Raw genomic sequence first — 57,671 nt, forward strand, 5'->3', positions numbered from 1 at the left:
TTCATAAATTCTTGTTTTAATTTCGGCTCAATCGTAATTTCTATTTTAGCAGTCTTTTTTTTCCCTCTCGGTCTTCCAACTAGGTTTGAGCTCAATTTTTATACATCCTTTACATACGAAAATATGTTCTAATATATCACATTTAGATCAGGGTGTAAATTAAAACAACCCATTTTAGATTGTAATAAATATGGAAGGAGTTAATTTTTTTTGTACTTTTGGTATACTTTAAAAGTACAAACAAGATTAAAAACGGAGGACTGAAAGTGACAACTAACTTTAAGGAAACACTAGAAATATTGCAACAATTTCTTCAAAGAATAGATCAGCCACTTGCTAATAGATTAAACTTGGCAAATAGTAAAAACTATGATGGAGTTTTTATAAAAAAACTTGCTGAATCTAATACGTTAACAAATAATAATGGAAAACAAAAACATATTGCCTTCAGCAGCAAACAGGAAATAAATTTCTTCCCTTACTTAAGTAACTTTGTAGAATTAATCGATAATAAAGATTCCAGCTACAATTCGAACGAGTTTAAAAGAAGATATGGCGTAAAAATCAATATTCATTTATTGAAGGAAAATCTCGAATATAAAACCCAAGAAGAAAAGTCAGATATTCATTGCTTTACAACTCATTTTTTGAGCAGAGGCGGGAATCAATCTGAAATGGGATCCATGTATACAGATGCAAAGGAGTTTACAGATTTCAGAAGACTTTTTGATATTGGAGATGCTCTAATTTTTCTTAAACATCGGAGCAGATTTACATATGATTTACTTATTATTAACAGCAATGACTATGCTGAAATCGAACAGACATTTAAACGAGGTTTTGTTGTTTATGATGATTTCTCCCCTGCACGGCAACACTCAACTTTAACATCTCCGGAAGAGTGGGGTGATGATTCTTCAAATCCTTTAATACCAGGTATAAATTTAATTATGTACGGTGCTCCAGGTACTGGTAAAAGCCATGCACTAGATAAAAGGTATGCTGGGAACAACAGTATGAGGGTAACTTTTCACCCTGAATATACCTATCATGACTTTGTCGGAAGCTACCGTCCGCAGCCAATTTATAGAATAGGACCTACTCAAGATGAGGCTTATAATTTTATAACCGCATCAGGGGAACCTTTTGAAAAAGGAGAACCTTATATTAATTATAATTTTATTCCTGGCCCATTTACACTCTCACTAGAAAAAGCCATTCGTTCAGCTAGAGAAGATCAGATTCCGCAAAAACATACATTAATTATTGAGGAAATAAATCGTGCTAATGCACCTGCTGTGTTCGGTGATTTATTTCAGCTATTAGATCGGCAAGTCAATGGAGAAAGCTCATATGGTGTTTCTAACTTAGAAATTTTAAAGTATTTAAAAGGAAAAGGCGTTTTAGAAGCAGATATAACAGAAATTAAGATTCCAAGTAATTTAAATATAGTTGCAACGATGAATAGCGCTGACCAAGGAGTATTTGTAATGGACTCTGCTTTTAAAAGAAGGTGGCTTTTTGAATATTTACCAATAGATGCAGAAAAGGCAGTTCATAAAGATGAAAAGGTACTCTACAATAATAAATTCGTAAGATGGAGTGATTTTATAGATTCACTTAACGACCTTCTAGCGGACCACGCGATTAATGAAGATCGCCATATCGGACCATACTTCTTAAAACCAGGCGAACCATCTAATAACAATACTATAACCTCAAAATTACTTTTGTATCTATGGGATGATGCAGCACGCCTTAAGCGTTCAAAAGTGTTTATAGATGGAATTAAAACATTTTCTCAACTTGTTAGCTTTTTTAATAATGGGAATGCCGTTTTTCAGAAGAATTTTAACTTTATAGAGGAAAAAACTAACGAGGACTTTACGAACAATATCTCTGCTATGAATACTGCCTTAAAAGATAAAATCGCTGAAAATAATAATGAGTATAACATAGGTGATGTTGATAAAAATGAGCAATTATAATTTATATGAGCATTGTTTTATCGAATTAAAGAAATATTCTTTTGACACATACAAAGAAAACATACCTAATGATTTGTTTGTTAGAGGGTTATGTATTAAAGAAGAAAATAATCTTGTATTTAAATGTACTGGATTAATTGTGTCTCATAATAAAATTTTTGTTATCTTTCCCAAAGGCAGTGTTATTCCTACAGAGGAAACGGTGTTAAAAGAACATATTCGTCTTCTAATAGATGTATTAAGTAAATATAGTCTTTCAAGTACTCTGGATCCAATTGAAACTTCCCTGCTAGGTGGAATTGGGGAGAATAAATCTTTTATGGCTGCTGCCTTTTGGTTAATCAAAGATTATTTTGAACACGGAATTGTACATTTCCAGAATCAAGAATATGGGCTAAATCAGAGCACAAATATCAATTGGGCTCGAACTATCAATACCATCTCACCTGTAATTTCTAATCATCAGCCGATATATTTAGATTTAGTAACGAAAAAGCACTTTAAGTATGATCACTTAATTACAAAAATTCATCAATATGCAGTGGAACACTGTTTAAAATTATATGGATGGTTATTCGATTATGATGGAGAACAAGATAAAGAAACTGAACTTCCTTGCGATGAAGATACAGCTCTACATTACCTAGAGCTAGAAGCTCATCGAACGTTTCATGAACGAAAATCCAACCTTTTTCAAAATTTGAGGGAATTTATATTAGGAAGTCACACTTTTTCAAAAGAAAGTATTTTTACTTTTGTCACACCATATTTTCATACTGTGTGGGAAAAAATCTGTCATTTGCTTTTTTCAGATTTAAACGATAAAAGTATACCTAAGCTTCCGCCCCCTTATTGGAGTGTTGGTCATAAAGTGGCAAAAACAGAGCAGATCCCTGATATAATGTTTAGGAAAGAGAAGAAGCTGTTTATACTTGATGCAAAGTATTACAGAGTTGATTATGCGCCATTCAAACTTCCTGGGTGGGGCGATCTCGTTAAACAGTTTTTCTATAGACATACCTTGTTAGAAAATGAAAATGAGGGAATAGAAAATATATTTATTTTCCCAGGACAAAGTCACCAGGGTCTTGAATACTTAGGTTTTGCTGCTGTGGAAGGGATAGCCAATTTAGGCCAAATTAGAGGCTTTATCGTAGATGTCGTTGAAGGGATGAAATACTATGTAAACAATCAAAAAGGTGAATTTAGAGACAAATTATTGATGTTTTACTAACATTTTTGAACAGGTAAACTTAATACAAATAAACACAACTGGAGTGTTCAATACCCTCCAGTTGTATGAGATATTTACCCACTAATACTCAATAGTTGCAGGTATTTCCCTAAGATCCTTACGGGCACTACTTATTACCGATGAGTTCTTAATAACTCCCTACTCCTTTTACCTCTTCTTCTACAACTTTTGCGAAGTATATGATTCAGCTGAATAACCTCTTATAAATAGAGATACTCAAAACTGAATTAGGTCTGCTAAACAGCATGTAGAGCTTTCCTTTAGCTCTAGTCAAAGCTTCATATCAAACCTATATCTCATCCCTTGTATTATTATAATTTTAAATCTATACTCTTTTTATCTAATCCAGTTAAATCAATGCTATAAAAAATTTGCTCAATATGCTTAGGAATTTGATTGTTTTTAAAATTTTCTGGTGTAATTCTTGGAAATTTTTCATCAACTTTGTACATTGAGAATTCTAATAATCTATATGACTCTTTACGTGAGGTACTGCCCTTCTCTACCCCCAGAACAATTAAACGTTCTTCAATATACTCTTGTTTTATTCCTCTTTTAATAAGCAATTCTGATAAATGGTTGATTGATAACCCATTTTCACTTTTTTCCAAACGACAAAATAAAAGATACTGAGGTTTATCACTAAATAATTGATATTGTCCGCTTATTTGGACAATAGATTTATAACGATTTACAGTTGATTTAACTTCATAATATCCAGTTTTACTAATTAAATCAATTGATCCTCCAAATGGACCATACCATTCAGAGTCCGTTGATTGGTCATACAAGTAAGTGAACGATATCATTTCAGCAATAATGCTATAAACCAGTTTATTGTGATTTGCGTTACCGAGAAGTTCCTTCATATGCATCCACCATTTAAGCGGCTCTGTTGTAAGCATTTTTCGGGTCTCATTATTAGGTCCTAGTTCAATAAAATCCCTGCATATTTTGGCGAATTCATTTCGTAAATGGTTTATATCTGAAGTAATGGCTAAAAGACGAATTCCTTTGTCGCCAATACTATAATCTTTAGTAAAAAAGTTCATTTTTGAAAACTTTTCATTTACTTCTATTGACTTATCTACTTCTATTGCAACACCATTAGCTCCATTTATCTTTATTACCCAACTATTTAATGCAGATTTATTATTCACTTCAATTATTTGACCATCTTGTAGATTTGAGAAATTTGATTGAATTGTTTCTAATAGGGTCACTTAAACACTCCTAATTCAAATATGGTTTAATAGAGCTTGCAATTGCTTGAGAAAGTAAAGGAGGTACTGCATTCCCAATCTGTTTAAATGCTTCACCCATTGTACAATTAAATAAAAAATCGTCTGGGAAAGATTGAAGTCTTGCAGCCTCTCTTACTGAGATACCACGTGGCTCCCAAGGATGAATATGACTGTAAGTATCAACACTTAAATGCGCGACAAGAGTATGAGATGGGCGATCCAGCTGTAACTTTTGCCATTTTGATAAAAACTTTTCAGAAGAATATGGGGGAACAATGCTCTTTCTTAGTTCTTCATAACCATCTGTATTCTGAGTAATATTAAGGCGCTTGCATTCCTGTTCAAAAAGCTGGTTAGCTATTTTTATAGCTTGAATATAGTTATCACCAGGGTTCATTTTTGCAAAAATAGGAAAGTCCCTTACTGTTTTACGAAATCCATGCCCCGTTACCAAATGAGCCGGTAAAACATTCTTACGCATGGTTTCTTGAAATACATTTTGGGGTTTCAATGTGTAAGGGAAAGCCATATTCAGTTTATTTAGCTTATAAGGTGATTTTGAAGCAGGAAATAATGAAGGTAAATCAGAAATCGCCTCTTTAACAGTAACCCAATATGGCAGGTGTTTTTCAGGTTCCAACGCAGTACGGAAATACTGTGAATCTGAAAAAGCTCTTTGTTTACGTATATAAGAACTCCTTGGTTGGTGTGTTGGAATTGGTAAACTTAATTGGTTTGTTATTTCTTTTTTTACTGCCACCACAAATATTCGTTCACGTGTTTGAGGAACACCAAAATCTGCTGAATTTAATAATGTCCAATACGCAGTATATCCAGCATTATCTAATTCTTCACATACAAGTTCAGGGATATTTTTATTATCATAATTGGTTGACTCTGGAACATTCTCCATTACAACAGCATTAGCATTCAACTCTAAAGCATGGCGAAGAAAATCTTGATAAAGATATCCCCTTTTATCCTTTGTCTGTATACGTTCATCGCCTAAGGATCGAAGCTTTGCTCGACCAGCCATTGAATATGCTTGACAGGGTGGTCCCCCAATTACTATAGGATTCTCTTTAATAATATTATTAAATACATTTGAATTGACTTTGGATATGTCTAAATTTAAGTGTTCCCTATCCACACCATGTTTCCAGTGAAGGTTGTATGAGGCAGTAAGATGGGCAGATTTATCAATCTCTATCCCAGTTGAGATAGAAAATCCAGCTTGAAAGAAACCTAACGCCATACCACCACATCCTGAAAAAAGGTCAACTACTTCACTACATCTTGACTTTTGTTTTAACAAAGTATTCAAACAGCCCTTTCACATAAGTATTAATTCCACCTTCGACTAGGCTTGGTTCAATAATCTTTGTTCTAGCAGTACTTAACTTTAAAACTCGACGGAATAAAATAGTTCTCTGTGTTCCTACCACATCAAGATAATCATAGTGAAACACTGACATTAACTCACGAGTAAAATCAACTCGATATCCATTTATACCAGTACGTTCAACAAGTTGTGCAACAGTGTCAGTTGTATTATTCTTAAGTACATCAAATGTTAATTTTCTTGTATTTTGCCAAGATAAATGAATATACCACCAAAGTGATTTCAACCAAATACGTCTTGGGTTTTCATAATACCTTCCTGCTTTTAAACCATGACGCTTATAAACTACCTCTGGGATAATTACTATTGATAAGTATCGCCAAATATCATCTTGAGATGCAAGTCGTTCATTGAAGCCAAAATTTTCATTTAAAACTTCGTAAATTGCTAAACCTGTATAAAGATCAATATCATACAAATCAGGTGTAGAATTATTTTCACACAAAGGGGTTTGTGCTGTTCTAATCGCTTCAACCAAGGCAACTCTTAAGTCTTTAGATGCTTGAGTTAGTTTTTTTGGTAATAAGTCATCTTCTCGTAAGTTCTCAAACTTTTTTGTAGCATCAAGCTTCGTTAATTTTAATTTCTCCCAAACAGAAGGTTCAAGCCAATCTATATTAATCATTTTTTTCTTCTCCCAAATTTTCAAAATGCGCACGAATTGATTCAGAAAGTAGTTCTGGAGATTCAAAGTTCCAATTAAAAGTTTTTATAAAATAATGAATTGCTGATCCAATTGATCCTTCTTCAAGGTTATCCCCATTTTTGATGTAATCCCATTCTGGAAAAGTTTTTACATGAGTAATTATGAGTGTAAGTGCACTTGCTAACACTTCAGATTGTAAATACGTTCCAACTTGGGAATCCTGTTTTTCTAAATATTTAAAACCAGAATGTGCAGAATTGAAATATATACAGACATGCTCAATATCGAATAAATCAATAGTCGGATCATCAATATTGTACTCCACATACCATAAAGGTTTTAAAGGATCATGAACTTTTTGAATTGGTAATGTTGACATTGCACCATCAATATTAATTAATTGTTCAAAAATATTTCCAAGCATTATCCCAGGAATATTTGCTTTCCCCAATATTGGAGTGGTATCAGCTTTTTTTACATAAAGACAAATGTTTATATTAAAGCTTCCATAAAATTGCTTTGCACTTAACTCTTCTTCGAAATCTATCACAACACTTTGCCCAAAACCTTTGCCAAATTCCCCTATAGGCCAGATGTGTTGCTGTGATGATTTTTTAGATGCTATTTGCAAAGCAACCCCTATCACTGCTCCATTACCTACTAATCCGTTTTGACCAAATAAAAAGTCTGGATTATTAAAGATAACTTCACCCGCAACTATAACACCAGAATATCGAAATTCCCAAGTCGAATTAACATCCTCCAACACTGTACCTATACCGTCATCAACTATAGTAAGCTCTTCCCGTTCTCCTTCTCTATTAATATAAAAATATCTTAAAGAGAACAAAGGGCATACTTTGTTTTCAAATGTATGATCAAATATTGTGTATGAACTTAACGTATTGCTCATGCTTGTCTCTCCTCAAATTTGTGTGTTAATGAGAATTGGACAAATGGATCATTATTATTAATAATAATTTCTCCTTCCACTATTAAAGGCTTACCTAAATTCTTAATAATAAGCATACTATTTACATTGTATAATTGTGATGGAACAATAGTAATAAACTCTTTAAAAAATTCGTTATCAGTGACAATGACATCATCGTTAATTTTACTAATTCTGACACCTTTTATTTCTATTGGGAAAGCAGTTCCTATTCCACTTTTTTCATCTTCCCAGCCCATTGAATTAATTACGCCATTCTCTGATTGGATAATTAATTCAATACTAGCTTCATTAACTTTTGGAGTTAATTTCAACAAAAATTTCGCAATTAAATTCCCTTTTTCATCATAATGATTATTATTTATAGTAAAAGAATCTCTCCTTTTACTTGAAGAATCGCTGTTAGGTGAATTTTTAGTGGTAGGCATTGTCCCATTTAACCTCTTACCATAACCTCTTGGAGGAAGCAGTATTTTGCCGAATTTTTTTGCTAGCATAGTAGTGCCATAGTGTTCCTGTTTTTTTTCTTTCTGTTTATAAACACTAGATAGCGCTTTTCTAACGGAATTTTTAATACTAGATACTAATCTGGTACTTTTGCCTTCTACTTGCAGATTAGACCATGAAGCATGATCAGCTTCCTCACTTTTCCGCAAGTACTCTTCTAATATAGATATAGTATTAGTTGTAAGTTCTGAAAAAGAGTTAGGTACAAAAATAGCTAATAAAAACTCATCATTATTGACTTCAATATTAGTACACCAGTCACTACTTAATTCGTAGTTTATAAGCATACCTGGTTTACGAACATACGTAACAATTGGAGAATTCATTGTATCACTAATATTTTCACGGTTAATATATTCAAAAGGACTTAAAGCATTTATAGGTCTAACCATACCCAATTCTTTTTTTGTATATTTTTTAAATGCCACTATTCCACCATTTGGCATATCACCTTTAGGAGGCTTTACAATTCCTTTAAGATTGACATCGTGAATATGAACATTATTTTTTTCTAGCAGTTGCTTATCTTTTATAGAAAGCGGATTTGCAGCTTTATTATATAGGTATTGAATTTCTCGGAAAACTGGCTCCATTTTATCTATTTTTAAACTGCTTCCGTTAATTTGAAAATCGAGCCATTTTCCATAATGGTACTTAGGATTATCTAACCTTGGTGCATACCACCGTTGAACAGCAATTTTTAAATATGATTCAATTGATGTTTCCCACCATGCAAATGCATCCTCAGTTGAAATATAGGATAACTCTTCATTTATAAAAGGAATTATAACTGTCGTACCAGTTTCTTCATTCTTAAGCGGTTTAATATGCAATGCTTCCAATATCTTGTGTATCTCTGAAGTATTCGTGATCGGTATAGTGCTATCCTTACCCGATTCTAGCTCCTGGCCCCACCAGGCAATCCCACGACTCCAACTTTTATCATTAGGAAGTATTGCAGTTTGTGATTGTTCATCTTCTACCAAGGTTGCAGCCAGACGTTCTTCGTATGTGTTATCTTCATTTTGTATTCTTGAATAGTAAATAACAAGACCTATCCCTAAACGAAAATACACAGTTTTACCAAGCCCCCATGATCCACCGGCACCTTCTTTAGTTTGGGGCATGCTGATACCATATATTAGTTTGTATATGTTACCAGCTTCCTCTAAGCCTAATCGATAATCAAGGTTCCCGGTTAGTCCAGTAGTGTTCTTGTCACTAATATAAAGTGACTTTGGCTGTATGTTTGTAAAACGTTTATTTAGTGTACCTTCAATTCCTTCAAAATGTTTTGAAAGTAAGGGGACATTTATATCTTTAACTCCCATATCAACTATAACAGAGTCATATTTACCAGAAGGCAATGCGGCATCCAAGCTATTTTGTATGGATTCCCTAATAAGTAAATCTAGTACGGGCAAATTATTATTTTGTAATGATTTTAATAATGAACTCCCCGTTTGAGACATTTTACTAAATTCAGCAAGCTCTATTTTCAACTTTACTCTCCACCCTCAATATTTTCATATTTAGTTTCTGAACTATCCAGCTCAATCGTCAAGCTCGCAGCTAAACTCTTGCCATTTTCTTGTCCTGGGATATATAAGCTGACTCCTATAATATCCTCATCAGCTTTTAATGAGGTTCGTGTGCCAGACATAGGATCAGCATTACTATCTTTATCTATACGATAAATAACCAATTGCGGAGTTTTCCCTAAACCAGCTTTTTTACGAACTTCACGAACATATGCATTAGAGGTCATAGTAAAATCTTTATGGTCTTCTGGAAGAAGTGCTAATCGATCCTCATCAATATCTTCATACAAATCACTTGGCGCACGTAAAACACCTATGTTAATAAAGCCTTCATCTTGATCCTCTAATTTCCCTAATCTAGTACGCTTTATTTTGCCAATTGAATGATTAGCTATCTTCCAAACGTTATCTCCATCACTATCGACTTTGCCAATACCTGAAATCAAAATATTCCATCCTGTAAAATCAGCTTCCTTAGCCTTTTCTTCATACCATTCACACAACTTATCAATTTGTTTAAAGGTGCGAGATCTTTGATTGAATTTAAACTTAGTTAAGAAATGATTTTTAACTAAATCAAAGTCAATATTCTCCCAGAATAGACCTTTTTTAGTACGTGTTATTTTAGGTGTTCCTAACTGGCAGATGAATTTTTCAGTAACTTCTATATTTTCTTGCAGCTCTTTACTATTATTATTAAAAAATGTTGTTTGACTTGTAGTACCAGAAAAATCTATATTTGTAGGAATAGCACTTTGACTACGATTCTTAGCAGTAACTAACATCCATGAAACTTTTGGTGAATTCTTTACTTTTGGTCCATAGAGAGCAGGTTCGTCTCCTTGTAATGAATATACTTTTAACTCTTCACGCAACTCTTCATCCAACAAAGCTAAGAAACGGTATTTTTCCTGTGTATCATTTGTCATCCATATACGCGGCAGCATTTCGTAGCCTTTTCTATAACCGAACCAACGACCCATTTGCATTAATGTATCTGCAGTTTTAGTTGTACGAAGAAAATAAGTACTAACCAGCCCTTCTATTGTCAAGCCTCGTGACAATGTACTTCCGCCTATTACAATAAATGCTGGTGCCGGTGAAGGATAATGAGCACTATCAACAGGCACATCTGGGTAAGCTAATCGAACATGCATATCTTCATCATTAAATCCATTATTTGCACAATTATCAATACAAAGGTGTATGCCATCATGATAATCTAATTTTCCTTCATCCCCCAAAGGTATATGAGAGATTTGATCTTTTAAACGAATAATCTCCTCTTTTATTCTATTAAAACTTGGATAATCTTTTACTTTAAGAGGATAACCCTCGAAATCTAATTCAAAATCTTCAAGAGTCATACGTGTTCTTTCCTCATCATAAATTAGATTACATAACTTAACCCAATCATCAGTTGAGAATGATGTAATGTATCGCTGAATAGATTCCGCAATATTCGCATGATCTTTTTGTGCTTGACTAGTATGAATGAGCATACTAATTGGTTTTTTATACTTACGATATCTCATAACAGCTGTGGCACAAAAGAACCAATGAATAGCGTTTTTTAGTGAATTTGGAATATCTTTACGACGTCCTTTGTGTATATCCTTAATATGTTTTTCTTCATCGAGTTCCTTAGAGACACTGATTTCTCGAATTATCCTTAAACCTCGATATTCTACCGTATCATCAAGACCAAATATCTGTTTAGGACCAAAGTATTCCTTTGCTGGGTTTAATACCCCTATAAAATCTTTAGGATATAGAGAATCTATTTTTGCTTCATTTAAAAAGTTTGCATATGGTGTTGCTGTATAACTAATATAATTGACAGACTGCGGCTTTATTTTATTTCCAATATTCACAAGTTTTCTTATTTCATTATTGATTTTAGTTCGTTCATCAGTTGAGATATCCTTCGTATTTATACCAGCTTGATCTGCCTCATCATCAATTATTAGAATTCGCATTTGTTTCAGCTTGTGCGGGTTTTCTTTTAACCATGATTCTAGATTTTGTAATCGTTTTCTATTTTTTAAGCATACAGTTAGATATCTCTTTGAATCATCTTCTCCTAAATGTAATTGATGTGTCCTCTCTGCAGAATCACTCTGTAGGGACGGTTTTGATATACGTGTCCATGCAAGATTTCCTGGTTTATCTAAGTCACTAATCAACCGATCTTCAGTCTGTTTCCGTAAATTTTCAATAATACCTGAAAGTACAATAAATACATTCCAACCCCAGTCTGCTGCCATTGCCATTAAGCCAGACATATTAGCAGTTTTACCAGACTGAACATTACCAATTACTAAACCTTTTATAGGACCATTTTCAGTGGTATTGATATTAAGCTTTTTTAAGATACCTTCAGTAGTTTGTTCTAATTCATTAATAGATTCCTCAGACCAACCATTCTTTGATAAGGATTTTTTATATAGTTGCCAAGAACCTTGTTCATTGTCAGGAACGTGCATCTCATTATCAGCATTTGCAGCCACCAATGTACTTTGCTTAATCCTTTCATCTAGACGCTTAGATTTCTCAGCTGTTTGTTTCAGTTCACTCCATATTGTCAACCACATCTCGGCAGTTAAATTTTCCGGACAACTTCCCTCTTCTATTCTATCATTTAGTTTATATTGTAAATAAGTTATATCAGGTCCCCCGAAAAATTGAGCTCCAGACCATCCTTTCCTATCTACTAAATTCCGTATTATAGTCCGATGTTCATCAAAACTTGGATTATTATATGTTTGCACTTTGCTCACATCCTAAAAATTTTTCATAAATATTATTATATGGGAGTATCTTACTATTTTCTATTAAATTTACTAAATTTCTTTTTCCAAGTTTATCATATAATTTCTATAATGATCTTTCCTTAATAACTTATCAACATTTGTCTAAATAATGGGTAATTCACAAAGTTGACAAAAGGGTCATCAATAGTTTCAGCGAATAATATAATAATGAAAGGTGTGGGTTATATATGGATAGAAATCAACTTAATGAAAGATTAAGAAATATACATTCAGAAAAAGAATTGAGATTACTCTGCTATAAAAGAAATCGCCAGTTACGGGGAATATTACATGGTACAATTGTTGACAAGATAAAAATTATTGATGATTATGCACACTATACATATTTGAATTCTAATATTATAGGATATTGCAAGATACAGAAATTATATCAGTACGTTACTTTTTAAAGACAATAGATAGTGGATTGAATCACCTATATTTTCATTCGGACTAAAATAGCCACCTTAAATAATGTGGCTATTTTAAATTTATTTATTGAAATGTATGAAGTTATTCTTAGGTTTCTCTGATCTTTATTACTAGCATGTTTTTCAGAGTAAATTAGAATAATATTAATAAGATCTCACCTAATAAAGAATTCCTTATATTCCTCTAATGTTTCTTTAATATTTTTCCAGATAACCACTTTATCATTTTCTACTTCAAATACTTTACCATGGGATTTAGGTCCATCAAACTTCATCTGAGCAAAATTACTAGCAAAGGTTTTAACATATGTATCAGGGGAATTTTCTATATCACTGCACTTCTTCTCTAAATCCGCCACAGTTACATATCCTAATTGTCTTTCCAATTTATAAAATGCTCTGACTATTTTATGGTTAATTTGATGGGAATTTTTAGCCCATTTTGGAATTCTACCTCTTGCCTTTCCAGTATCTGTATCCATAAAAATATTATTACTCTTTTCCTTTAATAAAGATTTATAAGTATGTGTCGTCTTTGAAAAGCTATTAGTTATATATTGAATCATAAAATTCTCAATAACTTCCTTAGACTCTTCCTTATTTATTGTTAAGGCAAGGTTAAATTTTTCTAATATGTCATCGTTAACATTACATTGGAATAAATTTGTCATTGGCTCCACCTTACTCCTTCTAAATAATTTTACTTATTTTACTAATTTATACTTATATACTAAATTACATTGAAGTTACTTACAAACTAATATTTTTCAAATATGAGATTTAAGAGTGTTTTTTTATGGATAAATCTCAATCTCTAGGTCTAATTGATTCTTTTCTTTCTATACATCAACGGCTTTATTTTGTTCCTACTGCATCTAAAGCCTTCCTCTTACTTTTAACCACATACATATTCCCATCAGCCTGTGTAAATAAATTCCCCAGTTTTCCTTTCGAAGATTCAGTAAAAGCATGCCCAACTGACAGCTTAACCTTTAGCATCGATTCATAATTATAATGTTCAATCTTATCTTCAATTCTTTCTAACAGGCAATCTATTTCTTGCTCATTTTTCCCCTCTGCAAAAAGGATAAATTCATCTCCGCCAATTCTTGCTACAGTAATAGTCTGGGAAGAAAAAGCGTTTAATAGTTCCGCTGCTTTTTTTATAAGGAGATCTCCTTGTTTATGCCCGTAATTGTCATTTACAAATTTTAAATCATCTAAATCGCATAAAATAATGGCAAGGGTTGTATTCACTTCTTCATTATATTTTGTGAAGATCATTTCAAAATAAGCTCTGTTATAAATCCCTGTTAGTGCATCATGATATAGCTGATAATCTAGCTTTTCTTGTAAGGCAATTCTCTCATCAATGTTTCTTAGGACACCTTGAAGTGCTGTTAACTTTCCTTTGTTATAGACGGGTGTTGCATATTCTTCAAACCATCTGTATGTACCGTCTTTGTCTTTCCACCGCTGGATAATCGGTTTACTATAATCAATGTCTCCCCGTACTTTCTTCATAAGAATTTTATAATCATCTGGGTGAATATCGATAAAAGCAATATTAGAGCTTGCATAGGCTCTTGCAATGGAATTTTCCCCAAAGAAATTTTCGGCCGATGGACTTAGGTATTCAAATTTCACCTCTGGAATCACTTTTGCATAGTAAATAAAGTCATTCGGCGTTTCTATTAAGTGAACAAAACGGTTATGTTCTTCCGTAAGACTTTGCTGCTCCCTTTTCGATCTGCGATACACAAAAATATTTATGATGATCCCTAATATAAGCGCTATCAGAAAACCCGTTACAAAATGTAAATTAATCGTTAGACCCATAGTTGTTAACTCCTCGAAGTAGTATATATTTACTATACTGGCAGTTCTATGTACTTACAATAGATAGAACCTTATCTTCAATTAATTACCTATTTTTATAGTGCTTTGATTTAGATAGTAGTTCAAACACAAACGACACGACCGCACCTGAAAGCAGTGGGTCATGTGACATTAAAGGAAACTAGAGCGAGATTTAACATGTGCCGGGAAGTACGTATTATGACCGGACAAAAGCCGAAGAGTGGTTTTGCTCTGTAGAAGAAACAGAAGTTGCTGGGTTTCGGGCTCCGAAAAGATAAGAAGATTAGAAATAGCCACTCCGATTGGGATGGCTATTTTTTTATCAATCCCCCTCTTAAATGGGGTTATTTATTTAAACAATAAATTTGTCATTGGCTGTTAATTAAGGTCTATATTTTTGTATCAATTTTAGAAGGAGTAAATAAAATCCATACAGAATATATACCTCATAAAAAATTTTAGGAAGGTGTATGTATGTCAAAGCATTGGAGTAAAGAGGAAAATTCTATTTTAATTAATTATATTCAGTTATATCGGACAAACATTTTTAAAAAGGATTTGAAAAAAGCCAAACAACTAACGAATGATTTAGCGCAGGAAATTCATCAGCAACATCCCGCTATCCAAAATAGAACAATCAATGCAATCTCCCAACGTTTACCTTACCTGGATAATCTCCTTGCCGGGGTTTTTGAGGAACAGCATTATGCAATGAAGGACAGGTATTTGTATTCCAGTCAATTAAGAGAAGACCAAAACAAAGAACCGAATTTATGTAATTGGAGACACTCTTATAATGGAGCACTAAAAGAATTGGAAATTTAATAACCATATCTAATTGAAGAGGTGAAAAGTATGGGGTTAACATCATTTGCTGAAGTTCTGCAGTCTAATTATGTTATTATTTACGACAATGCAAATGGCAACAAAGTTCATAGTACTACATGCCGCTTTGTTACAGAGGATAATTTTAATAAAAAGGTTTTAGATAACAAGGAACAAAATGGATACTATCAGTCTTTACAGACATTAAATGATTTAACAGATGAAACGGTTGTTCCATGTAAGGTCTGTAAACCACATCCTGTATAAGGATTGTTTTGAACCCCCCCTCATACACCGCATTATATAATCTTAAGGATTTCCCCATTTTCACTGCTTCTTCTTTTCTTACATTTCCCCTCTGACTCCAAGCAGAGGGTCTTTGGATTAAACCTTCCCCCATATGTACTTATTACCCTTTTAAAAAAACCGAATCTTTTCCCGCCCTCCTCCGTAAGATAATATGAAATATGAAACGAGGTGAAAGTATGGGTAAGACGAAGTTAGTCATGGCGGGCATTACGGCGACTGCTCTGACAATCGGTCTTTCGGGCTGCAGCTCGCAGGCAGAAGTTCCTCCCCCTCCCACTGATACGGATTGTGATGACTGGGAATGGGATGATGATGATGGTGTATATGAATGTGATGATGATCATTCCCGGCATTATGGGCACTTTTTTTATGGCGGGACGTTTTACAAAGGAAAGAATGCATTGCTGAATAGCTCTGCCTATAAAAGTTATAAAAGCAGTTCTTCGTTTGCCGGAGATTCGAAAAACAGAAGTTCAGGGTTTGGAAGCGGGTCTTCAAGCTCGGGCGGATAATGACTTTTAGAAAAAGGAGGATGAAAAGATGAATTTATACTTAAATTTTGCTTCTTATTTAGGGGTAGCTTTATTGCTTCTTATTGCAGGCATGATTATTTTTACGCTGAGTACCCCGAAGTTAAAGGAATTTCGCCTGATTGGTGAAAAGAATGTAACTGCTGCTTTGTTTTTGGGCGGGAAGGTTTTAGGACTTGCGATTGTGCTTGGCGCTGCAGCGGAATATTCTATTGACCTGATGGATATGGTGATTTGGGGAGCAATCGGCATTGTCTCGCAGATTCTTGTGTTCCTGATTGCCGAATTGGTGACAATCCGCTTTAGCATTACGAAGGCGATTGAAGAAGATAATCGGGCGGTAGGTGTGATGCTTCTCTCCTTATCCTTGGCCATCGGTCTGATTATCGCAAAGTGTTTATCTTACTAAATTAAGGGTGGGGCCTGTGTTGGACGCATTAACTTACTATATTGACCGTGGCAACGGACGATATGATCCATTCTATGAATATAAAACTTCCTCTGTTGGAAAAGACGAATTCTACGCCAGACAGCTTTGCACATATCTGATCTTGCGCGGGTCACAGTATGAATTAATCTCGAATGAAATGGACGGCAAGGAAGAGATTCTTGTCTTGAAAGAAATTGGCCGAAATTTATCTGGGGATGAAGAAAAAAGTTTTCGGGGAGAAGGAATACATATCGAGTTCCGAAGCCCAAATGAGCGGGAAAATTATCGCCTTCTTTCTCGTATTCCCTGTGATACTCACTTTGACGTTCTGCGCTATCTGCTGAAAGACATTGTCGACATTCCGCAGCTCGGGAAAAGAAAAGTGACTTCAACAGAGATCGATGAGGACAGAGGCGTCTATGTTCTGTATGTCGAGGAATTTGAAGCATGGTGAATACTGCTGACTACCGGACAAAACGGAAACAATTTTATGAAAAAATCGAAGGCTTTTGGCACGATCTCTATGGGGAGGAATATGCCCTTTATGATATCAAGCCGCTGGAACAGGCTGAAGCAGATCGCATACGTCTGATCAGCGAACGAATCGGAGCCGTTTTCTTTAAAACCGCCTCCCTTCTTCGCAAAGTTCCAAATGAAACATTGCTTGAAATGGGGTTTCCAGCTGAAACCCTTTCCTATATTCGTTTGAAAACGATGCATTCTGAGAGCGTGATCGCCAGGCTAGATCTGATCCCCTCCTGCGACAGCTATAAATGCATTGAGATTAATGCAGATACGCCTACTTTCATTAAAGAGCTCTTTTCGGTTAACGCTGAAATCTGCCGGGAGTTTGGGATGATCGATCCGAATGAAGGCATGGAAGCAAAGTTAAGATCCGCCGTACAGGAAAGTATTAAACAAAGCTCGCAAAAGAAAAACCCTAATATCGTTTTCACGGCACATGAAGACAATATCGAGGATCGGGAAACGGTTCTATATCTGCAAAAAGGGATAGATTCCAAGTTCACCCCTCTCCATAAGCTTCACATTGAAAAAGGTGTGGGTCTATTTGATGAGCAAGGGAAAAAAATCGATATTCTCTATCGTCAGACGTTTCCGATTGAAAACCTGATTAAAGATGAGGATGACAAAGGAAATCTCATCGGTCTTTGGTTACTAGACCTGATTGAGGATGGAAAGCTTACTGTTATTAATCCTCCCTCCGCTTTTCTGCTGCAAAACAAAGCGGTTCAGGCCATTATTTGGGGTTTGCATGAAGAGCACCATTCTTTTTTTACAGAAGAAGAGCATAGCTGGATTGGAGAGTACTTCCTTCCAACTTACCTGGAAGCAGATTATTTCATCCAAAATGGAATTCCTTTTGTGAAAAAGCCGATCTTTGGGCGTGAAGGCGATACGGTTGAGATTTTTAATCGTAGCGGAAAACTTGTTTTAGCCGATGCGCAAAGCTCTTATACCGACTATCTCCCCGTATACCAGCAATATATCGAGCATCCGTCCATGGATTTTCAGAGTGAAAAAGGCAAACAAAATGGCAAACTGCTTCTCGGCAGCTTTCTGCTAAATGGGAAGCCTGGAGCTATCGGTTATCGGATTGGCGAAACCATTACGAATAACCTTTCTTATTATCTTCCTGCGGGAATCAGGAGGTAGAGCATGTATATCTTACATAAAATCTTTTCGAAGCTAACAAAAATTAGATTGATTGATGCGGCTCTGCTGGCTGCTGCGATGATTTTTATCAGCAGCGTTACGATGAAGCTCGTGGAGCCTGAGACTTTTCCCCGCTATATCGATGCCCTATGGTGGACGATGACCACGCTCGTCACTGTTGGATATGGCGATTATTATCCAACAAGTGATCTCGGCAGGGTTTTCACCATGCTGCTTGTTTATACTTTTGGCATCGGCGGAATGGGGATTATTATTGGAAAACTATTTGAAGGCTTCAGCACTTACCGTAAATGGAAGGAGGAAGGAAAATTGCAGTATTCCGGGAAAGATCATTATATTTTAATCGGCGGCACGAAAGAAAAGTTAGCTAATGTCATAGAGGAAATCACCAGCAGCGGCCCGAAAAAGGAAATCGTCATCATTGACCATCTGGAACGCGCACCAATTGAAGGCGATCAGGTGCATTTTATCAGCGGCAATCCTGCTGAAGAAGAAGTTTTACTGAAAGCCAATATCCTTGAAGCGAAATCGGTTGCTATTTTCTCTGATGACCGAAACGATCAGGCAGAATACGCCGATGGCAAAACCCTGCTCACTGCCTCTCGCGTCGAACATATTTCCAAAAAGTACGACCGCAATATCTATACCATCGTCGAAGTCAAAAAAGATAAACATATCGCCCTGTTCGAACATGCCAATGTCGATGAATTTATTCTTTCCAATGATTCCGTTTCCCGTCTCATGGCTCAAGCCTCCCTCCACCATGGTTCAAGCAAACTATTCAACCAGATGCTAAGTAACAAAGATGGCGAAAACCTCTATGCTATCTCCGTAAAGCCTCAATGGAAAACCTACCGTGATGCGGCTATGGAGCTTTTTGATATGGGAGCTGTACTGCTATCGGATGGAAACTCTCTAGATATTGCGCGGAGACATCAGGAATCTATTCCATGTGATGCGCAGCTGTTTATTTTGTGTGATGAGGAGACTTATTGGAGGGTTGTGGGGTAGGGCTTGCTTCTCACTTAATTTAGAGCGTTTGAAATAAGCGGAGGGAGTTCAAGTTCCTATAATCCTCATCTGAAATACAGATATCACCAACTAACTCATTATTATCGTATTTAATAAATTCATAGAATTTCATAGTATCTTCTGGGAAAACAGTTTTTTCAAAATTCTTAAACCCTTCAAATGGCACTAATAATAAATTCGCTTTTATTAAATCCTCTTCGTATTCTTTTGGAGAAAATATTCTTTAGAATAAATATCATCAAAGGTCAAATTACCTTTAGGAATCTCTAAATTATTGATTTTTTCGCTTTCGTGGATCATTACAATTAGCCCCCCTTTTGAATATGCTGACTGATAATTTCATTGGCTTTCTTTTGATCAACCTTAACCTCGAAAATTAAATGGATTGAACATTCTTAATATTAACAAAAACACTTTTCGGATTACGAAGAAATGAAAAAGGTTTATTCGTCATAATAAACCTTTTTCATTTCGCCTTTTACAGCATTAATGCTTTTTCCAAGGTCATACGGCTGTGAATAATAGATTTTACCACATCCATTTTTGACAAATAAGATACCGCCGTACTCACAGATCATTAAAAAACTCCTTTTTGGAATAAAGACGATTTTTAAGTCAGTTTTCTTTCTAGATAGTCAATTAGCCTTAATGCTTGTTTATATAAATCGTAAATTTCTTCGTTTGTCTGTTCTATAAAAAATGTGGCCATGTTTTTATGAACAAGCTGATTTCTTAAGTCTCCCAGCCTCATAAAGGCTTTGGCTGCAAACTCTAATTCCTGCTCTTTTATCTCCTCAATGGCTTGTTTTTTAAAGTCTTCACCAAACCAGCCCAAAAACCTATTTATATTATTTTTGTCCCAATCAAAAAGGCTATGATATTGCCTATCCAGAGCTTTTTTCTTTAGGAAAGACACAATTTCATTGCTATTATCGGTCTTTAAACCAAAAAAACGAATTAATAATTCAGTAACTTTTGTTTCGAAAAAACTTGCTGCAGAAACAAGAAGGATTTTCTTTAACTTATTATCCATATCCTGTTGAAAAGAAACCTCTTGTTTCTCAGCCAAATATTCAAGTAAATCTTTGTTTTCGTTGTAAACTCTATCAACAATCGTTTCTTCCATCAATCATCACCCTCGGACGCTCCATTAAGAATCTCATCCGCAATGAATAATCTCTTTTTTACAATATCTCTTCTTGCAGTGCTATGATGTGTCGCATTAATAAATCCACGGTTTCTTTTTAATTTGTCGACTAAATTAGGGTCAATTTCATGAGTAACTAATTCCTGATCAGCCAAATATGGTTCGCATGTTGCTTTAAAAATAGCCTCAAAAATGGAAATATTGAACTTACCAGTTCCTGTACTAAAGCATTCAGAATCCAAATCACTTGTTGCTTCTAGGAACGATACAAATAATTTCTCTAAATATTCTACCTTGGTAGCTGGGAAATCCTTCGCATCTCGAGCAAAATTATTCAAAAACTTCACCATAGAAGGCTTATACTCGGAATTCTTTAAAAGTATCCCGAATCCACGAAGCAAAATTTCTATGTCCCTCATTCGTAAATCTGGGTTCTCTTTCCCTATAATCTCCCGCCATCTTGGCAATAAATTAATTCTTCTAAGCATCATATCAAATTCTGAATAATAAAGACTAGAACGAATTTCTTGTGTATTCAAGTTTTGGCTTCCAGAATTCAATCGATTGAAGATTTCAAATACGGAAGAATTGCTATCCTCTGGTTGATTTTGCTTGATAATAATATTCCTAATGGTACGAAGGTCAAATGTTGGTTTATCATCACCTAAAGTAGAATACGTTAACTTATTTAGCGGATGTTCCACGCCAGCTTTAACCTCAGGTAATTTTAATTTAAATGGAACAAAGTAATCACTGTCTTGTAACTTTTCATCAGGAATTTTTCCTTCTTTATCAAAGATTTCTCTTAATTCAGCTCTCATGTCTTTTTTTGGAAATCTTCCTTTGATAAAGTAATAAATAGTCATTAATCTTTGTTGACCATCAATAACTAAGAACTTATTCCTTGATTGCTCATACAAAAATATTTGTGGTACTGGGAGACCGATAATAATGGACTCAATAAGTTTCGAAGCTCGGTTCCGATCCCATACATAATTTCTTTGGAAACCAGGGATTTTTACTACGCCTGATTCCATAAAATCAAAAAGTGTTTTTATATTAAAATCATTCGGAGAAGCTGTTATATCATATTCTGTAAACGAGTAACCTTCTTCTTCATCTTCTTCTTGTTCTTCTTCTTCGATCCAATCATCGTTATGAACTTCTTCCATTTCTTATCCCTCCTATACTTTTTTAAGCTAATAGGCCAATTGTTGGTTCCATAAAGCTATCTAAAAATTCTTCCGTTACACCTCGGATTTTCCTACGCTGACACAATGAATACAACTCTTCTACCGCTGAGTATGGAAAATATCGAACATCTAATGTTTTAAACTGTGGTCTATTGGCTTCCCTTAAGACTTTACTACGATCTTCGTCAGGTGCCACGATGACGTATCTTGTAGGGAATGGTGGCAGTGCATCTTGGAGACCCTTCATTCTTGTAAGACCACTTGTTACGCCTGTGCTGTGTTCCACTTCCATTACTGCAGGCATTAACTTTCCATTCTTAAACCAAATACAATCGATTAGTTTCGCTGCGTTATACGCTTCGTCAAATGCCGCAATCAATCTCTCATCCCTTAACGAATTCACTACTCCAGTCATTTCTCCAACCCGTTGGTTGTTATACATAATTCCTTTATCATTTTGAGCTATCCATGTGCGAAAACCTAATTGTTTTCCGATCATAATTAACGCCACTTGAATCTGCGAATGCCGTCTTTTGATTTCAATATCAATTTCATTATGTTCAAAACCTTCTGGCAGAACTAATGAATCGTAAAAAGCATCTGCATTCGGGATTTCTGAAATGACAATATCCGTTTCTGCCTTTACCATAACCCCTAGTTCATGAGGCCTTTTAGGACACCACATAAGATGCTTGTGTCCGTTCTTAATAGTGGAATTTGACGTAGTGCTTTCAATTCGCCCAGGATAAACATAATAAAACTGTGGTGTATGAGCAATGAGTGCTTCCAAGACTGATCTTGTATTGTAACTACCACCTAAAACACGATCGAAATTGATTGGCTGATTCGGGAAAAATGCATTGGCAACTCTCCATATCATTTCAGCAGAAATAGATTCTTCTTTGGCTGTAAAGGGAGTACCACCTTTACTTGGGTCATATCTTTTAATAACAATAGGACCTTCTGGCCTTGTAATACTTACTATTTTTATAAGACCTTTTGTTTTTGGATTAATATATGGAAATGTTCTATTTTTCGGTAATTGATCAATATAAGCAACAATGTCAGATGCGGTCAATCTCATCTCTCTGGTTTCCCCCTAAGAAATCCTTAATCGTTTCTGCGATTCCCAAAGATGCTAAATATGGCACTCCGTTCCCGACGGTTTTAAATGCATCGGTCAACGTAATATCAGTCGGTATTTCAAAATTCTGCGGTAATGACTGTATAGCTAATGCTTCTGCTACTGTTAGCCTTCTGGCTTTATACGGATGTAAATGAACTTCGTTATTCCCGTAAGCGGCTGTAGGTGAAAATCTCCAGCGATGAAGGCGTTTATATGATTTTTTCGAATCATCACCCTCTTCAATGACTAGGAATTTCGCTAAACCTGCTCTCGGTGTGAAAAATTGTTTACTATTTGGATGATTTTCTACATCGTTCTTATGGAACCAATACTCGGCTGTTAGTTCCTCAATAATACCTTCTGGTTTTGGTGATACGGAGTCCTCTCCAAATTCATTCGTAGTAGGCCAAGGGATATTATTGATTGTTTTCATCGAATATTTCATATGATTCTCCCATGGAAAAAGCCCATTCGGAATAATCTCATCTGACTCTTCGATGTTGTAACCTACTTCGCCTAATAACTCACGACGAAATCCCAGCAAGATAATCCGTTCTCTATGTTGAGCTGAACCATATTCTAGTGAATTGATTAATCTTTCCGTTGTTACATATCCATTTGCATGTAATTTGCTTTTCATTTCTTCAAAAAACTCACGATGTCTCTTGGTTCTCCATAATCCCTTTACATTTTCAAATAGGAAAAAAGATGGCTTATGCTGACATATCAAATCCACATAGGTGCCTGATAGCTTTCCATTTTCTCCTTCACGTCCTTTGTTCTTACCCCCAACAGAAAAATCAGGACACGGAGGTCCACCGATAAATCCATAAAAGCTGTTTTCTGACTTGATTTCATTTATGTAAGCTCGTAACTGCTCTTGTTCCAGTAATTCCGTAATATCACCATTGTGATAGCCAAAACGCGGCTCTTCTATTTGAAGCATATTTCTAGAATGTTTGTATGACTTTAAAAAAGGTGTATGAATTTCGTTTACATACACTACATCAAACCCGCTATTTTCAAATCCTAAATCTAAAAAACCCGAACCTGAAAAGAACGAAAATATTGGGAAATTCATTTTATTTGCAACCTTTCTGTGTCCAAGAAGTATGTTTTTTTGCTATCTCGAATTATATCATATTAATATATTCTTTTTACGCAAAACAAATCAGGCATTGCCTGTTTTGTTTTCTTACTACTTGATTTCCTTTTAATTAACTACCTTCACTCCGACTACACTGTCAAACGCCACCCGCTCAAATTCACCAGGCTTTACAATAGGATCCACCTAATGTACTCAACCATTGATGTCATGAGTGAATTCATCAACCCATATCATCAGCTTTACTAATAGAGCATATTCAATCGAGTAAATTATACGCAGGTCGAATGGTTTTTAGGCACCAGTTGATCTAACGCAACCATTTCAAGCTGATCACGTTGGATCGAATTATGTTTGGAAAGCATCTTCATCACCTCTAACCTTATTCTTCTTTTATTTTTAAACAAAAAAGACTGTAGGCAAACTCGATTTTCATCGAGTTTGCCTACAGTCTGAAGCCTGCTAAAAAGCAGGCTTTTCTGTATTAATGATTTTCCCTAATGGCTGTTTCTTCCAAGTCTAAATTCGCTCGAACTTTAGATATTGTCATTTCATACTCCTTTTTGTTACTTTCACCTAAACCTTTTGTGAATTCGCTATCGTCCATTAAATCAAGTAAACTTTTCATAACCTTGATCCTGGAAAGTGAAATTCGCTTTAAAGTTGGTATAGCAGCTATCCCTTTTAAACGCTCCAATTTTTCAAGGTCCACTTTGATTAATTCCAAATTTCTTTTAAAGTTTACATCTTTATTCAATGAGCTGTCGTTAGAAATCTCATCTAAGATTTCAGCTATAACCACTTTGTTTTGAGAAGTAAGATCAAAATTGAATTCTCCTTTACTCTTACTATCTTCCATACCTTCATAAATTCTTCCAATGTCTGACAATAGAAAATAATACTTTCTAAGTTTTCTACGTTGCACTAAATTCCAAACTTTTTTTATTTCACTTTTTGAGTCGAATAGAAATTGAGCAAGGGAAGCTAATAAATTTCCGCCACCGTTTCCACCATTTTCATTTTTATTTTCCTCTGTCACACTACCTCTCCTATCAACTGTAATAAAATATATTTTATTCCATAATTACCCACTTAAGCAAGAACTTTGCTCATCACTAAACAGCAGAAGGAATCCTAGCAATTCTTATTTATACAGAAATGTACTCCTTTACAGTCACATTTATTGTCACTCTTCACTTGAAAGTCACTACAAAGTCACACTTTTTTAATACAATACGGTAAGATACGGTATTTTTTTACTATCTTAAAATGCTTTGAATCTTTGATCTATCAATGATTTTAAACTATTTATGGTTCTTTACCTATATGTTTATAAATAGTCATAAGGTGAAGTTTTCTCCATGAGTTACACCGTATACCAAAAAGAACATCGAAAGGAAGACAAAGAAGCCACCACCCAGCAGATGAAATTGGAACTTGAACTTGATGGTGCAGTTGTGGCCATTGTAAAACCAGTGGGGATAAGTACTAGCTCGATGGCAAAATATAAGAAAAAAGAAAACAGTATCCAATTTTTTGGATAACGGAGATTAATTACACCCCCTTGACTTTTTGGCTCAGAAACTAGAAAATGAAATGGTAAAAAAATACACAAAAAGTAATATAAATCAATATCAACGTGCACTTGTGGATATTTTTGCAATGCTAGTGGAGATTTTCCAGTTAAACACAGTATAACCAGTCATTTTCACGAATTTTGAGGGAATAGCCGGAATTCCCCCTCAATTTTAGCTAATTTGAGTGAAATTTCATGAATAAGAGTAATTTCTCCGCTTATTATTTTGGGTTGGGGGGACAGGTTCCTTACCCAAATAGCCATGCTTCCTTCTGGTACGAACTTTGCTCATATGTAAAGAAAGGCAGCTCACTGCTGCTCTTTATTTTTGAGACTTCTCGCTAACCATATAGCATACAATTGAGGAATCAAATTCAACAAACTAACCAGAATCAATAAGTCATTTGGAGCAAGCGGCTTAAAATAACCCTCCCACCGGTTGTTTCCTTCCATATCACTTATGTAAATAAATGAAATGATAGCTGATAATATATTTCCTAATACAAGAAAAAACAAATTATTGGTTCGTTTGCTGAAGAATGCCAGAAGTGAGGTCACTATAATCATAAATAAATAACCGAGCATTGATCTGTTATCATAATCCTGATACATAGAAAAATAGACATATGGAAAACAAAATAGAATGAGTATTAGAATACCACTTTGAAATTTCTTCATTTTATTACTCCTCTTTTTATAACAGTGTAATTTTACACTAATTATAACATAAAGGGTATTTTTGATAATAGCTATTTTCCTACATTTTTTATGTTCTGCTTAGTTTATATTTTCTATGATTAAAGATACTTCTCCCAAATCTTCAATAATAAAGTCTGCTGCAGCATAGTTCCATTGAAAATCTTTTTTCCAGATTCCCTTCATTCCTATATTTCGGGCAGCTTTTATATCATTGTCCGGATGGTCGCCCACAAATATACTTTCATTAGGTGTTACATTGAGTTGGTGCAATGCACGCTTAAATAGTTGAGGATCAGGTTTCTTTATCCCTTCCCATTCAGAAATTAGGATTGTATTAAAATAATCTCTTATGCCCAAAGCTTTGATGTTATCCATTTGAAATTGTCCTTTACCATTGGTAATCAAACCTAAAGCAAGGTTTTTAGACTTTAATTCTGCTAACATACGAATGAGATTCGGAAAAGCGATGCAATGATTTTTAAAATGAATAAGATAATCTTGAAGCAGTTCCTCCCAGGTTATATCAGTAATCTCAAATTCACTGACTACCTGCTGATATACTTTATCTTTCCAAACATATCCACGGTGGTCTAATTCAATAAACCTTCTTATATACCTCTCTTTTGGTATATGCCCCAGCCATTTATTTAAACGGTCGTATTGTATTTGTATAAACCATTTTACTGATTCATCTCTATTTAATAAGGTCCCGTCCAAATCGAATAAAACAGCTTTTATCATTTCTAGATCCACTCCTTTAAGCTGGTTCATAAATCTTCTCTATTTCTTTTTCATAATCCTTCTGTACCTATAAGGAGACATCCTTCTTTCTGAAAATAGGGCTTTTAAAATAAGCGGAGATTTTCCGGTTAAATGCAGAAATAAGCTTTTTTTGGAGTAAATAAGCGGAATTTTTCCGGTTAAACACCGTAAAACCCGTCATTTTCACGAATTTTGAGGGAATAGTCGGAAATTCTCCGTCTATTTGGGCTATTTTCAGTGGAATTTCATGAATAAGAGTAATTTCTCCGCTTATTTTGGGTTGAGAGGACAGGTTCCTTGACCCACTGGTCTTATTTTGGGTCTAGGGGACAGGTTCCTTGACCCACTGGTCTTGTTTTAGGCCCGGGGGACAGGTTCCTTAACCCACTGGTCTTATTTTGGGTCGGGGGACAGGTTCCTTAACCCACTGGTCTTATTTTGGGTCGGGGGACAGGTTCCTTAACCCACCGCTTGCCTCAACGCTTGACCCACCCGTTTTATTATAATCTCCAGAGAACCAGCTCCGCCCCTCAATAACCACCCCTCCTCCAACAAAATCACGCCTGTTCAAATCCCCTCTTTCCCAAAACCCATGCAAAAAACCAATGCATAAAATATCCATCCGGAACAAGAATAACCATATGAATGAAGTTTGAAAGGATGAGAACGATGGATAATGTGTTGCTTGCGAGAATGCTGTTTGGGTCATCCCTTATCTTTCATATTATTTTTGCGACATTGGGAGTTGGGCTTACGCTGATGATTCTCATCGCTGAAATATTGAGGATTGTTAGAAAAGATAATGATTATGGAATTCTTGCAAAGCGGTGGACTAAAGCTGTTGCAATTTTACTTGGGGTAGCTATTCCATCTGGCACCATTGTAGCTGTCATGCTTGCTTTGTTGTGGCCGGGTTTAATTGAAGTAGTCGGACAAGTTATTGCCCTGCCTTTTACGTTAGAAATTTTTGCGTTCTTTTTTGAGGCTTTATTTCTTTCTATTTACGTGTATGCGGCCAGCCGCTTAAGTTCGACAATGCGCATCATCAGTGTCTTTTTCGTCGCACTTGGAGCTACGGCTTCTGCTGTTTTAATCACCAACGTTCAGTCATGGATGAATACACCAACTGGATTCAGTATCGTGAACGGAGATATTACCGATGTACGTCCATGGGAAGCGGTCTTAAATCCAGCCTTTGGTTATACAGCTATACACGTTGCAAGTAGTGCTTATACAGCGACTGCATTTGTCGTTGCTTCCTATGCCGCTTATCAATTGTTAAAACCGAACCTGAAACAAAGTGAAAAAACGTATCATCGCAAAGGGTTAATGATGGCACTTATTTTTGGAGCGATTACATCTCTATGGACAGCAACAAATGGGCATCATTCAGCTGTTGGTTTGCACAACAACGTACCCGTTAAATTAGCAGCGGCTGAAGGTCTATTTGAAACTCAGTCAAATGCTCCACTCTCCATTTTTGGCACACCAGACCCTGAAGCGAATCGGGTTGTCGGCGGAATTGAAGTTCCAGGCATGCTCAGCTATCTGGCAACCGGTTCTACGGATGGAGTTGTAGTTGGACTAAATGAATATCCACGGGACGAGTGGCCGCCACTCTTTGTTCATACCTTATTTAACATCATGGTCGGCATTGGATCAGCTTTAATTGCGCTGTCATTTGGCGCATTAGCTTATCGGATCTTTTTCAAAAAACGAGAATATCCGAATTGGGTGCTCATTCCTTTAGTTGCAAGCGGACCTTTAGCCATGCTCGGCATTGAAACAGGCTGGATTTTTGCTTGCATCGGAAGACAGCCTTGGACCATTTATGGCATTCAGCGGACGGCAGAAGCTGCAACGAAATCAGCAAACCTAGGAACCTTCTTTGTCATTTTTATTTCGCTCTATGGTTTTCTATTAGTTGTGACAGCACTTGTGATGCGTTATTATTTCCGCCGCAATCCGCTTATAAAAGAATTTGAAAGTCAAACCACAACGGTTTAGAAATGAGGAAACTCAATGGAAGCCCATGTTGCCATCGTAGTGATCTGGCTGTTTTTGTTCCTGTATGCATTAGGCGGAGCGATCGATTTTGGTGCAGGCTTTTGGTCGATGTTTTATTTTGGACGCAGGGATACGACCGCAGCCAGCATAGCGAACTTGTATTTAAATCCTTCCTGGAAAGTAACAAATGTTTTCTTGGTTTTATTAGTTGTTGCTTTAGTCGGTTTTTTTCCTCATGCAGCCTTTGCTTTAGGATCGTTTATGATTGTACCAGTCAGCTTTGTACTCATTTTGCTGATCATCAGAAGCGCGTTTATGGTGTATTCCTATTCGGTGCAAAAATATACGAAGCTATTTACTTACATTTCCGGCATTACCGGTCTGCTCATTCCCGCACTCATGCTGAGCATCCTGCCGATTATTATTGGCGGGTTTGTGGAAGTCGTTGGCGGCAATCATTATATTCTCTATGACAGACTGCTTTCCAGCCCAACCCTTTATGCTCATATCGGTTTTGGTTTAGCAGCGGAATTGTTTCTATCCTCCCTCTTCCTTAGCGATTATGCCAGAGAAGCGAAAGCAATGGAAACGTATGAGGTGTATCGAAAAAATGCGATCATCCTTGGTCCGATCATGCTTAGTATGGCTGTTGCTGCAACGATGACACTGATGCCGGAAGCGATGTGGATGGTTGAAAATATGGCTAGGCAATGGCATCTGTTCGCCTTAAGCCTCGTTGTTTTTTCTATTGGATATAGTGCTCTTTGGTGGCCATCTAAAAAAGGGCGTGTTGGGCAGCCGCGGGTTGCAGTTCTTTTTATGGTGGCGCAGATTGGTTTAGCAAGCTTTGCTTACGGCTGGGGCCATATGCCTTATATTGTCTATCCAGATCTGACGATATATGATGCGGTGACAAATAAAGAAATGTATCTTTCCCTTCTGTGGGGATATGCAATCGGGATGGCGATTCTTGTGCCATTATTCTATTGGTTTTGGCGTCTCTTTCTCAAAGATAAACGATATCTTACAGATAAAAAAGTGGATGATGTACGGTAGCTAGGAGGACAAAAGGTGAAGCAGCTAAAAGATCTTGCCAAACAACAGAAATGGAGCACGTATTCTCTTTCGTTTACAGCGTTTGTAATAGGTTGTATGACAGTGGTGCAGGCATTATTGATTGTATCCATCGTTACAAACATTTTTATAGGAGAGAAGCCGCTTTCAGCTGTTATTTACCATTTAGCAGCTCTTTTAGCTGTGTTTTCAGTGAGAGGATTATGCTCCTATTTACACGGCAAAGCTGGGATCATGATGGCCTCTCAAGTAAAAAAACAATTTCGCCAAGCATTGATCACACAGTATTCCGATAACCCTGTTCAAGCATCAATCAAAGGGCAATCAGGGCAAAAAGTAACGCTAGTGACGGATGTCGTCGACGAAATTGACCCTTACTTCAGCAAATATTATCCACAACGGATCTTATCTTCCATTGTATCACTCATTCTATTAGCCGCCGTCCTTTGGCAAAACTGGGTTTCAGCAGTCATTATGATTGTAACCGCTCCTCTTATTCCCATTTTTATGATCATCATTGGAAAAAAAACGGAGAAAAAAGCCCTTCAGCATGTGGAAAAACTCACTGTTCTTGCAGGAAAATTCCTCGATAGCCTGCAAGGGTTAGTCACATTGAAGCTTTTTGGAAAAGTGAATGAAGAAGCATCCCTTATAAAAAAAAGCAGCATTGATTACCGGACAGCAACAATGGATGTCCTTAAATTCGCCTTCCTCTCCTCTCTTGTACTCGAGCTCATCTCAATGCTTGGGACTGCGCTAATCGCTTTGGAAGTTGGACTCCGCCTTGTCATATATCAAAATATCTCTTTCTTCCCAGCCTTCTTTGTCTTAGCGATTGCGCCTGAATTTTATAAAACATTGAAGGATGTCGGCAGTGCCTTTCATGCAGGAAAAGGCAGTATGGCTGCTGCAGAGAAAATAATAGATGAGCTGGAGGAATCTAGTGAGGTCATCCAATGGGGACATGAACCGTTGTCGCAAAGTGCTGGACCGCCCCGCATTGAGCTGAGCAATCTATCTTTTACATATGGGGAAGCTCAATTTTCCTTGCATGGCATCAACGCAGCATTTGAACCTTATAGCCAAATTGCGATTGTGGGGCCAAGCGGAGCTGGTAAAACAAGCTTACTTCACTTACTAGCTGGGATCTACAGGCCTGCAACTGGAGAAGTGTTAGTAAATGATCAGCCGCTTTTTACCTATGATGAAGATGATTGGTTCGAAAAGCTCATTTATATCTCACAAGACCCTTATATTTTTTCAGGCACCATTAAAGACAATATTCTCATTGCTTGTCCTGAGAAAAAGATCTCTGAAAACGAGCTCAGCACTGTATTGGAAAAAGCAGGACTCACTGAGCTTATACAGCAATTAGAAGATGGCATACATACGTCTATTGGGGAAGCTGGCAGAGGTTTATCCGGCGGGGAAAAGCAGCGAATTGCACTTGCCCGTGCTTTTTTAAAAAGGCCATCGGTCATTTTGTTTGATGAGCCTACTGTTGGATTAGATCTTTATACAGAAAGCATTTTGCAAAAATCGATTGCAGAGCTGGCCCAAACCGCAACCATCATTACCGTCGCACACCGATTACATACCATTAAACAGGCAGACTGTATTTTGTATTTGGAAAAAGGAATGTTAGTTGGAAAAGGCACTCATAAAGAGCTATTGGAACAGACAAAGGATTATTTGACGATGGTAGAAGAACATCAAGGAGGTGCAGCCGGATGACGGAGTTAAGATTCGTAATTAAGTTAATGTTCATCGAACGAAAAGATATGTACATTTCGATCTTCTTTGGCGTACTGGCTGGATTATCCACGGTTGCTGTGTTTGCAGACAGCGGCTATCTCGTATCGAAGGCCGCACTGCTTCCGCCGCTATATATCCTTACCATTTTTGTCGCTCTGTTAAAATTATTCACCGTCATTCGCGCCTTTGCCCGCTATGCGGAACGCTATTACTCTCACAGAGCTACTTTTACAATCCTAAGTAATGTAAGAACCTACTTCTTTACCAAACTAGAGCCACTGGCACCTTCCCTTTTTCAGCGTTTTCGCAGCGGTGACTTGTTGGCAAGGGTTGTCGGCGATGTAGAAAGCCTGCAGAATTTTTTCCTTCGCGTGTATTATCCGCCGATTGTGATGCTCGTTGTTTTCCTTTCAACGGTCCTTTTTACCGCCCTATTTTCATTGCCTGTTGCATTAATACTTTTATTAGGGCTGGTTATAACCGGCTTTTGTATTCCCTTTATATTTGCCATGAAACAGCGGGGCATCCAAGCAAAAATCCGGCAGCTTCGCACTGAGCTATCTACTGATACAACCGAATTTTTATATGGCTTTTTGGATTTAAAGCTGTATCAGAAGCTATCTTCTAAAGAACAGGGATTGAGTCAAACCTCAGACGTTTATATTAGGGAGCAAGCAAAAAGAGGAAAGCAGGATCAACTAAACTTTGCCGTTAATCACTGGTTTTCTCTGTTCACTTCATGGTCTGTGATTGCTTTGGGAGCTTACCTGATTTCTGCCGGAGAACTTGATGGCGTGTTTTTAGCGATGCTTGTTCTTATTTCCTTGACGGTATTTGAAACGGCAGCTCCAATGACCGAGGCACCGGGTTATTTTGAAGATACTAGAAATGCTGCCGAACGGCTGTCTACAATCATCAATGAAGCGGAGAAACAACAAGAGCTAAAAGGCAATGGCAGATTAGCAGTGCTAGAGGGTCCCCCGGAAATAGAATGTGTAAATGTCCATTTTTGCTTTCCAGGAGAAGCACGCCCTACTCTAACAGATGTTTCTTTGCGCTTACCGAGCGGTTCCAAAACAGCGATCGTTGGACCAAGCGGTTCCGGAAAATCGACATTGCTGCATTTATTATTAAAACTTTATCCGCCGTCCAGCGGAACCATTATGATACAAGGACAGGATCTAGCACATTTAGATGAAGACCAGCTCTGGAAAGATGTCTCTCCTGTTCTCCAAAGCAATCACTTCTTTTATGGCAGTGTTCGAGATAACCTAAAACTTGCGGGTGACAGTATTTCCGATGAAGAAATGAATGAAGTTCTTTCATATGTAAAACTAGACACTTTATCCATGGACACTGTGGTTTTGGAGAAAGGCGCAAATCTTTCCGGCGGCGAAAAACAAAGACTTGCCATTGCCAGAGCAATGCTGAAAAAGGGCAGCCTTTTGCTGCTGGATGAACCAACCTCGTCTGTTGATCCCATCACACAGCAGCGCGTGATGAACAGATTATTTACTGGAGCAAGTGACAACACCATTGTTTTAGTAAGCCACAACCTTACCGGCTTAGAACAAATGGACCAAATCATTGTAATGGACCAGGGCAGGATCATTGAAAATGGAACATTCCAGGAATTGATGAAGAGAAAAGGGTATTTTTATCGGATGAAGATGATTGAGAGGAATGTGTTTTATGGATAGAGGTGGGATTAGTGTGGGTTGGGGGACAGGTTTCTCGATCCACTGGGTTTCTGGGGATAGGTTCCTCGACCCGGGTTCAAATAAGCGGAGGTTTTCCGGTTATTTTCATTTTAGCGCTATTTTTGGTCTAAATAAGCGGAAGTTTTCCGGTTATTTCCCTCAAAACAGGTCTTTTTCACGTTTTTTGAGCAAATAGTCGGAATTTCTCCCTCTATTTTGGCTGTTTTTAGCGTGATTTTAGAAATAAGGGAAGTTTCTCCGCTTATTATTAACAAGCTCGCTTTATCCTCACTAGTTTTAGGGGATAGGTCCCTCGACCCAGATTCAAATAAGCGGAGCTTTTCCGCTTATTTTCATTTTAGCGCTAATTTGGGTCTAAATAAGCGGAAGTTTTCCGCTTATTTCCCTCAAAACTGTCCTTTTTCACGTTTTTTGAGCAAATAGTCGGAATTTCTCCCTCTATTTGGGCTGTTTTTAGCGTGATTTTAGAAATAAGGGAAGTTTCTCCGCTTATTATTAACAAGCTCGCTTTATCCTCACTAGTTTTAGGGGACAGGTCCCCCGACCCGTGTTCAAATAAGCGGAGCTTTTCCGCTTATTTTCATTTTAGCGCTATTTTTGGTCTAAATAAGCGGAGGTTTTCCGGTTATTTCCCTCAAAACTGTCCTTTTTCACGTTTTTTGAGCAAATAGTCGGAATTTTTCCCTCTATTTTGGCTGTTTTTAGCATAATTTTAGAAATAAGGGAAGTTTCTCCGCTTATTATAAACAAGCTCGCTTTAACTACACGGGTTTTAGGGAACTGGTCCCTCGACCCACTAGGTTTCTGGGGACAGGTTCCTCGACCGCAAAAAAAACTCCATTTTGAAAACAAAATCGCTCAAAATGGAGTATCTTTTATCTATTCACCAATATTACAAATTCCGAATATCCTTAATCAGCATTTCAACATTTTCCTTTTTCGTAGCCCAGCTGGTGCAGAATCTTACAACACTGTTCTCATCATCCACTTTTCCCCAATAGGAAAACGAATATTTGTCACCTAATTTCGATAACACTTCATTCGGTAAAATCGGAAACTGCTGATTGGTTTTGGAATCATATCGCAGTGAATAACCCTTCTCTACAAACGCCTCCCGGATCATCAGCGCCATTTCAACAGCATGATTAGATATGTCATAATATAAGCCATCTTCAAATAGGGTTTCAAACTGAATGCCCAATAATCTTCCTTTCGCCAGCATTCCGCCTTTTTGCTTGATCATATACCGAAAATCTTTTTTAAGAGAATCATTTATGATTACGACCGCTTCCCCGAACAGCGCTCCTAATTTCGTTCCGCCGATATAGAATACATCACAAAGTTTAGCAATATCCGCTAAAGATAAATCACTGCCTTCTGAGACGAGACCATATCCTAAGCGAGCGCCATCCATAAATAACGGTAAATCACATTCCCGGCAAACTTTGCTTAATTCCTCCAATTCAGATTTACTGTAGGTCGTCCCATTTTCGGTAGGGTGCGATATGTAAACCAATCCTGGCTGTACCATATGTTCATGTGCGGCATCATTCCAATGAGCTTCATATAATTCTTTTACCTGATCTGCTTTCATTTTCCCATCATCACTGGGCAAAGTAAGCACTTTGTGACCGGTCGCTTCAATGGCACCCGTTTCGTGATCAGCGATATGTCCTGTAACGGCAGCCACTGCTCCCTGATGCGGGCGCAATATGGAAGAGATAATCGTTGTATTCGTTTGTGTTCCTCCAACTAAAAAGTGAACATCAGCATTCTCTGCATCACACGCTTTTCTAATATACTCTCTGGCTTTTTCACAATGCTCATCCATTCCATACCCAGGCGATTGTTCTTCATTCGTATCGATGAGCATTTGCAGAATTCGCGGATGTGCACCTTCTGCATAATCATTTTCAAATCGTATCATTTATAGTCCTCCACTTTAACCTACTTGTATTTGTTTAATAATTCTTCTGGAATATGACAATAATCATCTGGACATCGAGCTAACCGATCTTGATGTTCCTCTACACTTCTCACATAGTTTATAAGAGGCAGTACTTCCACAACGATAAGGTCATAATCACTTCTCTCACTAAGAAACGTCTTCGCCTCGATTAAGTGTTCAGGATCTGCACTGTATACACCTGTTCTATATTTCTTCCCAACATCCTGACCTTGTTTATTCAAACTGTATGGATCAATAATTTCGAAAAAATAGCCCATTAATTCTGTGATCGTCACCACGTTCGGATCAAATTCTGTTTTTACACATTCCGCGTAGTCATCATATTCACCTTGGAGTGTTTGACTTGTTCCATTCGCTCGTCCCGCTTCTGTAAACCTAACTCCAGGTAAAGTTTTTATAAAAGCTTGCACACCCCATAAACATCCGCCTGCAAAATATACTGTTTCCATAGTGATTCTCCTTATTAGCTTATCAGTCTAATCAAAATCAGGTTGATACCGCTTCGTTATATCTGAAAAAACCAACAGTTCTTTATTAGAAGTTTAATATGAATATAGTTAGCGCGCAAAAATAAATCTTCACTCTAGCATATTAAAGCGCGGAAAATAATTGCGCACCAAAAATCCGCCAAATACTATGAATAAGATCGGCATGAAGATCCCGCCAACTGTAAAACCGGTAATTCCAAAAATGATACAAATGATCCCAAACCATGCAGCCAGTGAATGGATCGTATAAGAAATGATGGAGCCAATAAACGTGAGTGTCCGCCCTAAAAATAGCTCCCCTTTAGGCTCTCTTAACATATGGCGAATACTTAAAATAAAGCTCCAGACCAATAATACCGGGATACCCCATATTAAGAACATTGCAAATAAATCCATTTTCCACTCTCCTAATCTTCAACACTCTTTAAATTTTTGTAAAAGATTCTTATACATACTCTATATCCTGTGTTTTAAAGGACAGGTTCAGAGGGTTAAGCCATTAGTTTATTTACGGATGGTCAGTTTTTCTGCTTAATTACAGTTTGTAGATCTTTTCGGGGTTAAATAAGCGGAGCTTTTCCACTTATTTGCTTTTTTGAGCACTATTTTGGTTAAATAAGCGGAGCTTTTCCGCTTATGTAGAGAAAAAACAGTCATTTTCATGTTTTTTGAGGAGATAGTCGGAATTTCTCCCTTTATTTTAGCTATATTCCGTACAATTTTATAAATAAGGGAAGTTTCTCCGCTTATCTTCTCACTCACTGCATCATGGAAATCGAAACTGCTACAATCCTTTCTTACTATCCCAATCGCCAACGAAAATACCAAACTAAGAGCAGCAGTTTTCATTTTCAATATCCTATGCAACTTGCTTTTTCCACTCTCCTACTTCTTTAAAGCATGAAAATAGCTGCCGATGAGCAGCTATAATACTTAAAAATTTTTCACAAGCTTATTAAATTCACTGCAACTATTATGGATAAGGAAGCCCAAATAATAAATAGCAGTGCAACCAGGTGAGGAGACATTTCATCTTTTATTGCTTTTATGAAAGACAAGATAAAGATATACCCAAAAATTAAGGAAAGAATTGCATAAATAAAAAACAAAATAAACCGTCCTTTCAATAATCCATTTAACGCACAATCCATATTTTAACATAACGTTCCAAAAGGATTCCATTCTCACAAACTTTTCGCAAGACAGATCAGGGACATACATTTTAAACAAACTTTCCCCTTTTATAAAACTATATCACCCGTCTAATCATTCACCTGTTCGTTGTGTAATTTCTTTTCAAGAATGATTTTATGCCATCCTTTTTCGTCAGTATACGTACTTAGCACGTCGAATCCATTTTTGATATTCAAGATCAGCATATGACGCCATTTATTCATAGTTTTTGTTTGAACAACTCGATACCCTTTTTCCATTAGATATTGATGCTGTTTTCGCATTAAGGCAGAAGCAATGCCGCTGTTTCTGTAATTAGGATCTACCCCTCCTAACCAGCTATAAAATGTTGTAGCATCATGTTCATATCCAATCTTATACCCAACCACTTTCATATCAAGCATCGCAGTAACAAACAACAGTTTAGGTTTGTTTGCCATCTTGTTTATCAGATCATCATCACAGCCAAAAATAACTTTATGTAATTCTATAATTCCATCTAAAATAGGATCATCAGAGATTGAATTAGTAATAACATAATTAATACACACAAATTTTCCTCCATTCAGTTGAGGAGTTCAGCATAAATATTATCATATTCGGAACTCATTTTTGCTGCAGCCGTTAATATCCATTTCACAAATTGATAAAAAACAGTATATTGAATTTAAGGATGCCAAATTAAATATTAGAGAGAAAACTTCCTATAAAGATATTAATAAGGTACTTTCTAAAGCAAATCCGTTCGGAGGTAATTCTAGGGTTAATGGAGATGGCTATCATCCCGAGAGGCAAATATATATATTTGTAACCGTAAGTGGTATCGGTAAAAAGATGATTACTGTCGTATATGATTCTAAAACTCAAAGACCAATTGCAGCCAGTTCTAATTTAAATAGAAAAAATCCATACAGCTCCTAGGTGGAATTGTATGGGTTTTATTCTTAAAATCTGAATGAAATCAACCAGAGCTAATTCCCTATACCCTCAAAAAACTCCCTCATATCCTCGGGCAATTCCTCAACTGCCAGAACTTTTAATTTTTCAGTTCCTGGAGAAGTCATAATCACATAAGACTTATTGTGATACTCAAAAAGTGAGAATTGACCAACCCTTTTGGCAGTACGATTTTGAATATACTCAAAATCCTCTTCAGAAAAGTTGTCTTCATATCCGTCTAACATCAGCTTCTGTATTTCTTCATAGCTGTCCGCAAAAGTCAATTCTTGATACAATTCAATTGAGTTTTTCGGTTTATAAATGTGCGTATAATACAATACCCCAACTGTAACGAAAGTGATGATCGAGTAGATGATCCAGGTATTAACCTTTCTCTCTTTTGTATTCATGACATCATTTGCGTGAAGATATAAAGCTGATAAAACCCTGGCGCTCCCAAAGCGAGGAAAAGAGTAATAACGGCAAAAAGCTTCGATTGTTTTGTTAGACGGTCATCACCCTTTTTGAGATGCTCAAAGTATGTAAGGGTGAAGTAAAGACATCCAGTAAACATAATAGCTGAAAATACCCCTAACCAAATTCCAATTGACCCTAACGCTAATTGATCCATTCAAATCACTTCCCTTCTAAAATATTAAACTATTCCTAATTTTACCTTTTATTAGTTTACCATTTCTTCATTCCGTCTGCCTCTTGAGTCAAAAATAAATATCTGAATCATTCTGCATCATGTTCAATATAACAGCTAAAAAATGTGGCTATGAACTAAAATAATATTCTAAAACACGAATATTCAATGTCATGTGTTGGATATTTAAACAAGCCCGTTCCATTGCGCTGCGCACTCTCGCATTCCGAGGGGAGAAAGCTGAGCCTCTTCGGCACGCCTGCGAGGTCGCACCCTTTCCTCTATTTCCATCCGGAGTCAAGAGTCCCCACTCCATTTCACTCATGTTTGTTAAAATAACAAATAAAAAACCGAATGATTAGAAAGATTCCTAACCATTCGGTTCATTGGTCGTGTTAGATACTTATGACCCAGTCTCACTTGTGTACTGGAAATTTTATCTAACTCAAAGTCTGTTTTTCAGCCAAAATTTTATATTTGTTATCGCCTAAAGATTCAACTTTTCTCTGCTCTTTCCCATTAAGAGCTACTACAACGTCATCGCTTATACCATGTACAATGAATTGAACTTTCGCCCAGTCTGGATCATATTTGTCTTGTCCTCTGGATGTTGTTATTTCCAATCGATTATCTTTTAGAATTGCTTCAAAAGTGCATTCAAAAAAGGCACCATTTTCATAATTAAATGACTTACCATCATCTTCGTAGTATGTGAAAGAGGAAGAATGGCCTTCTGTTGGATAAATATGAACGGTCAGCTCACTTTCCTTTGTTTCAGTTGAGCTCTTTACTGTTCCGTGAGTTAAAATTGCACCTTCTTTTACAAAAATCGGCAGAGTAGACAAGTCCGCTTCAACAAGATGATGTTGTCCGCCTTCTAGTTTTTCCTCTGTCCAATAATTTACCCAGCTGCCTTCAGGCAAATAAACGACTCTGTGAAACGTATCAGGTGTTAGGATTGGGGCAACGATCATGTCAGATCCAATCATGAATTGATCTGACAAATTAAATGTATTTTTATCAGTCGGATATTCCAATACAAGCGGCCTCATAACCGGTACACCTGTAACACTTGCTTCTTTAAATAGAGTATATAAATACGGAAGCCATACATATCTCTCCTGAATATACTTTCTAATTACCTTTTCATACTCTTCACCAAATGACCAAGGCTCTTGGGAAATCGAACTTTGTTCACTATGGTTTCTAAAGTATGGTGTGAATGTGCCAAATTGTGTCCAGCGAGTCAGTAATTGACCATTTGAATCATGTGCAAATCCTCCAACATCCGGTCCGCAGAAAGGTATACCCGACATTCCTAAGTTCATACACATCGGAATGGCCATTTGCAAATGCTCCCAGAAGCTGCGATTATCGCCTGTCCATACGGATGCATAGCGCTGAACACCAGCATACCCAGCACGAGTTAATAAGAATGGACGATTTCCATCAAGTTGGCGCTTCATTCCTTCATATGTCGATTCTTCCATAAGAAAACCGTAAATATTATGCAGCTCTCGATGCGTTTTAGGATCGCCATCATTTTCGTGGATTACTTTGACATCCATTGTTTTGGTTTCATTAAAGACGGCTGGTTCATTCATATCATTCCAGATACCTTCGATTCCTAATTCGGTATAAAATTGATATTTGTCTCCCCACCATTTTCGAACCTCACTGTTTGTAAAGTCAGGAAATGCGCTATTTCCAGGCCATACCGGTCCAAAATAAATATTTCCTTCAATATATTTACAGAAATAATCATTTCTAACGCCTTCTTGATAAATGTAGTATTCAGGGTCTTCTTTTACACCAGGATCTACTATAGGCACTACTTGAATACCTGCATCCTTCAGCTCCTGGATTAATTTTTTTGGATTAGGAAATCTGTCTTCATCAAATGTAAATACCCGATAGCCATCCATGTAATGAATGTCCAGATATACAGCATCTAACGGAATGTCTTTTTCCTTAAATGCAGCAACCAGGTCCCTTACCTCCTGCTCGGACTTATAGCTATAACGGGATTGATGATAACCTAATGACCATTTGGGCGGAAGCGGCATTTTACCTGTAATATCAGTATATTGTTCCAGCACATTCTTTGGGGAAGGTCCTGCAAATACGTAATAATCCAATTGACCAGCTTCAGCAGAAAATGAATACATGTCTGTCGATGATTTCATGTCAAAAACCGTCTTGGATGTATTATCAAAGAAAATTCCATAGGCACTTCCGTTTCGAATACTCATAAAATAAGGAATTGATTGATACAGAGCATCGATTTCAGGGTTATGTGGCGCATAAACATCCGTGTTCCACATCGTCATCTTTTCGCCGCGTTTATCAAGGAAGCTTGTTTTTTCACCAAATCCATAAAAATGATCATCTTGATCCATTTTCTTATAGCAAATCACTTCTTGATTACTGGAATAGCCCATTCCTTCTTTTGCATCGCTGACAATTAACTGACCTTGTGAATCATAAATCGATATCAAAACAGGAGCTTTTTTGATCACCAGTTTTATTTTTTGAGACGTTACAGCTATTTCGTCCTTGCCTTCATCAATCGTAACTTCAACTTCTTCCGGTTCCTTTATCACTGCGAGACTGGATTTTTGTATCGGTACACTTTTTGGATTCATGATCATCCGAACAATATCATCTCGATAAAATTGAACAGAGACAAAACCATTTTCACACTGAAGCTCAACTGAGTTATTTCCTTTTGTTTTATAGGAAACAAGTGCACCTATATTTTTATAAGCAGTATTCAATAATTTTTTTTCATTTTCAGGCAGTATTGCAAAACTAGTATCTTGCATTTTGTGACCTCCTTGCTGTTTTTAAAAATATATACCAACCGATATGATTACCCTTTTGTTGCTCCGGATGTTAGTCCGCTAATTAAATAACGCTGAAGCATTAGGAAAACGAGCGCAATCGGGATCGCAATTAAGATAGAACCGGCAGCAAACCTTGTAAAGTTATTGGCAAACTGCGCGTTTACAAAGTTATACAGCCCTAATGCCAATGTAAAGTTTTCCGGGCTTCGCAAAATAATTCTAGGTAAGATGAAGTCCATAAATGGAGCCATGAAATTAAATAAGGCTACAACTGCAAGGATTGGTTTTGCAAGCGGAAGCATGATGGTAAATAGGATTTTAAAATGACCTGCTCCATCCATTTTTGCGGATTCATCCAATTCCCTAGGGATTGTATCAAAATAGCCTTTTACTAAAAACGCATTCATTGGTATGGACCCGCCAATATAAACCAAGACTAATCCCCACAGAGTGTCCAGCAAACCAACTAGATTCAATAATATATAGATAGCCACCATTGCCATTAAAACAGGAAACATTTGAAGTAATAGAAACGTATAGATTCCATATTTTCTGCCAAAGAAGCGATATCTTGAAAAAGCATAAGCAACTAATGAAACAAAAATGGTGGATCCAATAGAAGTCGCGGTTGCGACAATTAGCGTATTTTTATACCAAATTAAATAATCACTATCCGGATTTGTAAATAACCAAATATAGTGCTTAAAAGACCAGTTATCAGGGATGATGTCTGCACCATATAAACTCGATCCTGGATTGAGTGATAGTCCAAATGTCCAAAGCAGGGGATATAGAATGATAATAAACATTACCAGTAAAAACCCATAGATACCGGTTAATTCTAATCTGTTTTTTAGTTTGTGATTCATTACATTTCTCCCCCTTCTTTAAATGTGGATGTTTTTCTAAATTGGAAAAACGCAAATATCGCGACGATTAGACCAAGTATTAAGGAGATGGCCGCTGCAATACTGAATTGGCTTGATGTAAAGGTTAGATCGTATACCCATGAAATTAGAATATCCGTTCCTCCAGCATTCTGCCCCTGTACGGCAGGTCCACCCTGATTAAACAAGTAAATTAAATTGAAATTATTAAAGTTTCCTGCATATTGCATAATCAATAGCGGAGCAGTTGCAAACATTAAATGCGGAAACGTAATGAACCTGAATTTTTGCATTCGGCTGGCACCATCCATATCTGCCGCCTCATACCATTCACTTGAAATACTCTGAAGAACACCAGTAAATAATGCAAATACAAACGGAAAGCCAAGCCATGTTTGGATACCGATTAAAGCAATTCGAGTCCAGAAGGGATCGCTCAGCCACGGAATACCCTCTCCGAATAAAGGCATGATAATATCTCTATTGATAGCACCAAAGTTATCATTAAATAGCGCTGTAAAAATTAGAATCGTTACAAAGCCCGGCACTGCCCATGGTAAAATCAATACGGTTCGAATTAATCTTTTCATTTTTACTCTTGGGTCATTAACAATAACAGCAAGGAACATAGCTAATGCAATCTGGATGGTCGTGGCTACAAATGTCCAAATGAGCGTCCATGACAGAACGGAGAGAAATGTAGTTCTCCACATTGGGATCGTTACTAATGCTGTGAAATTATCAAAGGCTACCCAATCTAATAGATTCTTTGGCGGCGAATTCATCAGCGTATAATTTGTAAACGCTAGAAATGCCATAAATAATAATGGGAAAATGACAATAAATATTAATAAGAATAGTCCGGGACCTACTAGTAAATATGGAAAAGATGAATCCCATGCATTTAAAAATGATTCTTTTATGGAAGTGATTGCTGAGCCATCCTGTATTTTCTTTGCATCTCTGCGCGCATCTATGATGTTAGCAATATAGAAGGTCAGTCCAAAGCTTGTTAAAATTAACGCGATAATCCCCTGACTTAATAATAGTCTCGAATCATCTACTGCTGGAATTTCCCCTAATGTAAAAAGTCCCCAGTACCCTATATTTAAGATGTCATAAAAGACGATAAAAAAGGCGGCTGATAGTATAAGGAATATTGTCCCCTTGATAAACCGTTTATTATACAATTGTCCAAGTCCTGGTATGATGGACAGTAAGGTGGCCATTTTCACGCTATGTGAACGAGTTTGACCAGATGTCATTTTGCACCCCTCCCTTTTCTCTTTGAAAGCATGATCTTTAACCATAAAATGGGCTTAAATGCTATCCATTTTCATGGATAACATTTAAGCAATAATTGATTACTTATAGTTAAGTTGAATATCTTGATTGATCTGTTCTTCAGCAGCCTCCAAACTTCCCTTAACATCCTCTTCTTGTGTAATAAAGGTTAAGGCGTCTGCCATTGGATCCCAAACAGCAGATAGTGCAGGAACTGGCGGGAATGGGTTTGCATTTTCTAATTGTGTTGCAAAACCATTCAACAGTGGATCGTTTTGGAATTCTTCACTGCTTAAAATAGCGGAGTTTGCTGGCATTTCACCGGTATTTTCATAATAAGTTTTTAAAGATTCTTCATTTGTTAAGTAGATTGCTAAGTCAGTAGCAGCTTCTGGATTCTCCGAGTACGCAGAAAGCATCCATCCTTTTGTACCTAAGAAAGTAACTGGGTGCTCTCCATTTTCAAGTTTTGGAATTGGAGCCGTCCCTAATTTATCTCCTAATGCTTCTTTATGCTCAGCTAAAGCCCAAGGACCATTTATAACAGCACCTACTTTGCCGTCATTAAATAAGCCGCCTACAACATCCATCGTAATACCAGTTGGAATGTATCCGTTTTCAAACCAACCCTGAATAAGTTCTCCACCTTTAACTGCACTCTCACTTGCCAATCCAAGTTCATCTACATTAAACACATCGCCATCTTTTCCAAAGATTTCTGCACCGTAACCGGCCATGAATGGGAAAGAGAAATAGAAATCTGTTGCAGGATAAAGGAAACCATATTCATCATTTGATGCATCTGTTAAATCAGCTGCAATACCTTCGATGTCTGCCATCGTTTCTGGTGCCTCTGGAACAAGGTCCTTGTTGTAGTATAGAGCCAGTGATTCTACTACAGCCGGTAAACCATAGACTTCACCTTCATAACTTAACGCTTCTACAGAACCTTCAGAATACGTATCAAGAACTTCTTGATCTACATTCATTGGCTGAACTAATCCTTTTAATGATAAGCTTCCAATTCCAGGCTGGAAGAACAAGTCAGGGCCATTACCTGAAGGACCATCAAGCGACATTGCTTCTTCTTGTTCGTCCATTGCAAATGGAAGAACTTCTACATTGATTCCTGTCTCTTCTGTATATCCTGCTGCAATTTCTTCAATATCAGGTGCTTGATCAACAGGTGCCCAGATCAATAAACTCTCAGGATTTTCTGCTTCAGTATTATTTTCGTTTTGATCTCCTTCTTGATCATCACTCGTATTGGTACGATCCGGTCCACAGGCTGCTAAAAATAAAATCAGTATTATTGATATTAATGCAAGAAAACGTTTTTTCACTTCTATTCCCCCTTAAAATTAGTAGAAATGGTAAAACAATTACTGTGCGGACATATGATTAAGTTTCCTTTTTTCCTACCACCTCCTTAAAAGGTTAACCGGTTAAATTTTTTCCCAAGAACAAAGTGCTACTTTCATAAATAGCACTTATCAGATGAAATTTTATAACTTTCGTGTGGATTCTCTTACAATAAGCTCAACCGGCATTTCAATTGTTTTTTGGTCAGAGTTAAGTGATTCTATTGCATTAACCAGCTGGTCAGCTGCTAGTTTCCCTTTTTCAAAGATGTCTTGTCTGATTGTTGTTAAACTCGGTGTGATGTATTTACAAATACTCAGGTCATCAAATCCAACGATTGAATAATCTGCAGGAACTTGTTTACCTTCCTGCTGAATCGCTTTGATCATCCCAATTGCCAGAACATCAGACACTGTAACAATTCCTGTTATACCATGGTCAGAGCTCAGAAGTTCTTTCCCCACCTTTGCTCCATCTTCAAATGTAATATCATGTGTTTCGAAAATGAATTTGCTGCTAGGCTGGATTCCCGCTTCCCCCAGTGCTTGCTCAAACCCCTGATATCGTTTTCTGTCTACTGGACTCGTTGAAAGATTCGTTGCAACAAATGCAATTTTTCTGTGGCCCAATTCAACTAAATGCTTTGCTGCTAAATATCCGCCATATTCATCGTTTACTTTTACATTGTTAAATAAATTCGTATAATCTTCGTATGTATCAATAAGAGCAATAGGGATATTTATGTTTTTCAATTCATTATAAAGACTTTCAGGAAACATCCCTAAAATGATCAGGCCATCGATATTTCTTTTCATGATCCAATTCTTGCATTCATCAAGGTCGCCAACACCTGTAATCATTGTGTCAAATTTTCGATTACGGGCTACTAGCTCTACTCCACTAACGAATTCATTATAATAAAGGTTGTTCTTAAAGACCGATGCAGGTGAATCTTCAATGATTGGAAGCATGATTCCAATTAAATTTGACTTCTTCTTCGATAAACTAACAGCGGTGAAGTCTGGATAATAATTTAATTGTTCAATTGCTTCAAGTACCACTGTCTTCGTTTTATCAGAAACTTTCTTCACGTCATTTAAAACATATGAAACGGTTGCTGGAGATACTCCTGCTTGCTTCGCTACGTCTCTAATCGTAGGTTTTTTGTTCATCTTCGACCTCCGGTTAACCGATTAACTTATTACTACCAATGTAATCCTTAGTTGTTGGAATGTCAACAGAAAAATGTAAGGGTTTTCATCTTGTTTTTGGTTTTTGGGGACAGGTTCCTTGATCCACCTTCAAGGCTTTCGTGTTAAACAGTCTCCTCAAACTTATTTTTCTTCAACAATATAAAATTAAATAACACGATCGCTGCACTCAGGATAAATATCGGTGCAATCGGTAAGCCTTCTGCCCAGATTCCTCCGATAAACAAGCCGATTGGCACTGCTAGTTTCATAATCATTGAAGTTGTACCAGCCACACGCCCCAGCAGATGATTGGGTGTGGTTTCTTGGCGAATGGCTAAGTAGACGATATTTGTCATTGTTATGGTTGTGGTTCGAGCTGCCAGCAAAATTCCTAGAGTGATCCAATGATCAGCAAAATAAAATAATAACAAGTATAAACACTTCAAAAAACATACTGTTTGTATAGATCTGTCCACGTGTATACCGTTTTTTCAAAGGCTGAATAAGCTTCGCTCCAAGAATGCCTCCAGCAGCTGAAAGTGTAAGCATCATGCCCAGTTCTTCTTTTGTAAAATGTAAATAATCCAGTGCATAAAACGTTAACACGCCAATAATTAAACTTGAGGCAAAATTAGAGAAAAAGATGGTCCATGTCTGAAGTAAAAGTGACTTATTACCAATAAGTGCGACGATTCCTTCTTTCATTTCATCCATAATCGATTGTTTTTCCTTGCGAACAGGATTTGGTACTTCTTCAATAAACAATATAATAATTGTCATACATAATTGACATCCTACAAAAAACCAGAGAAATAGAGAATTTGACATCCATAGAAGCAAAATACCGAGTAAGCCTGGACCAATAATGGTGATCATCGTTGACAGTAAAGAGAACTTCGCCTGAATATCTGTCATCAAGGATTTATCAAACAACTGAGTCATGATGGCATTTGAAGCACTTCCGATTGTGTAACCGATCGTAGAAAGCAAAAATCCAAGCACATAAATATGCCATAGCATAAACTCCGTGTACGTTAATAGAAAGGCAAATACGATGGCAATAATTAATCGAATTACGTTTCCATAAACTAAAATATACCTTCGATTTATTCGATCAACAAAAACTCCGATAAGCATTCCGAGTAACACATTAGGCAAAAAATCCATGATTCGCATTGTGCTCATTGCAAGCGCTGACTTCGTATATTCATATAATATAATCGGTAATATAAACGAAAAAATAGTCATTGATAGATTAACGAAAAAGTGCAATGCATACAATTTTTGAAAAGTTCGACTTTGATATAAATTCATGCTTTCTCCCCCTTACAAAAAGTGTAAAATATAAAAAGGAGAACAAAAAGTGAATAGTTAGATTATTTACTTCACCTTTTAGGAGGAGACCATGCATTATGAACTAGAATTATATAAACACTTTGAATCGAATGTTCCAACAGAAACGTCCATCGCCTTTTTATCATCGATCTGGCACTGTTCAACTCGTCATGCAAAAACACAAATACATCTGTTGCATCAGCAGCAAGTGATAGAATGGGAAACCTTAAGAGGCCGAGGAAAGAAACCTATTCTTACACTGCTTAGAAATCAAATAGACGTATTACTAGATCTTATGCAGACACTTTGGCATAAAGCGAAATATGAAGAAACCTTTCAGGTCGTTCAAGAAACGGAATTATTGACACATCCCCGAATTCAACAATGGCTAAATATTCAATTTGGCCTTCAAACTGAAGAAAACCAGCATGTGTTTCGGCAATCTATGTATTTTGTAGAGCTGTGTTTAGATCCTTTGAAAGCATTATCACGTCATGATCATCATGTGTTAGAGCAGATACATGAGACCTTGTTTTATATTGATGACACAGGAAATGCCAGGAAAAATTTATTGTTTTATGTGAAAAATGAAGGTTTTGTACAGTGGCATTTCGTTTTGAGGAAGGGGATACAATTTCATCATCTTCAAGAGGTTACCGCTACAGATGTTGCTTCATCACTGAAAGCGGCTGAACACCTCTTTTCACATTCCTTTAAGATTAAAGAGATACATTTATTGAATCGGTATGAGTTATCTATTACCTTACACAATCCATGTGCTATGCTGCCTCATATTCTAGCAAGTATTCGGTTTGCGATCACCCCAGCTGATGGGTCTAAAAACATCGGCTGCGGAGCTTTTTCGTTAATGGAGCAAAGTGAAAAAATATTAAAATTGGAAGCCTTCCCTCAATACTTTAAACAGCGTCCTTGGATTGATCGGGTAGAAATTGTCTATAATAATCAATTTCTGCTGGATTCAATCCGCTACGAACCTTTTGAAGCAACCATTCCAAGCAGAAAAATTATTAATCAGGAGCTTGGCGCAGATTATATTTGTTTGAATGGCCATTGTGGTGAATTGCAGGATAACGCTAAACGTAAGTTTATTTGGCATTTGATTGAACCTTCTCAGTATATTATCTATCCATTAAGAGAGAATGTTGCTCATAGCTGGATTATAGGTGACGAAGAAATATTGCATTTGCCAAAGCCTTCTCATACACCTAATTTTAATCAACCATTAGTAATAGGGTATCAACAAATCCGCCAAGGCGTGAATCATGAAGAGAAAGCGAAGATTCTACAGCAGCAGCTCAAGCAAGCTGGAATCGACTCTATCTTAAAATGTATAGATTTCAAGGAGAAACAAAACAACCTCCATACTGAAATTGATCTTTTTATTGGGGGAGTTGCGCTCGCACATAATATTTATCTAGCACTGACTAGCGTATACTTAGGAGAACCGAAAATCATTAGTCATTTTCTAAAAGACACACAAGCTCAGTATGTAAAAGAACAGCTCGAGCATGTTGTACAGAGGAATGGAAATTTTGAGATTTTCAAAGACATCGAGAGATATATTCAAGAAAATCATACCGTAAAGTTCTTAACGCACCGAAAACACATTGTTTATCTGCGGGAAGACACACCCTATAAGCATGTCCAATTCGATAAAAATGGGCGAATTGATTATCGGAATATGTATTATTTGGAGAGGGGTTTTTAGCTGGGTTTTGGGGACAGGTTCCATGACCCAATTCATTCAAACAAACATAAGCTTTACTTAAAATGATTAGTTAAAGTTTAATATGGTTTTGGATAAAAAATTAGAAACTTCCGCTAAGCTGGAAGTTCTAATTTTTTATCCTATTATCCTAAAGAACAAGTTTATAGTGATCCAAAGTTATCCAATGTAATGATGAAAGCACCAAACAATTAGAAATATACTCACGACTGACTCCTACCATCATTTCTCATTAACTACATGACAGTAATCAATTTCTAAATAATATATTGCCTTACTTAAAGCGTCATAAAAGAAAGGAACAAACTCCAAATCTTCAAAAACATATACTTCTATTTGTTTATCATTATTATGATATGCTTCGAATATACGATGGTTTCCATTGATACAATAAGGTTTGTTATGAGTTAAATATCGACTTTGAAGTACCATTACAGGGTTTTTATGATTAGGTTTTATCCGTTTTGGATCTTTATTTATGTTACCTTGATCAACGGCATCTATGATGTCCGACGGATTAAGCTGTACTGGCTTAATATCATTTCCTTTTATAAGTGAAGCAGCACCATCAATGTCTAAAGCGTATTCAAATATTCCCGTTGGATACTCAGCATATAAGGAGAATGTCTCCTGGCCAATCGGATGAATGACAGGGTAAGTTTCACTATTAAGTGATTGATTTAAAATTTCTGTCCACCTTTTTGCAAGCTGAGCCCCTAGAACAGATTTTTTCTCCATCTCTTTAATACGTGAACTAATGTGTTTTTTGGGGTTAAAATATTGGGATTCTGTTTCATATATATGAATCTTACTTTTCATTTACAGGTCCCCCTTCATTTGCGATAAAAGAATGTTCTTAAACTAACTGGTGTTTAGTACCCATAATGTTGCCTTTTAATTTAAGTCAAGAATGCTTTCCAAACATAATAAAAAATATATTTATGTTAAAGGTAGTTTTAAAATCAAAATTAAATAAAACTTATCTACATAACCTTATTAATTGTCCATAGTTGATAGACGTAATATACCAGGGTCATAATAAAAAGACCTGAAAGTGTAAAAAAAGAAACCTTATTCATATAACCCAGCAATGCCAATGTTAATAGACATGCTGAAAAGAATACAATCAAAAAATTAAATGCTTTAGATTTAGCATTTTTTTTAATGACTTTGAGTCGTTCATCCTTTTCATAAACACTTTGTTCTTTGGTTACATTCTTTTCTGCAGTAAAACCAATTACTCCAACAATAAAAAATATGCTTCCCCAGAAACCAATTGCAATTGGGACTAAATCCATTCTAATAAATGGGATATTTAAAACTTCTGCTCCAACAATCCCCAAAATAATACTTGTTACGATTAGAAACAAACCAACGCATGTTATAAACAAACTTAATTTCAATTCATTTTTCATTAGTCTCTTCCTCCTCATAAATAAAAATATCTTCAATCCTCATTCCAAAGAAACGTGCTATTTTGAATGCTAAGATGATTGATGGATTATATCTTCCATTTTCTAAGGAGCCTATTGTTTGTCTAGTCACTTCTAAAGCTGCTGCAAGTTCTTCCTGTTTAATTCCTCGTTGCTTTCTTATTTCTTCTAGCCGATTTTTCATATCTTATCTCCTTCACAAAAGGAAAGTACACTTTCCTTAAGTATACTTTTATGATCATTGGACGTAAAGTTTACTTTCCTTTTTTAAATAAAATTTATATTAAAAGTATACAGATAATATATATGTCCATTCATTTAAGAAAAAAAGATCAGCTGCGAAATAGCAGAGCTGATCTTTAACATAAACAATCTATATTTAAAACAAGTACAAAATAGGGGATGAGGAAATTTATATACCTAGAGGAATCCTTTAATTTTGAAGAAAATGGGTTTCTTGTAAGTGCATTTATTATTAGTAAGCCCATGTTTGCAGGATAAGTCAATTGGCTGAACTGCCATTCTTTGTAGATGCCTCTAGTGTAACGATGTTATGTATTTATCTCGATCTGCTTTCTCAATATTGCACCTAAAAACATACTCGTATATTGTTGTGTTTGGCAGAACGCTTCATAATAATTGGCACTTTTATATTAGTCGCCACCTGTTTTAATAATTAGGAGCATTTTTGCTTGAAAGTGTGATACACTTTGATTACCATTTGATTTACTTGTTTACATGTGCCCTACTCATTGTGAGTGGGGCTCCTTTGTTTCACAAAAAAAAAACAGACTCTATAAAGAGTCCGTTTTTTTGTGCTTATTATTAAGCTTTTTGCACGTTTGCTGCTTGAGGTCCACGTTGACCTTGCTCAACGTCAAAAGTAACTGTTTGACCTTCGTCTAAAGATTTGAAACCTTCGCCTTGGATAGCTGAGAAATGAACGAATACATCTTCTCCGCCTTCACGCTCGATGAATCCGAATCCTTTTTCTGCGTTAAACCATTTTACTTTACCTTGTTCCATTTTACTTCCTCCTGCTGTGTGCTTTGCACACAATGTGTTACTATCCTTGCACTCAGTGATCATCAAGACGAAAAGCTAATCTTACTATCCTTTACACCGAACAAAAATAACTCTACCTAAGTGTAACACTTTATGATAACACTTGCAAGAAACTATAATTTCAAACATGATTACAACTCGAAATCCGCACTTAGTTTTAGGATATATTATTGTTATTCAAGTAACACAGCCTATTAGTTTAAAAAGTGAACGTTGGGTTTACTAAGGATTATTCAATAGAATAAATGGCTTGCTCCGCTCCAAATCTGCTAATCGTTCTTTCTAATTTCATACCTAATTTCTCTAAGAGCCTACAAGATGAAGTATTAGCAGTTTGTGTTTCTGCAACAACTTTTGAAAGGTTTAATTCATTCAAAGCAAAATGAATTATCTCTCGAACCACTTCTGTTGCATAACCTGCTCCCCACCAATTTGGTAATAACTGATATGAAATTTCTAGGTAATCGCCATCATGGTGAGGGTCAAGAGAAACCAAACCAATAAATTCATCTGTTTGTTTTTCTCTGACAACCCAATAAAAAGAATTATCACTTGGATTAAGCATTTCGTCTAATCCAGCCTCAATAGCATCGTCCTGGCGTATGCCACCAAGATATTTTCTTACTTCCTTATTAACAAATATTTTTTTCACATCAACATAATCGTATTTTTGCAGGATTCTAATCAAACATCTTTCTGTTTCAAACAAATAAATTCATCTCCTTACATTACTTTGAGAATTGAAATTTTCATTTAAAGTATTCTATTAAAAGTACAGTAGACACAGATTGTTCTATCACCTGCACTATCCAATTTGGCTTCCAAAATAAAGCATCAAGATGATAGACATTTATTTTAAGCTCTTTACCTAATTGCCTTGCTAATGTAGACTCCCCAGTCCGCCTGAGCCGAATAGTAAAATCTTTCTCTATTCTTATGCTCCCCCTTATTCATGCTCCTATTGTGAAATTGAAGAAGCTGCCTAATTGGCAGCAGTCTTCTATTAAATATCCTGTAGTTAAGCCACCTCTACATTCTATTCAAGTAATCAAGTAAGGCTTCTATGTTATTCTCTTTAGCATTTCTCGATAAAGCATTATTAAAAAGGTTATAAGCCGCCTCATCATTCTCCCGAAGCCAAATCAATGATTTTTTTGGACCTAAATACCATAAACCATTAAGTGCAAAGTAGATTTCTAAGCTATCTTTAAGCATCCAATGAAACCGATAATTGCCTTCAATGTCATTCTTATTTGAACGTAGGTACATTTTTCTCAGCCATGCTTTCAAAAACACTTTTTCTTCATTTGATGGTTGATTCGGACCATTCTTGAATATATCATCAATTTCTAACAGGAACTTCTTGGCGAACCCCTTTTTATTTAACAATATATTCCCACTGTTAATGTGCAAAAATTGTTCAGGGTTCGCCATTTTATCTGTATCGTATATCCAAGCATCCAACTGTATACCTTCAAAAATTTCTACATCATTCTTATCCTCTGTATGATCTGAGAAACACACAATATCCAAGTCACTTTCTTCAGTAAAATCACCCGTACTATATGAGCCATGTAATATTACTGTGTGGCAATTGTATTTTTGTATTAGATACTTTGTCACTCTATCGAATAATAACGTTTCCCTCATGATTTCATCCCCATTATTAAGAACTTAGCTGTGGTACCAATTAGTTTGATATTAATGGAAGTCCTTGTTGAACTAATATCCCTCAATACACCTAAATGTTATTTATCGTTTTCATCATATTTAATCCCGCTACTTTAAACCCCAGTTCCTCATATAACTTCCTAGCACCATCATTGCTTCCGAAAACATGCAGCTTAAAGTATGAAATTTCTTCTTGTTCTAACCAATCCTCTATATTTTTCATTACCTTAGTTCCAAAACCTTTTCCTCTATATTCTTCAAAAATAATAATTTCATAAAGAAATGCACTTTTCTTTTCTTTTTCAACTTTTATCCATACAAATCCAATTAACTGGTCACTTTCAAATATATTAAATAAGTAATGATTAGAGGTTTGCACTCCTTTAGGAAGTATATTATTTAACAGTTTACGTGCCTTATAGATTGGATCTTCGCTGCTTACCTCATGTACATTCTCTGATAGGACATGGCTGTATCTTTTAACCTTATTTTCAAAATAAACAGTAAATTCTTCTTCTGACATTTTCTTTAGTACAATGTTCATTATAATCTTCCTATCATAATTGATTATGTAAAAATACGCTCATTACCTAATCCTCTTGTTACGTTTGCACAATGAAAATTAGTCGCTAAATTCCTTTAAAAGAGTTTAAAATTCTTTCTCATCATATATATCTTTATCGCTCAAAAATTTTTCAATTTCAACCTTTCCATCTTTCAAGAATTCAATTTCCCAACGTTGACCAGGAATAGCTGCCTCAACCATAATTGCCTCACTTCTAACTTTACTTAGCTTATAATAAATATTATTTTGCTCTAACTTATTAAGAAAAGTGATAAATTCTTTTAATTCCATCATATAAAAGTATTCTCCTTTTTATGTTAGACTGTTTTCGTAACCTTTGCGGCTTTGAGCTTACATGAGCAGTAGTTGAATTTCGTTCCAGGATGCTCCAATCAACTAGTTTCTTGTAAAACAGAAACCTTGTTCAAAAACAATAATCTTCTAGAAAAGCTCCTTAAATTTTCATTCCGGGCGATCTTCCCAAGGTTCAACCTGTCCAATAACCAGCACTTTCTCTTTCTTCATAATATTTTCAATTACACCTTCAGAAATTTCCCTATGAGTTAACCATCTTGACTGAGAACCTGCATTTTTAAAACCTAATTGAACTTGAAAATATGCAAAACTGGAAGGAGGTGCAGCAAGCTTCTTTTCTATTTCTTTTAGATTCGAACGACTGCCTAGTATATGAAATAACTCCCAATGATTTCTTCCTTTTGAAATCTCACTAACAATACTTTGAAGAGCATTTTCTGCAATTGAATGGATCCATGCCACGACTATATTTATCTCTCCATTTTGCTTGATTGTTACTTTTAGTTTTTCTATTAATTTATCATTATTCCTATAATCAACTAATAGCGGGGTTACTTGGCAGCTCGAACTCGCCTTTTCTTGAAGTTGCTTCATTTTTTCAGCGTCTCTGGCAATGATCGACACATGATACCCGTTATCAATTAACCAGAGTGAAACTCCTGATAACATACCAGTCCCACCAACAACTAATGCGTGCTTCACTTGTATTTCCTCCTTTTTCAGGACAGCTTTCTTAGTTAAAAAGATTGATAGGTACCATTAATGCTGTTTTAACCAAAATAACAGCAAATTGAAACAGATCTTCCGCTCCTTAAATTGCATCATTCACAGCCTATTCCCATACCTCATCCAATTTGTCCGCATAAAATGCTATGGCTTTTTTATAACCTAGTATTTCTTCGTCATTTGTTGTATGGATCAAGACTTTCAGTAATAACTCCATTGACTTTTCATGCTGTTTCACGTTGTATAAAGTCATCGCATAAAATACTTGAATTGCTTTGTTATTTGGGAATAAATCTATACCTTTTTGAAATGTCTTCTCAGATTTCTCCCCCTTACCTTTGTCCTTGTAAGATTCCCCTTTATCCAAATTGTACCATATATTCATTCAGGAGTTATAGGGACAGATTCCCGCCCAATCCATTCACACACAAACCAAATCTATAATTAAAAAGAAGAAGCTGCCTCCACAGCAGCTTCTCGTTAGTACTCAATAGAATTAGCAATGTCTACTAACATTTCAGGTGTAATTAAATCAGCTATCCTGTTATCAATTCCAAGCATGTATTGCCAATTCCCTTTTTCAAAAATAAGGATATTAGAGTTTGTTTCAAGTACATAGACAGCCTTTTGACCATCCTTCAAGGTATAGGTTTTCTGATTGCCTTTATCTCTTAATATGATTTTGTTATTCACGTGGCGTACATCCAGTGAGTAATGATTTTCTGGTGATTTGGCGTTGATAAACGTTAAATCTAAAGAATCGTTTAAGTCGCCTTCTAAATCACTAAATCTCCCTAGATAATGAGTAAAGGCAATCGGTGGTATTTTAAGCGGCAATTTTAATTCTTGTTTAAAATGCTGTTCAAACTCCTTAATTGCTTCAACAGGGGTTTTATATCCAATATCGGCAAAGAACTTTTCGTCAGATGGAGCATCATCAATCTCATTTGCATGTGCTTTCTCGGTAGTGCTTCCAATTAATAGGAAACTAAGTGCCAGCAATATATGAGAAGCTTTTCTATTCATCCGGATCATCCTCGGTTTCATATTTATGGATATTTTCCCCATTCAGATACGGTTTATTCTTCTTTGTAATAGCAGCCGTTCTTGTTGATAATTCCTAAATGCAATTTACAATTCAGTGATTCTCATCTTTCTTATTTTTCTTTTCCTCATAATAATCCTTCATTTCTTTATAAATATAATTAGCAATATCTTCAGGAAAATAATTATTAAATTCGTGGATATGCTCGGCGAGAAATGTATCGTCATCGGTCATATTTAAGAAAGTTGCAGTGCCTGGAAATAAAGCATCCATTTCAGTTAGAATCTCTTGTACTTTTTTTCTGCTTTCAGAATCATTAAACTGGATGGAGCCTTTTATGGCCTGCAGCAAATTCCAGATTTCCCTATCCATCTTTTTTTTGATTTCAGGATCTTTCATTAAATTCAATTGCTGAATGAGATGCTCGTCTTCGTTAAAATGTTTTTCAAATGATTGAATTTGTGCTTTTTCCCGCCTAAATAAATCGAGCATGATAAAAGCGAACTCATCTAGATCTTCATCAGAAATATCTTTACTATTGTAAAGACGTTCCATTCTAGTGATCACGACTAGAATATCACTCAATTCCTCCTGTTTTTTTAAAATTAATTCCTTTTGCATCAGCAGCAGCTCCCGATTCTTCGACCTCTCATTGTTCATTTGTTCTTTAATTTCACTTAAAGACAATCCAAGATGTTTATATATATTAATTTGCTGAAATTTCTCCCACTCGGCTGCTGTATATATTTTATTTCCATTATCATTGTAGTTTTTCGGGCATAGCAAACCAATTTTATCGTAGTACCGTAAAGTTCTAACTGTTGTTCCTGCCATTTTTGCAAATGGGCCGATAGTCATTTCCATGTAGTTCCCTCCCCTAGCTTCATTTTAACCTGTTACGTTACGTCACATGCAAAGCGCAAATTTCTTAATGAAAAACTCTTGCCTGCGACATAACGTCACCATCTAAGATTGGGTACATATTCAATTTGAGAGGAAGATGATAAATGGAACAGCAGAAATCATTATTCCGTAATCGCCCTTTTATATTTCTATTTATTGGAGCATTTTTGGCGATCATCGGTTTTAGCATGTTTTTTATGACAACGACTTGGTTTGTCATTTCGGATTTAGGTTCTGCCAGCTCGTTGGGCATTATACTCATTGCCACTACTGTGCCACGCATATTGATAATGGCATTTGGCGGAGTACTCGCAGATAATTTCAAGAAGACGACGATTATGTTTAGTACGAGCTCCATTCAAGGGCTTCTGCTTGTTATCCTATTCTTACTGAACCATGCTGGTCATTTAACCTTTATGTATCTAGTCATTCTGGGATTCCTGTTTGGAAC

Annotated in this window: 59 protein-coding genes and 2 pseudogenes (2 of these 61 cut by a window edge); 18 read left to right on the forward strand and 43 right to left on the reverse strand. The window is 36.3% G+C overall.

Going from position 1 to position 57,671, the window contains the following annotated elements; translation table 11 throughout:
* A protein-coding gene (locus tag B7E07_RS17320; protein WP_080847914.1) for a hypothetical protein crosses the window boundary here: on the reverse strand, window positions 1–95 show its 5' portion. 91 nt of this gene lie to the left of the window's left edge; 95 of the gene's 186 nt are visible here — the first part of the coding sequence; its start codon is at window positions 93–95; its stop codon lies beyond the left edge, outside the window.
* A 171-nt stretch (window positions 96–266) separates the two neighbouring features.
* Between B7E07_RS17320 and B7E07_RS17325 the strand changes: the two genes are divergently transcribed.
* Both B7E07_RS17325 and B7E07_RS17330 read left to right on the forward strand, forming a co-directional pair.
* Window positions 267–1,988: an AAA family ATPase gene (locus B7E07_RS17325; RefSeq protein ID WP_080847917.1), complete on the forward strand. Its 1,722-nt coding sequence runs from the start codon at window positions 267–269 to the stop codon at window positions 1,986–1,988.
* On the forward strand, window positions 1,975–3,222 hold the full coding sequence (locus B7E07_RS17330) for an LlaJI family restriction endonuclease (protein WP_176215237.1): 1,248 nt from the start codon (window positions 1,975–1,977) through the stop codon (window positions 3,220–3,222). Before B7E07_RS17325 ends, B7E07_RS17330 begins: the two co-directional genes overlap by 14 nt.
* Window positions 3,223–3,554: 332 nt before the next feature.
* On the opposite strand, the gene B7E07_RS17335 is transcribed toward B7E07_RS17330, so the two are convergent.
* The 8 genes from B7E07_RS17335 to B7E07_RS17375 form a co-directional block, all read right to left on the reverse strand.
* Window positions 3,555–4,466: a PD-(D/E)XK motif protein gene (locus B7E07_RS17335; RefSeq protein ID WP_080847924.1), complete on the reverse strand. Its 912-nt coding sequence runs from the start codon at window positions 4,464–4,466 to the stop codon at window positions 3,555–3,557.
* A 10-nt stretch (window positions 4,467–4,476) separates the two neighbouring features.
* Window positions 4,477–5,811, reverse strand: a complete 1,335-nt coding sequence (locus B7E07_RS17340; protein WP_257391487.1) for a DNA cytosine methyltransferase — start codon at window positions 5,809–5,811, stop codon at window positions 4,477–4,479.
* Complete coding sequence (locus B7E07_RS17345; RefSeq protein ID WP_080847930.1) at window positions 5,777–6,514, reverse strand: hypothetical protein; 738 nt, start codon at window positions 6,512–6,514, stop codon at window positions 5,777–5,779. The genes B7E07_RS17340 and B7E07_RS17345 overlap by 35 nt, the downstream gene beginning before the upstream one ends.
* Window positions 6,507–7,448: a hypothetical protein gene (locus tag B7E07_RS17350; RefSeq protein ID WP_080847933.1), complete on the reverse strand. Its 942-nt coding sequence runs from the start codon at window positions 7,446–7,448 to the stop codon at window positions 6,507–6,509. Before B7E07_RS17350 ends, B7E07_RS17345 begins: the two co-directional genes overlap by 8 nt.
* Complete coding sequence (locus B7E07_RS17355; protein WP_080847935.1) at window positions 7,445–9,496, reverse strand: hypothetical protein; 2,052 nt, start codon at window positions 9,494–9,496, stop codon at window positions 7,445–7,447. Before B7E07_RS17355 ends, B7E07_RS17350 begins: the two co-directional genes overlap by 4 nt.
* Before the next feature lie 2 nt (window positions 9,497–9,498).
* Window positions 9,499–12,306, reverse strand: a complete 2,808-nt coding sequence (locus B7E07_RS17360; RefSeq protein ID WP_080847937.1) for a Z1 domain-containing protein — start codon at window positions 12,304–12,306, stop codon at window positions 9,499–9,501.
* A 628-nt stretch (window positions 12,307–12,934) separates the two neighbouring features.
* Window positions 12,935–13,450 (reverse strand): hypothetical protein, encoded by a 516-nt coding sequence (locus tag B7E07_RS17370; protein ID WP_080847940.1) that lies wholly within the window; start codon window positions 13,448–13,450, stop codon window positions 12,935–12,937.
* 184 nt (window positions 13,451–13,634) lie between these two features.
* Window positions 13,635–14,618, reverse strand: a complete 984-nt coding sequence (locus B7E07_RS17375; RefSeq protein WP_080847942.1) for a sensor domain-containing diguanylate cyclase — start codon at window positions 14,616–14,618, stop codon at window positions 13,635–13,637.
* A 197-nt stretch (window positions 14,619–14,815) separates the two neighbouring features.
* Here B7E07_RS17375 and B7E07_RS25275 point away from each other — a divergent pair.
* The 8 genes and pseudogenes from B7E07_RS25275 to B7E07_RS17410 form a co-directional block, all read left to right on the forward strand.
* Window positions 14,816–14,917 (forward strand): annotated as a pseudogene (locus B7E07_RS25275) (sunset domain-containing protein); the annotation flags it as partial.
* Window positions 14,918–15,113: 196 nt separating this feature from the next.
* Window positions 15,114–15,464 carry a hypothetical protein gene (locus B7E07_RS17380; protein ID WP_080847945.1) on the forward strand — a complete coding sequence of 117 codons (351 nt, stop codon included), beginning with the start codon at window positions 15,114–15,116 and terminating at the stop codon, window positions 15,462–15,464.
* Window positions 15,465–15,494: 30 nt separating this feature from the next.
* Entirely contained in the window at window positions 15,495–15,731 is a 237-nt protein-coding gene (locus B7E07_RS17385) for a hypothetical protein (protein WP_080847948.1), read from the forward strand.
* Window positions 15,732–15,949: 218 nt separating this feature from the next.
* Window positions 15,950–16,285 carry an aminotransferase yhxA gene (locus tag B7E07_RS17390; RefSeq protein WP_080847951.1) on the forward strand — a complete coding sequence of 112 codons (336 nt, stop codon included), beginning with the start codon at window positions 15,950–15,952 and terminating at the stop codon, window positions 16,283–16,285.
* Between the two features lie 28 nt (window positions 16,286–16,313).
* The gene (locus B7E07_RS17395; RefSeq protein WP_066448522.1) at window positions 16,314–16,712 is read left to right on the forward strand and encodes a DUF350 domain-containing protein; all 399 of its coding nucleotides are present in this window, start codon (window positions 16,314–16,316) and stop codon (window positions 16,710–16,712) included.
* Between the two features lie 19 nt (window positions 16,713–16,731).
* Window positions 16,732–17,187, forward strand: coding sequence for an RNA helicase (locus B7E07_RS17400; protein WP_080847954.1), 456 nt, complete (start codon window positions 16,732–16,734; stop codon window positions 17,185–17,187).
* The gene (locus tag B7E07_RS17405; protein WP_080847955.1) at window positions 17,181–18,407 is read left to right on the forward strand and encodes a glutathionylspermidine synthase family protein; all 1,227 of its coding nucleotides are present in this window, start codon (window positions 17,181–17,183) and stop codon (window positions 18,405–18,407) included. The genes B7E07_RS17400 and B7E07_RS17405 overlap by 7 nt, the downstream gene beginning before the upstream one ends.
* 3 nt (window positions 18,408–18,410) lie before the next feature.
* Window positions 18,411–19,439, forward strand: a complete 1,029-nt coding sequence (locus B7E07_RS17410) for an ion channel (RefSeq protein WP_080847957.1) — start codon at window positions 18,411–18,413, stop codon at window positions 19,437–19,439.
* Window positions 19,440–19,903: 464 nt separating this feature from the next.
* Here the strand turns inward: B7E07_RS17410 and B7E07_RS24505 are convergent, their stop codons facing one another.
* The 6 genes from B7E07_RS24505 to B7E07_RS17440 all read right to left on the reverse strand — a co-directional run bounded on the left by B7E07_RS24505 (window position 19,904) and on the right by B7E07_RS17440 (window position 25,070).
* Window positions 19,904–20,038: a hypothetical protein gene (locus B7E07_RS24505; protein WP_257391488.1), complete on the reverse strand. Its 135-nt coding sequence runs from the start codon at window positions 20,036–20,038 to the stop codon at window positions 19,904–19,906.
* A 32-nt stretch (window positions 20,039–20,070) separates the two neighbouring features.
* Window positions 20,071–20,586, reverse strand: a complete 516-nt coding sequence (locus B7E07_RS17415; protein WP_080847960.1) for a HEPN domain-containing protein — start codon at window positions 20,584–20,586, stop codon at window positions 20,071–20,073.
* Window positions 20,586–21,779 carry a GmrSD restriction endonuclease domain-containing protein gene (locus tag B7E07_RS17420; RefSeq protein WP_080847963.1) on the reverse strand — a complete coding sequence of 398 codons (1,194 nt, stop codon included), beginning with the start codon at window positions 21,777–21,779 and terminating at the stop codon, window positions 20,586–20,588. The genes B7E07_RS17415 and B7E07_RS17420 overlap by 1 nt, the downstream gene beginning before the upstream one ends.
* 22 nt (window positions 21,780–21,801) lie before the next feature.
* Window positions 21,802–22,884 (reverse strand): restriction endonuclease, encoded by a 1,083-nt coding sequence (locus tag B7E07_RS17425; RefSeq protein ID WP_218970434.1) that lies wholly within the window; start codon window positions 22,882–22,884, stop codon window positions 21,802–21,804.
* On the reverse strand, window positions 22,865–24,007 hold the full coding sequence (locus tag B7E07_RS17430; protein WP_080847966.1) for a DNA cytosine methyltransferase: 1,143 nt from the start codon (window positions 24,005–24,007) through the stop codon (window positions 22,865–22,867). The genes B7E07_RS17425 and B7E07_RS17430 overlap by 20 nt, the downstream gene beginning before the upstream one ends.
* Window positions 24,008–24,515: 508 nt before the next feature.
* Complete coding sequence (locus tag B7E07_RS17440) at window positions 24,516–25,070, reverse strand: hypothetical protein (protein WP_080847969.1); 555 nt, start codon at window positions 25,068–25,070, stop codon at window positions 24,516–24,518.
* A gap of 322 nt (window positions 25,071–25,392) precedes the next feature.
* On the opposite strand from B7E07_RS17440, the gene B7E07_RS17445 reads away from it, so the two are divergent.
* Window positions 25,393–25,575, forward strand: a complete 183-nt coding sequence (locus B7E07_RS17445) for a hypothetical protein (RefSeq protein WP_080847972.1) — start codon at window positions 25,393–25,395, stop codon at window positions 25,573–25,575.
* A gap of 341 nt (window positions 25,576–25,916) precedes the next feature.
* Here B7E07_RS17445 and B7E07_RS17450 read toward each other — a convergent pair whose 3' ends face one another.
* Entirely contained in the window at window positions 25,917–26,285 is a 369-nt protein-coding gene (locus B7E07_RS17450; protein WP_080847975.1) for a hypothetical protein, read from the reverse strand.
* A gap of 99 nt (window positions 26,286–26,384) precedes the next feature.
* Window positions 26,385–27,047: an HAD family hydrolase gene (locus tag B7E07_RS17455; protein ID WP_080847980.1), complete on the reverse strand. Its 663-nt coding sequence runs from the start codon at window positions 27,045–27,047 to the stop codon at window positions 26,385–26,387.
* Between the two features lie 690 nt (window positions 27,048–27,737).
* On the opposite strand from B7E07_RS17455, the gene B7E07_RS17460 reads away from it, so the two are divergent.
* Genes B7E07_RS17460 through cydC form a run of 4 tightly spaced genes read left to right on the forward strand, consistent with a single transcriptional unit; the run spans window position 27,738 to window position 33,604 of the window.
* Complete coding sequence (locus tag B7E07_RS17460) at window positions 27,738–29,075, forward strand: cytochrome ubiquinol oxidase subunit I (RefSeq protein WP_080847985.1); 1,338 nt, start codon at window positions 27,738–27,740, stop codon at window positions 29,073–29,075.
* A gap of 15 nt (window positions 29,076–29,090) precedes the next feature.
* Window positions 29,091–30,131, forward strand: a complete 1,041-nt coding sequence (locus B7E07_RS17465) for a cytochrome d ubiquinol oxidase subunit II (protein ID WP_080847989.1) — start codon at window positions 29,091–29,093, stop codon at window positions 30,129–30,131.
* Between the two features lie 15 nt (window positions 30,132–30,146).
* Window positions 30,147–31,883, forward strand: a complete 1,737-nt coding sequence (cydD, locus tag B7E07_RS17470) for a thiol reductant ABC exporter subunit CydD (RefSeq protein ID WP_080847992.1) — start codon at window positions 30,147–30,149, stop codon at window positions 31,881–31,883.
* Window positions 31,880–33,604, forward strand: coding sequence for a thiol reductant ABC exporter subunit CydC (gene cydC, locus B7E07_RS17475; RefSeq protein ID WP_080847996.1), 1,725 nt, complete (start codon window positions 31,880–31,882; stop codon window positions 33,602–33,604). The genes cydD and cydC overlap by 4 nt, the downstream gene beginning before the upstream one ends.
* A 913-nt stretch (window positions 33,605–34,517) precedes the next feature.
* Here the strand turns inward: cydC and B7E07_RS17480 are convergent.
* From B7E07_RS17480 to B7E07_RS17500, 4 genes are all read right to left on the reverse strand, one after another.
* Window positions 34,518–35,552, reverse strand: a complete 1,035-nt coding sequence (locus tag B7E07_RS17480) for a threonine aldolase family protein (protein WP_080847999.1) — start codon at window positions 35,550–35,552, stop codon at window positions 34,518–34,520.
* Between the two features lie 20 nt (window positions 35,553–35,572).
* The gene (locus tag B7E07_RS17485) at window positions 35,573–36,043 is read right to left on the reverse strand and encodes a peptide-methionine (S)-S-oxide reductase (protein WP_080848003.1); all 471 of its coding nucleotides are present in this window, start codon (window positions 36,041–36,043) and stop codon (window positions 35,573–35,575) included.
* 129 nt (window positions 36,044–36,172) lie between these two features.
* Window positions 36,173–36,478 carry a hypothetical protein gene (locus B7E07_RS17490; protein WP_080848006.1) on the reverse strand — a complete coding sequence of 102 codons (306 nt, stop codon included), beginning with the start codon at window positions 36,476–36,478 and terminating at the stop codon, window positions 36,173–36,175.
* An 866-nt stretch (window positions 36,479–37,344) separates the two neighbouring features.
* Window positions 37,345–37,806 carry a GNAT family N-acetyltransferase gene (locus B7E07_RS17500; protein WP_373886058.1) on the reverse strand — a complete coding sequence of 154 codons (462 nt, stop codon included), beginning with the start codon at window positions 37,804–37,806 and terminating at the stop codon, window positions 37,345–37,347.
* A gap of 61 nt (window positions 37,807–37,867) precedes the next feature.
* Here B7E07_RS17500 and B7E07_RS17505 point away from each other — a divergent pair, with 61 nt between their 5' ends.
* The gene (locus B7E07_RS17505) at window positions 37,868–38,176 is read left to right on the forward strand and encodes a hypothetical protein (RefSeq protein WP_080848014.1); all 309 of its coding nucleotides are present in this window, start codon (window positions 37,868–37,870) and stop codon (window positions 38,174–38,176) included.
* 50 nt (window positions 38,177–38,226) lie between these two features.
* Here the strand turns inward: B7E07_RS17505 and B7E07_RS17510 are convergent, their stop codons facing one another.
* From B7E07_RS17510 to B7E07_RS17550, 9 genes are all read right to left on the reverse strand, one after another.
* Entirely contained in the window at window positions 38,227–38,604 is a 378-nt protein-coding gene (locus B7E07_RS17510; protein WP_080848015.1) for a hypothetical protein, read from the reverse strand.
* A complete protein-coding gene (locus B7E07_RS17515) occupies window positions 38,601–38,825 on the reverse strand; it encodes a hypothetical protein (protein WP_080848018.1) in 225 nt (74 codons plus the stop codon). Before B7E07_RS17515 ends, B7E07_RS17510 begins: the two co-directional genes overlap by 4 nt.
* A 458-nt stretch (window positions 38,826–39,283) precedes the next feature.
* Window positions 39,284–41,668 carry a glycoside hydrolase family 31 protein gene (locus B7E07_RS17520; protein ID WP_080848021.1) on the reverse strand — a complete coding sequence of 795 codons (2,385 nt, stop codon included), beginning with the start codon at window positions 41,666–41,668 and terminating at the stop codon, window positions 39,284–39,286.
* Between the two features lie 47 nt (window positions 41,669–41,715).
* Window positions 41,716–42,558 (reverse strand): sugar ABC transporter permease, encoded by an 843-nt coding sequence (locus B7E07_RS17525; RefSeq protein WP_080848024.1) that lies wholly within the window; start codon window positions 42,556–42,558, stop codon window positions 41,716–41,718.
* Window positions 42,558–43,841 carry a sugar ABC transporter permease gene (locus tag B7E07_RS17530; protein ID WP_080848027.1) on the reverse strand — a complete coding sequence of 428 codons (1,284 nt, stop codon included), beginning with the start codon at window positions 43,839–43,841 and terminating at the stop codon, window positions 42,558–42,560. The genes B7E07_RS17525 and B7E07_RS17530 overlap by 1 nt, the downstream gene beginning before the upstream one ends.
* A gap of 99 nt (window positions 43,842–43,940) precedes the next feature.
* Window positions 43,941–45,203 carry a sugar ABC transporter substrate-binding protein gene (locus B7E07_RS17535; protein WP_257391489.1) on the reverse strand — a complete coding sequence of 421 codons (1,263 nt, stop codon included), beginning with the start codon at window positions 45,201–45,203 and terminating at the stop codon, window positions 43,941–43,943.
* A gap of 162 nt (window positions 45,204–45,365) precedes the next feature.
* Window positions 45,366–46,394 carry a LacI family DNA-binding transcriptional regulator gene (locus B7E07_RS17540; RefSeq protein ID WP_080848033.1) on the reverse strand — a complete coding sequence of 343 codons (1,029 nt, stop codon included), beginning with the start codon at window positions 46,392–46,394 and terminating at the stop codon, window positions 45,366–45,368.
* A gap of 143 nt (window positions 46,395–46,537) precedes the next feature.
* A complete protein-coding gene (locus B7E07_RS17545; protein WP_080848035.1) occupies window positions 46,538–46,846 on the reverse strand; it encodes an MFS transporter in 309 nt (102 codons plus the stop codon).
* Window positions 46,824–47,729, reverse strand: a complete 906-nt coding sequence (locus B7E07_RS17550) for an MFS transporter (protein ID WP_080848037.1) — start codon at window positions 47,727–47,729, stop codon at window positions 46,824–46,826. The genes B7E07_RS17545 and B7E07_RS17550 overlap by 23 nt, the downstream gene beginning before the upstream one ends.
* A 91-nt stretch (window positions 47,730–47,820) precedes the next feature.
* Between B7E07_RS17550 and B7E07_RS17555 the strand changes: the two genes are divergently transcribed.
* Window positions 47,821–49,479 carry an ABC transporter substrate-binding protein gene (locus B7E07_RS17555; RefSeq protein ID WP_080848039.1) on the forward strand — a complete coding sequence of 553 codons (1,659 nt, stop codon included), beginning with the start codon at window positions 47,821–47,823 and terminating at the stop codon, window positions 49,477–49,479.
* 240 nt (window positions 49,480–49,719) lie between these two features.
* Here B7E07_RS17555 and B7E07_RS17560 read toward each other — a convergent pair whose 3' ends face one another.
* From B7E07_RS17560 to B7E07_RS17615, 13 genes and pseudogenes are all read right to left on the reverse strand, one after another.
* Window positions 49,720–50,316 carry a hypothetical protein gene (locus tag B7E07_RS17560; RefSeq protein ID WP_080848041.1) on the reverse strand — a complete coding sequence of 199 codons (597 nt, stop codon included), beginning with the start codon at window positions 50,314–50,316 and terminating at the stop codon, window positions 49,720–49,722.
* A 164-nt stretch (window positions 50,317–50,480) separates the two neighbouring features.
* Window positions 50,481–50,912: a hypothetical protein gene (locus B7E07_RS17565; RefSeq protein WP_080848043.1), complete on the reverse strand. Its 432-nt coding sequence runs from the start codon at window positions 50,910–50,912 to the stop codon at window positions 50,481–50,483.
* On the reverse strand, window positions 50,902–51,114 hold the full coding sequence (locus tag B7E07_RS17570; RefSeq protein ID WP_080848046.1) for a helix-turn-helix transcriptional regulator: 213 nt from the start codon (window positions 51,112–51,114) through the stop codon (window positions 50,902–50,904). Before B7E07_RS17570 ends, B7E07_RS17565 begins: the two co-directional genes overlap by 11 nt.
* Window positions 51,115–51,755: 641 nt before the next feature.
* Complete coding sequence (locus B7E07_RS17575) at window positions 51,756–51,956, reverse strand: cold-shock protein (protein WP_080848049.1); 201 nt, start codon at window positions 51,954–51,956, stop codon at window positions 51,756–51,758.
* Window positions 51,957–52,224: 268 nt separating this feature from the next.
* Window positions 52,225–52,704 (reverse strand): GNAT family N-acetyltransferase, encoded by a 480-nt coding sequence (locus B7E07_RS17580; protein ID WP_080848052.1) that lies wholly within the window; start codon window positions 52,702–52,704, stop codon window positions 52,225–52,227.
* Window positions 52,705–52,804: 100 nt separating this feature from the next.
* Window positions 52,805–52,917, reverse strand: a pseudogene (locus tag B7E07_RS24510) (topology modulation protein); the annotation flags it as partial.
* 107 nt (window positions 52,918–53,024) lie between these two features.
* The gene (locus B7E07_RS17585; RefSeq protein WP_080848055.1) at window positions 53,025–53,645 is read right to left on the reverse strand and encodes a nucleotidyltransferase domain-containing protein; all 621 of its coding nucleotides are present in this window, start codon (window positions 53,643–53,645) and stop codon (window positions 53,025–53,027) included.
* A 91-nt stretch (window positions 53,646–53,736) separates the two neighbouring features.
* On the reverse strand, window positions 53,737–54,210 hold the full coding sequence (locus tag B7E07_RS17590; protein WP_080848058.1) for a GNAT family N-acetyltransferase: 474 nt from the start codon (window positions 54,208–54,210) through the stop codon (window positions 53,737–53,739).
* Between the two features lie 105 nt (window positions 54,211–54,315).
* Entirely contained in the window at window positions 54,316–54,525 is a 210-nt protein-coding gene (locus B7E07_RS17595) for a hypothetical protein (RefSeq protein ID WP_257391490.1), read from the reverse strand.
* Between the two features lie 168 nt (window positions 54,526–54,693).
* Complete coding sequence (locus B7E07_RS17600; RefSeq protein WP_080848061.1) at window positions 54,694–55,248, reverse strand: short-chain dehydrogenase; 555 nt, start codon at window positions 55,246–55,248, stop codon at window positions 54,694–54,696.
* A 130-nt stretch (window positions 55,249–55,378) separates the two neighbouring features.
* Window positions 55,379–55,657 carry a tetratricopeptide repeat protein gene (locus B7E07_RS17605; RefSeq protein WP_080848064.1) on the reverse strand — a complete coding sequence of 93 codons (279 nt, stop codon included), beginning with the start codon at window positions 55,655–55,657 and terminating at the stop codon, window positions 55,379–55,381.
* Between the two features lie 95 nt (window positions 55,658–55,752).
* Window positions 55,753–56,298, reverse strand: a complete 546-nt coding sequence (locus B7E07_RS17610) for a hypothetical protein (RefSeq protein ID WP_080848067.1) — start codon at window positions 56,296–56,298, stop codon at window positions 55,753–55,755.
* Between the two features lie 112 nt (window positions 56,299–56,410).
* A complete protein-coding gene (locus B7E07_RS17615; protein ID WP_080848070.1) occupies window positions 56,411–57,181 on the reverse strand; it encodes a MerR family transcriptional regulator in 771 nt (256 codons plus the stop codon).
* Window positions 57,182–57,324: 143 nt separating this feature from the next.
* On the opposite strand from B7E07_RS17615, the gene B7E07_RS17620 reads away from it, so the two are divergent.
* Window positions 57,325–57,671 carry the beginning of an MFS transporter gene (locus B7E07_RS17620; RefSeq protein ID WP_080848073.1) on the forward strand. It continues 874 nt past the right edge of the window, so 347 of the gene's 1,221 nt are visible here — the first part of the coding sequence; its start codon is at window positions 57,325–57,327; its stop codon lies beyond the right edge, outside the window.

Origin of the sequence: Cytobacillus gottheilii, from assembly GCF_900166665.1 — a bacterium.
Lineage (GTDB): Bacteria > Bacillota > Bacilli > Bacillales > Cytobacillaceae > Cytobacillus > Cytobacillus gottheilii_A.

Coding starts and splice junctions, on each gene's coding strand:
- B7E07_RS17395 (WP_066448522.1), top strand. CDS start 16,314: ATGAATTTATACTTAAATTTTGCTTCTTATTTAGGGGTAGCTTTATTG.
- B7E07_RS17390 (WP_080847951.1), top strand. CDS start 15,950: ATGGGTAAGACGAAGTTAGTCATGGCGGGCATTACGGCGACTGCTCTG.
- B7E07_RS17380 (WP_080847945.1), top strand. CDS start 15,114: ATGTCAAAGCATTGGAGTAAAGAGGAAAATTCTATTTTAATTAATTAT.
- B7E07_RS17590 (WP_080848058.1), bottom strand. CDS start 54,210: ATGAACATTGTACTAAAGAAAATGTCAGAAGAAGAATTTACTGTTTAT.
- B7E07_RS17565 (WP_080848043.1), bottom strand. CDS start 50,912: ATGAAAAATGAATTGAAATTAAGTTTGTTTATAACATGCGTTGGTTTG.
- B7E07_RS17520 (WP_080848021.1), bottom strand. CDS start 41,668: ATGCAAGATACTAGTTTTGCAATACTGCCTGAAAATGAAAAAAAATTA.
- B7E07_RS17455 (WP_080847980.1), bottom strand. CDS start 27,047: ATGATAAAAGCTGTTTTATTCGATTTGGACGGGACCTTATTAAATAGA.
- B7E07_RS17575 (WP_080848049.1), bottom strand. CDS start 51,956: ATGGAACAAGGTAAAGTAAAATGGTTTAACGCAGAAAAAGGATTCGGA.
- B7E07_RS17445 (WP_080847972.1), top strand. CDS start 25,393: ATGAGTTACACCGTATACCAAAAAGAACATCGAAAGGAAGACAAAGAA.
- B7E07_RS17415 (WP_080847960.1), bottom strand. CDS start 20,586: ATGGAAGAAACGATTGTTGATAGAGTTTACAACGAAAACAAAGATTTA.
- B7E07_RS17450 (WP_080847975.1), bottom strand. CDS start 26,285: ATGAAGAAATTTCAAAGTGGTATTCTAATACTCATTCTATTTTGTTTT.
- B7E07_RS17410 (WP_080847957.1), top strand. CDS start 18,411: ATGTATATCTTACATAAAATCTTTTCGAAGCTAACAAAAATTAGATTG.
- B7E07_RS17430 (WP_080847966.1), bottom strand. CDS start 24,007: ATGAATTTCCCAATATTTTCGTTCTTTTCAGGTTCGGGTTTTTTAGAT.
- B7E07_RS17615 (WP_080848070.1), bottom strand. CDS start 57,181: ATGGAAATGACTATCGGCCCATTTGCAAAAATGGCAGGAACAACAGTT.
- B7E07_RS17490 (WP_080848006.1), bottom strand. CDS start 36,478: ATGGATTTATTTGCAATGTTCTTAATATGGGGTATCCCGGTATTATTG.
- B7E07_RS17485 (WP_080848003.1), bottom strand. CDS start 36,043: ATGGAAACAGTATATTTTGCAGGCGGATGTTTATGGGGTGTGCAAGCT.
- cydC (WP_080847996.1), top strand. CDS start 31,880: ATGACGGAGTTAAGATTCGTAATTAAGTTAATGTTCATCGAACGAAAA.
- B7E07_RS17425 (WP_218970434.1), bottom strand. CDS start 22,884: ATGAGATTGACCGCATCTGACATTGTTGCTTATATTGATCAATTACCG.
- B7E07_RS17420 (WP_080847963.1), bottom strand. CDS start 21,779: ATGGAAGAAGTTCATAACGATGATTGGATCGAAGAAGAAGAACAAGAA.
- B7E07_RS17460 (WP_080847985.1), top strand. CDS start 27,738: ATGGATAATGTGTTGCTTGCGAGAATGCTGTTTGGGTCATCCCTTATC.
- B7E07_RS17555 (WP_080848039.1), top strand. CDS start 47,821: ATGCATTATGAACTAGAATTATATAAACACTTTGAATCGAATGTTCCA.
- B7E07_RS17570 (WP_080848046.1), bottom strand. CDS start 51,114: ATGAAAAATCGGCTAGAAGAAATAAGAAAGCAACGAGGAATTAAACAG.
- B7E07_RS17530 (WP_080848027.1), bottom strand. CDS start 43,841: ATGACATCTGGTCAAACTCGTTCACATAGCGTGAAAATGGCCACCTTA.
- B7E07_RS17405 (WP_080847955.1), top strand. CDS start 17,181: ATGGTGAATACTGCTGACTACCGGACAAAACGGAAACAATTTTATGAA.
- B7E07_RS17350 (WP_080847933.1), bottom strand. CDS start 7,448: ATGAGCAATACGTTAAGTTCATACACAATATTTGATCATACATTTGAA.
- B7E07_RS17480 (WP_080847999.1), bottom strand. CDS start 35,552: ATGATACGATTTGAAAATGATTATGCAGAAGGTGCACATCCGCGAATT.
- B7E07_RS17550 (WP_080848037.1), bottom strand. CDS start 47,729: ATGAATTTATATCAAAGTCGAACTTTTCAAAAATTGTATGCATTGCAC.
- B7E07_RS17465 (WP_080847989.1), top strand. CDS start 29,091: ATGGAAGCCCATGTTGCCATCGTAGTGATCTGGCTGTTTTTGTTCCTG.
- B7E07_RS17370 (WP_080847940.1), bottom strand. CDS start 13,450: ATGACAAATTTATTCCAATGTAATGTTAACGATGACATATTAGAAAAA.
- B7E07_RS17345 (WP_080847930.1), bottom strand. CDS start 6,514: ATGATTAATATAGATTGGCTTGAACCTTCTGTTTGGGAGAAATTAAAA.
- B7E07_RS24505 (WP_257391488.1), bottom strand. CDS start 20,038: ATGATCTGTGAGTACGGCGGTATCTTATTTGTCAAAAATGGATGTGGT.
- B7E07_RS17585 (WP_080848055.1), bottom strand. CDS start 53,645: ATGAGGGAAACGTTATTATTCGATAGAGTGACAAAGTATCTAATACAA.
- B7E07_RS17510 (WP_080848015.1), bottom strand. CDS start 38,604: ATGAATACAAAAGAGAGAAAGGTTAATACCTGGATCATCTACTCGATC.
- B7E07_RS17330 (WP_176215237.1), top strand. CDS start 1,975: ATGAGCAATTATAATTTATATGAGCATTGTTTTATCGAATTAAAGAAA.
- B7E07_RS17515 (WP_080848018.1), bottom strand. CDS start 38,825: ATGGATCAATTAGCGTTAGGGTCAATTGGAATTTGGTTAGGGGTATTT.
- B7E07_RS17540 (WP_080848033.1), bottom strand. CDS start 46,394: ATGAACAAAAAACCTACGATTAGAGACGTAGCGAAGCAAGCAGGAGTA.
- B7E07_RS17525 (WP_080848024.1), bottom strand. CDS start 42,558: ATGAATCACAAACTAAAAAACAGATTAGAATTAACCGGTATCTATGGG.
- B7E07_RS17385 (WP_080847948.1), top strand. CDS start 15,495: ATGGGGTTAACATCATTTGCTGAAGTTCTGCAGTCTAATTATGTTATT.
- B7E07_RS17560 (WP_080848041.1), bottom strand. CDS start 50,316: ATGAAAAGTAAGATTCATATATATGAAACAGAATCCCAATATTTTAAC.
- B7E07_RS17610 (WP_080848067.1), bottom strand. CDS start 56,298: ATGAATAGAAAAGCTTCTCATATATTGCTGGCACTTAGTTTCCTATTA.
- B7E07_RS17605 (WP_080848064.1), bottom strand. CDS start 55,657: ATGAATATATGGTACAATTTGGATAAAGGGGAATCTTACAAGGACAAA.
- B7E07_RS17375 (WP_080847942.1), bottom strand. CDS start 14,618: ATGGGTCTAACGATTAATTTACATTTTGTAACGGGTTTTCTGATAGCG.
- B7E07_RS17595 (WP_257391490.1), bottom strand. CDS start 54,525: ATGATGGAATTAAAAGAATTTATCACTTTTCTTAATAAGTTAGAGCAA.